Consider the following 57,671-nt stretch of genomic DNA (forward strand, 5'->3'; position numbering starts at 1 on the left):
CAATTGACTTAAAAAATGGACTAGTATATTCTTCCAAAGAAAGTTGTTTGTATAGCGTTTCAAGAAAAAGTAATCCTTTTATCTCACTTGTTGCAAGCAACCAAGGGAATTTAGAAACTGTTTTTGATTATCAGCATCAGGAAATAACGTCCCGCTTTAAATCGATACAGATTTCTGGCAAACCATTGTGGTTCCAAAATATACATGATACTAATATATCAAACAGGGCTTATGGCAAACTAAAATTATTTGGCTATGAATCTTTACAGAGGGAATTTGGTGTTAATGTAGAGCTAGGAAAGGTGAGAGTTGGGCGTCTAATAACTATGAAAACAAAAGAGGTGTTTAGACGACTTAGCAAAATGATTTTCAAAAAGTGTTCTTGGTTTCAGTGATCATTCCTGTATATAATGCTGCGCAATTTGTCAAAATTGCGGTAGCATCTACTGTCGATCTTACCGAAGTTGGCGAAGTGATATTGATTGAAGATGGTTCGCCTGATGGAGCTTTGGAAATCTGCTTGCAATTGGCTGAACATTATGATAAAGTAAGTTTGTACCAGCATCCGAATGGAGCAAACAAGGGAGCCGCAGCAAGCAGAAACCTTGGAATTGAAAAGGCAACATGCGATTTTGTTGCGTTTTTAGATGCTGATGATTGGTATTTGCCTCACCGATTTAAGAAGGACAAGGAAGTCTTTACTTTTCATCCGAGTACTGATGTAGCCTATTCCTGCACTGTGTTGGAGGAAGATTTATATCAGCCAGTTGTCAAGAGGTATGGTGTTAGGTATGATCCAAAGAAACAACTAAAGCAGGAAGTTACCCCTTTGGAATTTTATGAATGGAAATTAATGAATAAAAAGGTGCTTTTTAATACTAATAGCATCACTTTGAGAAGAGAGTTTTTATTGAAGGATAAATGCTTTGATACACGACTTCGACTCCATCAGGATTCCGAATTGTGGAATAGACTGATGAGGAGGGGGGACTTTCAAGCGGCAGAATGGCAAAATCCAGTAGCGGTAGTAAGACGCCATGAAGGCAATAGAATTACACATAGGTCTCATACATCCGCATTGAAAATGCTGGCCGTAATGATGGATAATATTGGGTTTGAAAACCTAGAGAAATTTGAAAGACAGTATCTCTTCGAACAGTTTCTCAGAAATGAAAGCAAGCAATATAAAAACCATTGGAAAAGGAGGCTTGTATATTATTTAAACAGATTTGTTAATAGACTTTGGCGTGATAAATTTTTGAAGCTAAAAATGAAGCAGTATGGTATTGATTAGTGTAATTATTCCTACATATAATCGGGCTAAGATGCTTCCTCGAGCCATAGAAAGTGTCATCCAGCAGACTCTTAAAGAATGGGAATTGATCATTATAGATGATGGAAGTACTGACAATACCAAGTCAGTAGTGGATGAGTTTCTCTCAGATAAGAGGATCAGTTATTTGTATCAAGAGAATAGAGGCGTTTCTGCAGCGAGAAACTTAGGAACGGAAAAAGCAATCGGGAATTTCTTTTGTTTTTTAGACAGTGATGACTGGGTAAAGAAGGAGTGGCTGGATGATTTTTTTCAGAAGTACTGCAGCAATAAGCAACTTGAAGTGATAATAGGCGGGTTTTGTGTGTCTAAGGATAATAGAATCGTTAAAAATAGAAGAGCAGAAGCGGAGAAGTATAACAATACTTTGCCTGGGACTTATTTTATAAAATCAGCTCTGTTCAAGGAAATTGGTGGTTTTGATACACATTTATCCTATGGTGAAAATACAGAGCTTTTTTTTCGGGTTTATCAGCAAAGCCCAAAAGTAGGCTATCTGAAAAAGGAAAACTTGATTTATAATAAGTCGAACAGTGGAGGAAGTATGGATTTAGGAAATCAGGTTAAATCCCTCAAGCATATTTTGAAAAAGCACGAAGATCTTCTAGATGCAAATGTGAAATTTCTGTATTTGCAGATTATTGGTGTAAGTTTAATGAAAACAGGAGACCTTCAAGATTCAAAGTACTATCTGGGAAAGGCATATTTGTTAAAGCCATGGAAAATTAAAACACTGCTTCGTTTCCTGATTTCCCTTTCTCCATTTTTGATCAGAAGAATTTACCAGAAATAATTTCCAAGATGATGGAGGAGCGTTTTGCTGGATTTATCATTACCTATAATCGGCCTGTTAAACTGACCGAGACCATAGAGAAAGTTTTATCTCAGACCTACTCCCCAGAGAAATTATGGATAATAGACAATAGCGACAATGAGGACACTGAAAGGAAGATAAATACCCTTACGTATGAAAATGTAATTTACCATAAAGTAGGTTATAATGCTGGACCAGCCGGTGCTGCAAAAATTGGCTTGTGTTTGGCAGCGGAAGAGGGGGTTGATTGGATATATTGGGGAGATGATGATGACCCACCCGTATTTCCTAATGTGTTTGAACGTCTATTTAATATCATACGCTTAGAAAGTGCTTCATATAAAATTGGACAGATAGGAATAGTAGGTCAATACTTTGATGAAAAGAGGGGATTATTGGTAAGGATCAGTGATAAGCAGCTCAAAAATAGTAAAACATTGCCGGTAGATAATATTGCAGGGAATCAATGCAAATTGATAAATGCAAGGGTGGTGACTATGGGCATTTATCCAGATGAGGAGTTGTTTTTTGGTTTTGAGGAATTGAGTTTTGATGTCAAACTCAAAATTGCAGGATTTCAAAGTGTAATTGATGGGTCTTTTCAGTATACATTAAGAGAGAAATATGGCAAGTTGGGGTTTAAAAAGGGTGTTGTGAGAAAAAGGAATGTCAATTCTCTCTGGAGAAACTATTATTCCACAAGAAATTTACTTTATATTTTGAAGGACAATGGCTATTACACGGCAGTAGTTTATCAAATAATAAGGAGGTTATTAAAAATAGGAGTGGCCTATAGATATGGCCGGAAGTATGGCCATTATAATATGCAAACTACATTGGTAGGTATTTCCCATTTTTTGGTAGGGAGAAAAGGGGAAAATAAGCACATTGGTTATGGAAGGAAATAGTCCTTTTTTTTCCATTGTATTACCCGTGTTCAATAGGGCCTTTATTGTCCAAAATGCCATTGAGTCTGTAATAAATCAAATTTTCACTGATTGGGAATTAATTATAGTGAATGATGCTTCAGAAGACGGAAGCGATCAGATTATCCATGATTACTTAGAGGACAAAAGAATCCGATACTTTGAAAATGAGGTAAATAAAGGAGCTGCAGCATCGAGAAATATTGGTATAAAGCAATCCAAAGGAGCCTATATTTCATTTTTGGATAGTGATAATAGGTTTCATCCTGATTTTTTAGTCGTGTTTAATAGGACGATTGTTGCAAATATAGATTCGGAAATATTTTGGGGAGGAGTAGAAAGAGAAATTATAAAAAATGGAAGCATCAGTCACATTGAAAAACATCATTGGAAACCTAATGTGACTAAGAAAAATTTCTGCCTAAAACAAATTAGAACGAGTACGGGGAGAGGACTAGTTGTCAGTCGAAAAGCTTGCATAGAAGCTGGCTTATTTGATGAGATGATGCCAGCGGCTGAAGACACTGAGTTTTTGCTTCGTCTTTTCCAAAAATACAAAGGGAAGTGGATAGAGGGGTATTGGTATAGGGCTGTGATTCATGAAAATGATCGGCTTTCAACCAATTATCAAAAACAAGCCGAGGCATATTCAATTTTAATTAGAAAGCACATGCAGTTGTTTGAGTCAAATCCAAAAAGCTCAGGACGTTTTTTTCGCAAAGGAGCTTATTATTACTATTTGTGCAGAGATAAAAAAAATGCTTACAAGACCTTGTTTAGAGGGGTAAGACTAAATCCATTCGATGGGAAATATTATTATTATTTTATCAGATTTTTATTTTGATGTAAAGATAAGATAAATGGCTAAGATTTTAGCAGCATATTTTAATAGTGCAGCGTCAAAGGATCGCTATCGTTTAAGATTAGAATCAATTGGAAGGTTTCTTACAAATGAGTTTGCAACCGACCATTCCATAAAATATATTGAAAGCTCCAATGTATTTATCGTAATTGTGGGGTTCAATGAGTCTTTGGATATTTCTGAAGATCAAGGTTTATTAGGGTTCTCAAATACGGGGAAATGGTATGATGAAGCTGTTTATCCGGATGGCAATTTTTTCATTTATAGGAAGAGCCAAGGAAGTTTAGAGTTGATCTCAGACTTGGCTGGCACACGATCTATATGGTACTATAAAGCAGATGAATTTTTCAGCTTTTCATCCATGCAGATTCCTTTAATACTCCTGAAAGGTGATTTTAATTTTAATTCAAAAGTGGTCCCATGGATGATAAGTTCAGGTAGTCTTGGTCCGGGTTATTCTTGGGATAAAGAATTAAGTCTACTTCCTCGAAATACTTCCTTGAAATTTCATCTTACTACCAGAGAAATTTGTATTACTAAAATTACAAGGCTATCGGTCTCTTCTATTTCCAACAAGAAATCTTTGCTTAAAAAATTCAATGAAATACTTAGCGAAAGTATTTCTTCTTTAAATATCAGTCCTCAGCATACTGTCCATTTGCTTTCTGGAGGGTTGGAGAGTAGGCTATTATTGATATTCCTGGCCATTCCTAAAAAACTGAAATGTGTTACTTGGGGATCAATCGAAGCAATTAATAGTAAGAAAAGTGATGTGGGAATCGCCAAAAGGTTGACGGATAGGTTTAAATTGGATCACGACATATATACTTTGGATGAGCCAGCGTTAAAGCCTCAATTTATTTTGGATGAATTCTTGAAATATGGAGAAGGAAGGGTAGACCACATGTATGGTTATTTGGACGGTTTTAAGCTTTGGAAGTCGTTTGCCAGAAAGAATATTCACACAGTGATTAGGGGAGATCATAATTTTGGCCGGTATAAATCCCCAAGCGAAAAAATGGTAAGGAAGGCAATTGGTTGTGAGTTTATTTCTGATGTTGAAGACAAAATTTTAATTGAAGCTCGAATTCTTCAAAATGTCCCTGATTGGCTATTAAAGGAAAAGTATGAGAGTAATTTAGATTACGCAGATAGGATTGGAATCGATTTTAGACATCCTTATATCAACAGCGCATTGAATGACTTAAAACATTGCTTTGTAGAGGTCAATAATCCATTAATGAACAATAGGCTTGTAGGATTTTCATTTTCTATACCAAATAATTTTAGCCAAGAAAAAAAAGTTACAAGAGATATCAATGGACGGTTTATAAGAGAAATTAGCTATGCTAAGCCCCATTCTTCGGAAAGTTTGAATAGTGTCCTTTCTGGAAGATTTAAAGGGGTGTTACTAGAGATCCTTAAGGGTGCGACAAAAGAAGATCTTGCGGATATCTGTTTGGATGAGATGTTTATCCAAGGTATTATCAAAGGAATTGAATCTAAGAGTGCAACCCATCACGATAGGGGTGTGTCAAATTTTATAAAAAAACTTATTCCGAAACGATTAAAGAAAAGAGGGACAGCCTTTAAGAGAAATAAAGTACCTGAAATTAGGCTGGCATTCAGAGTAGTTATGCTACTCAATATGGCGAGAAAGATTCGTGGAATAATGAGAAATAACACTTAAAGAATCCTTGAAAGCCTTCTTTATCCTCGATACCCTTGCTAATGCAGGAACAGAAAAAAGCTATTTGCAGCTTTTGCCGCAGTTTTCTGAGGACCTAGAAGTTTTTGTAGTGTATTTTTATGCTGATCATTCCCTATTAAGCGATTTTCAAAACAAGGGAATTAAGACCTGCTATTTAGGGATAAATGGGAAATATGGTTTTTACCATGGAACCAAACGGCTAGTTAAACTAATAAAAGAGGAAAAACCTGATGTTCTGGTCTCCTCCTTGATGCGTTCCAATTTGATCAGTAGAATGGCTGCTTTTATTTCCGGGGTGCCATTGATCGGGACATTGGTAAATGATAGCTATAATCCTATTCGCCTTAAGGAATTTAAAGGAACTGGATATTGGAAATTTAAGTTTTTTTGGCTGTTGGACAAATGGACATCTAGTATTCCGAAATACTGGATAGCAAATGCCAAATGCCTAATAACATCGCATTCAAAATCGTTGGGCATCGATAGTGCAAAGGCTGATGTAGTTTACAGGGGAAGGAAACTAACTGAGAAAAAATATAATTGTTATCAAACTATTCATCACTTTGTAGGATGTGGAAGGTTGATATCCCGAAAAGGCTGGACAGAACTCCTCGATGCCTTTCACCTTGTCCTTCAAAAAAACGCTAACTGCACCTTGACCATTTTTGGTGAAGGGCCTTTACGGAGTAGTTTGGAAGAGAAAATTACCAAGCTAGGACTGGCCGATAAGGTGTTTTTGCCCGGCAATGTGGCCGAGGTTCAGGAGAAGCTTTTTGATTATGACTGCTTTGTTTTCCCTTCTTGGTACGAAGGGTTTTCGGGAGCCTTATTGGAGGCGATGATGGTAGGGATTCCTATTATTGCATCTGACATTCCGATGAACCTAGAGGCCATCACTCCGGATAAAAATGCTTTGACTTTCCCTGTAAAGGATGCCGAGATGCTGGCAAAACAAATGACCTATGCCATAAACAACCCACAAAAAATGGCTGAAATGGGGCAAAATGCCCGTGAGGAAGCGATCGAACGATTTGATATTGAAAAGATTGCTAAAGCATACGAACGGGTTCTGAGGCGGGTTTTAAACCTCACCTAGCCTCTGATGACCTCACCTATCCTCTCCTGGGAGGAGAGGGACTGGTTGCGTTGGGTATAGTGGTTTCGATTTTTCAAAAAAGTATGGGAGAGAAGAAGGAAAGCAAGGTATTGATTCCCACTTTTAGGGGGTTAGGGGGTAAAAGTACCTCACCTATCCTCTCCTGGGAGGAGAGGGACTGGTTGCGTTGGGTATAGTGGTTTCGATTTTTCAAAAAAGTATGGGAGAGAAGAAGGAGAGCAAGGGTATTGGTTCCCGCTTTTAGGGGGTTAGGGGGTAAAAGTACCTCACCTATCCTCTCCTGGGAGGAGAGGGACTGGTTGCGTTGGGTATAGTGGTTTCGATTTTTTTAAGAAGGATGGGAGAGAAGAAGGAGAGCAAGGTATTGGTTCCCGCTTTTAGGGGGTTAGGGGGTAAAAGTACCTCACCTATCCTCTCCTGGGAGGAGAGGGACTGGTTGCGTTGGGTATAGTGGTTTCGATTTTTCAAAAAAGTATGGGAGAGAAGAAGGAGAGCAAGGGTATTGGTTCCCACTTTTAGGGGGTTAGGGGGTAAAAGTACCTCACCTACCCTCTCCTGGGAGGAGAGGGACTGGTTGCGTTGGGTATAGTGGTTCCGATTTTTTAAAAAAGTATGGGAGAGAAGAGGGAGAGCAAGGGTATTGATTCCCCCTTTAAGGGGCTAGGGGGTAAAAGTACCTCACCTACGCTCTCCTGAGAGTAGAGGGACTGGTTGCGTTTGGGTATAGTGGTTTTGATTTTTTAAAGAAGGATGGGAGAGAAGAAGGAGAGCAAGGGTATTGATTCCCCCTTTTAGGGGGGTAGGGGGGTAGGGGGTAATAAAAGATAGGGTTTTTTATGCATGAGATGTATTTTGGAGCAAGTACTGAAATTAGACGTCGAGCTAAAGAGTTGAGAAAAATGCTGACGCCTGCCGAGAAAGTTTTGTGGGAAGAACTCAAGAATAGACAATTAAACCAATTGAAGTTCAGAAGGCAGCATCCAATAAGCAGATTTATTGCAGATTTTTATTGTCATGAGTGCCAATTGATTATTGAAGTAGATGGAGCGGTACATTCGTCGGCAGAACAGGAGGAAAGGGATGGTGGACGGACTTTTGAATTGGAGGAATTGGGCTTGAAGGTAATTAGGTTTACAAATAAAGAGGTCTTTTCTGACCTTGATAATGTTTTGCAGAAGATCGTTTCTGCTTGTAGGAATGAATGAACCTCTGATGACCTCACCTAACCTCTCCTAGGAGGAGAGGGACAGATTGCGTTTGGAATAGCGGTAACGATTTTTCGAAAATGGAAGAGAGCGAAGAATGGGATCAAGGGTATTAATTCCCCCTTTAAGGGGCTAGGGGGTAAAAGTAACTCACCTACGCTCTCCTGAGAGTAGAGGGACTGGTTGCGTTTGGGTATAGTGGTTTCGATTTTTCAAAAAAGGATGGGGGCGAAGAATGGGATCAAGGGTATTGATTCCCCCTTTTAGGGGGATAGGGGGTTGTTAAGACCTCACCTATCCTCTCTTGGGAGGAGAGGGACTAGATGGGATTAGGCTAGTTGTTTTCAACTATTAAAGGGAGACGAACATGATGGGCAGAGAAGACACTGGATCCCCCTTTAGGGGGATCAAGGGGGTAAAAAGAGGGTAAGAATTACTACTGAATGAAAATATTGATCCTAGATACGTCCCCGATCCGGCGAGGGGCACAGGTTTTTGTGGCTGACTTAGGGAGGCGTTGGAAGGAGATGGGGCATGATGTCCGAAAGGTCTATTTGTACGAAGGTGACAAGAAAGGTAAAAGAGTCTCTTTGGATGAAGGGGACATGGTCATGCCGTTTTCGGCCCACAGTTTTTTTGAGAAGTTCCCTACGGTACAGCCTGGACTTTTGAAGCGATTGAGAGAAGTGGTGGAGGAGTTTCAGCCAGATGTATTGCTGTTGAATGGCTCTAGGACGTTGAAATATGGGGCTTTTTTGAAGCGGAGTGGAAAGACTGATTTGGTGATGGTCAGCAGGATAATTGATAATCCTGAATATTGGAATCCTAAGCGCATAACCAAGGCTTATTACAAAAACTGGGTGATTCCTGCATTGGATGGGGCAGTGGGAGTGAGTAGGGCTAGTCTAGCAGCGATGAAAAGGCATTATGGATTCACCAAGCCAAGTAGGGTCATCCATCGCTGTTTTGATGAAAGAAAATTTATGGATGCTCCAAGGAAGGTGAAGGCAAGAAGTCAGTTGGGGCTGGACATAAAGGATGAAGTTATTTTATTTTTGGGAAGTTTTTCTGCCCAAAAGAGACCAGATCGGTTTTTGGAAGTTGTGCAACTGCTCAGCAAGTCTCGCCCAAGGTTAAAAGCGTTGATGGTGGGAGATGGAGCACTCTATCCAAGGTATCAAAAACAGCTGGAAGAGTCCCCTTATATTCTGCATTTTGGTTACCAAAGTGATGTGTCCCCTTTTTTGTCTGCTGCGGATATTTTGGTCCTGACCAGTGATACGGAGGGATTGCCGGGGGTCGTGCTGGAGGCTGCTTATTTTGGAGTACCCGCAGTCAGCACGTTGGTCGGGGGAATTGAGGAGTGCCTTCATGATGAAGTCTCAGGCTATCTGGTGGATGAAGATCATATCAATCAATTTTGTGATAAGATCAACCATCTTTTTGATTTTCCAGAAAAACAGAAATTGATGGGGATCCGGGCAAAAAATATTGTCAGTGAAACTTTCGATTTACAAAAAGCAGCTGGTCATTTTATAGATTTTTTTACTGAAGTGATTAATGATTCCCGACAGTGAGTAGTTCCCAAATCCGTATTCTCCACCTGATAAAATCCCTAGGGAGGGGAGGTGCCGAGAAGCTGATTCCGGAAACTGCAGCATTGCATAATCAGGAGGAGTACGCTTTTTATTGTCTTTACTTCCACCAACGACCGAATAGCCTTATCGATGAATTGGAAGAGGTGGGAGTGGACGTAAGCTACTTTCCATCTTCCAATCTTGCGCTTCCGCTCCAAGTCGGTAAGGTGGTGGAGTTTGTTGAAAAAAACCATATTGACATCATCCATTGTCATCTGCCTTGGGCGGGAGTGCTGGGCAGATGGGTAGGCAAAAAAACCGGCGCCAAGGTCGTCTATACCGAGCACAATACGTGGGAAAGGTACCATCCGCTTTCCCGTAGGCTAAATAAGTTGACCTTTGGATGGCAGCAGGGAGTAATTGCGGTTTCAGGAGAAGTAAGGAAAAGTATTTTAAGATACTATAAACCGACCGTTAAAAGCCCTCAGATCAATACAATAACAAATGCGGTAAATACAGATAAATTCAAAAAAGATACGGCAGGAAGGGGGCGGATCCGTGATAGCTTTGGAATTCCCCATGATGCTCTCGTGCTTGGGCAAGTGGCCGTTTTCAGGAAGCAAAAAAGGCTTGATCGCTGGATAGCTTTAGCAAAGGAAATTACCAAATCCCATCCCAATATCCACTTTTTATTGGTCGGTGATGGACCGGAAAGGGAATTGGTAGAAAGCACTATTGGAACAGGTGGTTTTGCATCGAAAATACACTTAGCAGGAGCGCAAGAAACCGTTATTCCTTATCTTTCCGCCATGGATGTTTATATGATGACATCGGAGTTTGAGGGATTGCCAGTGGCAATGCTGGAGGCCATGTCCTGTGGGCTCCCTGTGCTGTGTACTGAGGTTGGGGGAATAGGGGAGGTGATAACCGACGGAATAGAGGGGATGCTGTGTCCAAAGGATAATACCGAAAAGCTGCTATTAGGCGCTTCCGTGCTGTTGACCGATCCACAACGATGCCAAGAAATAAGTAAAATGGCCCGTCAGCGTGTAGTGTCCCAATTTAGCATCCAGCGAATGGTTGGAGGCTTGGAGGAACTTTATCAAAATGTACTAAAACTGAGCTAGGCTTTCAGCCTGCATAGAGATAGCTCACTGTTTACAACCCAAGGTGTTGCCTTGGGTTGAGATGCTATAAGGCTTTAAGCCATTGGTGTATATCAATATAATGATGATTGTTAATGGTACAGTTCGGATTTATGGTAATCTTTGACATTCAGACGAATGTAATTTCCCCCTTAAAGAGGAACTCAATTCAGCCCAATGGATCCCAATGGGCTTTAAATGTGGAGGAATTCCTTGCGCCCTGTATGAGAAAACTAAAGCCTTGGTTCATGATAATTGGAAAATTGTAATGATAGGACATAGCCAAAAATCAACTATTACCAGTAAATGATAGGTGGGGTTATTTTGATCGGGATACTTTATGCCGTGAGCCTGTCGCTTCTCCAGAGGCTGAAGCGAAAGTATAGGACACTGAGCATCCGTACCATGACCAATCTGTATTGGTATCACATGCTTTTTGCGCTGATATATTATACCTATGCCATTTTCCGGAATTCAGATTCCCATGCTTATTATCATGACGCTTCCACGGCTGCAAGCTGGTGGAAGCTTTTTTCCCACGGAACCCATTTTATCGAATGGATAGCGGTGCCCTTTGTGCAGTACCTGCATTTCAGCTATGAGATGATGATGGTGCTGTTTGCTTGGACTGGATACATCGGATTCGTTTATTTCTATTTGTTTTTCAGGGAAAATCTACGATTAACCATCAAATTTCGTGGATACAATGCTGTTAATTTGTTGATGTTTCTGCCCAATATGCACTTCTGGACGTCCTCATTGGGAAAGGGAAGCCTGATTTTCTGTGGGATAGGGCTGTTGGTTTTTGGGCTTTCATTACCTGCGAAAAGAAAAGTGTACATTGCTTTGGGAGGGCTGTTGACCTATTTTGTGCGTCCACATATCTTTTTTGCCATTATGATTGGGATGGGGATGTCATTTATGCTGGGAAGAGAAAAGATGCCCATGTACCAGAAGGTGTTGGTCGCCATCGGTGGGATAGGCATATCAGCATTTATTTATGATGAATTATTGGTGTTCCTTCGCTTGGATGAGGACAATGTGCTGGAGAGTTTTATGAACAATACGGCTTTTATTGGCGGGCAACTGCAGCATGCAGGCTCGGCGGTGGATATGCAGCGCTATAGCCTGCCTGTAAAGCTGTTTACCTTTTGGTTTAGGCCGTTGTTTTTTGATGCGCCCAATTTCCTGGGGATCTTTGTGTCATTGGAGAACCTCCTGTACCTGGCGTTTTTTGTGAAACTCTTCCAAAAAGGATTTTTTAGATTTATCAAACAAGCTTCCGCAATGGTCAAAATGTCGGCGGTGGTATTTTTGAGCATTTCCTTTTCCATGACCTTCATCATGTCCAACTTGGGCATTATCATCCGCCAAAAAAGCATGATCATGTATTTTATGTTTTTTGTCATTGTCGCTTTTCTGGATTGGAAAAAAAACGAGGCCATTAAAAGAAGGATGAAGCGGATCGAGCGAATGAAAAAAAAGGAGCACTTAAAGGTCCAGAAAAGGAATTACTTTCCTGATCATTTAACAAACTAGCACCATGTCTTTTTTGGTAATATCACTGGATTTTGAACTGCATTGGGGGATTTTTGATAAAGTTTCCTTGGCGGAGAAAAAGGGAGATTTCATTAGGACAAAAGCCGTCATTCCGAAGGTTTTGGAGGCGTTTGAACGTCATGGCGTGGCCGCGACTTGGGCTACGGTAGGTATGCTGCTGACTGAAAGTAGCGAGGAATGGGAGCATTATAGTCCCGAATATTTACCTGCCTACCAAAACCCGCAGCTATCCCCTTACCGGTGGATTGCACAACATGCCTACGATCCAGCAGTTCATAGTGGCTTTTCGTTGGTGAAACAACTATTACAAACCCCCAATCAGGAACTGGGAAGCCATACGTTTTCACATTATTATACTTGTGAGCCAGGGCAGGAGTTGGAGCAGTTCAGGTCTGACTTGAAGGTGGCCAGAAGAATTGCCCAGGAAAAATGTGGAGTGAACCTTAAGTCCTTGGTGTTTCCCCGAAACCAATTTGGCCAGAACAGCCTCAAGGTCTGCAAGGATGAAGGTTTTACCGTGGTCAGGGTAAATCCTTCCAATTGGTTTTGGAAGGATCCGCAGAATGCGGGGATGATGGATAGGATTTTCAGAACGGGTGATACACTCTTTCCATTGGGAAAATCGACTTCTTTTCCTACCAGGGTAGTGCTAGGTAGCAAAGATTCTCCAATCCAATTGCCTGCATCACGTCTTTTAAGACCTTATTCTAAGACCATCAGACCATTAAATAAATTACGAATAAACCGGATCATCAGTGAGATGACTTATGCCGCCAAGCACAATTTGGCATATCACTTATGGTGGCATCCGCATAATTTTGGCCATGCTCCAGAAGAAAGTATGCGGGAACTCTACCAGTTGCTGGACACTTTCACTAAACTAAAGGACCAATATGGAATGCGCTCTGTTAATATGGGGCAATTGGCAGCTGAGCTGAAGAGTAAAAAGAGCTTCGGGTTAATTTAAGTTGGGAAATCAGCACGAGGTTAGTCATTTTAGCCTTAATTTGTGCACGGATCAGTGATGTTAGTGGGCAAAAATCTCCCACCATGCAGGCCTGATTGTTTACAGCCAATAAAAGATGATAAAATGAAGAGATTTTCCCTAACCATCCTTTTTATAACGCTAAGCCTTTCGGGATTTGCCCAAGAAACTTCCTATACCACCGAGGAAAATATCCCCTATTATGATGCTTCCGTTCGAGAGGCGGACGGATATACCCAAGAGCGTTGTGTGCTGGACCTTTATTTTCCTACTGACCAAAAAGATTTTCCCACTGTGGTGTGGTTTCATGGAGGTGGCTTAAGTGCAGGTCAAAAGGAAATTCCTGAGGCATTAAAGGAAAAGGGAATAGCTGTAGTAGGGGTAAATTACAGGTTGTATCCCAAGGTAGGTGCTCCAGCTTACATTGAGGATGCTGCTGCGGCGATTGCTTGGACGATGAAGCACATTGAGGAGTTTGGGGGAGATCCCTCACTGGTTTTTTTATCTGGTCATTCAGCGGGAGGATATTTGGCGGCGATGGTGGGCATGGATAAAAGGTGGCTGGCCAATCATGGGTTGGATGCCAACGACTTAGCGGGGCTGATCCCTTTTAGCGGGCACATGATCACCCACTTTACCGTGAGAAAGGAACGTGGAATTGCGGGTACCCAACCCATCATCGATGATCTGGCACCACTTTATCATGTACGGGAGGATGCTCCACCGCTATTGTTGATTACTGGTGACAGGGAAATGGAAATGCTAGGAAGGTATGAAGAAAATGCTTATATGATGCGCATGATGAAAGTGGCCGGCCATCAGTCAACTACCCTTTTTGAAATGGACGGCTATGGCCATAACATGACCCATCCTGCCTTTCCGTTGCTGCTGAATGAAGTGAAGCGGATTGTAGAATTAGAAGATTAGATCAGTCCTCCATTTTGTTGCTCTACTCAATTAATTTACTGTTTTTACCCAATGGTCACCTGCCCCATCAGGAATATCGCTTTTAACCAAGGTTTTGTTTACTTTAAACTATATAGTGTCAGGCCGAGTCCTTCGCTTCGACAAGCTGAGGACAAACTAAAGTCGAGGGTCAATTTCTAGCTTTCGACTCCGACCAGGCTGACATCATTTTTAAAAGCGATTTCATTGCTTGACCCACCTGGCTTTGTAAACTTTCATATCCGGAAAGGCAAATTGCCGCGCTGGTTCGTGAAAACTTACATGGTGGGTCCACCAGCTTTTTTCAGGAACGGTAAAGATGAATTGACCTGAGCTGATTTTTCCAATACTTTTGATATTTTCGGCTTGGGGAAAGTCGTGGAGTTTTTCAAATTTTTCCTCCTCGATGTCAAAGCTCCATGCACCGTTATGCTCGGTCATAAGGAAGTGTTTGCCATCAGGAGCCAACTGCAAATCATGTCCGCCTTCACCTGGAATTTTCCATTCTTTTTCCAATACCAATTCATTTGGCGAAGGCATTTTGTATGCCCTGAGCACATTAAAACCTAAAGCATAAAGCCGTTCCTTTTTTTTGTGCCAAACGACGCCATGAGCGGAATAGAGGCTGTCTTCAAACACTAACTTTTCGGGCTGATGGATGTCAAATAGCATGATTTTATTTCCAGTACTACTGGTAGATGCAGCGGCTACCAGACGATCGCCCGGCAGTAATTCCACAGAGTGGGCATTTGGTACAGTGGCATAAAACTGGACTTTTCTATCTTTTCCGTCCAAAAGGGCCACCCCGCCAGAAGATGAAGCGACCAGCCACTGCTTGCCACCATCAATAGCCTTGCAGTCGTCCATGGTGTTAAACCTTTTGGTGCGGTACACTTCAGGAAGGTCTTCCGACTGCTGGGCATCCCAGGTCCATATCACATGGGGAGCAGAGGATTCTACGGATTTATGATAGTCCACCATCAGGACTTTACTATCTCCGCATACCAAAAACATTTTTGCGAAATCCTTGGTCTGGCAATTGGATAATACCAAAGCCAACATGACCATTATCAAGCTGTTTGAAAGGGGGGATAGCTTAAGTGTCATCCTTGTTTTACGTTTCATTATTCAGAAAAAACTTTTGTAGTGTTTCGGGTAGTTAATGAAAGGTAAAATTTTGAAATTTTATCTGCAAGAATTTGTAATTAATTATAGGCTAATAAATCCTCATGGTTAATAAATTGGCTCATTCATGGATCAACTCATTCATCCAAATACCCAAGCTTGAAGGTGGGGTTAGTGGTATGCTCAGCCCTTAGGATGGAATCCAGCTTTTGGACTATTTTAGGATGTTGGTCGGCCACATCGGTAGTTTCTCCCAAGTCTTTGGATAAGTCGTAAAGCTCAATGGTCTCGTTCCCTTTTCGAATATCCTTTCTTACCCCTTTCCATTTGCCCATGCGGACAGCTTGCTTGCCCGTTTCTCCATGGTATTCCCAGTACAGATGAGGATGTTTTAGCTGTTGTTCCTCCTTTCCGAGCATGGTTGGGAGCATCGAGATGCCATCGCCATTTTCGGGAGCCTCGATACCTGCGAGAGCCGTAAAGGTGGCCTTAAAATCCCAAAAGGCAGATGGATGGTCATTGGTGCTGTTTGCCTGGATGCGTCCTGGCCAGCGCATGATCAGTGGTACCCGGATGCCTCCTTCGTACAAGTCTCTTTTGATCCCTTTTAGCGGGCCATTACTATCGAAAAATTCCGGATCTCCACCACCTTCGATGTGCGGGCCGTTGTCAGAAGTGAAGATGATCAATGTATTATTGCCTATACCTAGCGAGTCCACTGTTTTCATGATTTCACCCACTTGGTCATCCAGTACTTTTACCATCGCAGCAAAAGCTGCATGGGGTTTTTCTTGGGAACCCAATCGCCCTTTCCGAAAACCTGGACCTTCATCTGTGCCCTTATAAGGTTCTCCTTCCGCTAGCTTCCCCTCAAAAACAGCCATTTCTTCTGCTGGTGCAAGCAGCTCAGCATGGGGAAGCGGAGTGGGGAGAAAGAGGAAAAATGGCTCCTTTTGGTTCGCTTCGATAAACTTCAAGGCTTCCTGATGCATCAATTCGGGAGAATATGCGCCAAATTTTCCATTGTCGTTTTCATGGAGCATGATTTTTTCCTGATTGTCCCATAAGTGGTCGGGATAGTAATTATGGGCAAGCGACTGGCAGACATAACCGTAAAATTCATCAAACCCTTGGTTATTGGGCTCTCCTTCGGTATCAGGGCCACCAAGACCCCATTTGCCAAAGGCACCGGTAGCATATCCGGCTTTTTGTAGCATCTCAGGCATGGTCTGGATGGAGTCAGCAAGAGGAAATTGCCCTTCTCTTTCCCGAAAACCGTATGGCGAAGAATCCAAGCTCCTGTTATCGCGGATGGCTACGTGCCCAGTGTGCTGACCTGTCATCAATGTGGCCCGCGATGGAGAGCAGACTGCAGTGCCTGCATAATGGTCGGTGAATAGCATGCCCTGGGCTGCCAAGCGGTCGATATGGGGTGTTTTGAATTTCTGCTGGCCATAACAGCTTATATCCCCATAGCCCAAGTCATCCGCGAGGATAAAGATGATATTTGGTGGTGGTTCAGATGGTGGTGTTTGTCTTTCTTGGGAAGTGCTTTTGCTTTGGCATGCCAGAAGGCCTGCGAAAATCAACGATGTAAACAGGAGGCTATTTATAAATTTCATAATGGTTCATTTCACAGTAACAATTTACCGTTTAGGGTTTACTTCATTGTCCTGCACTGTGATGAAGATAATGAAGTATGGGTGAATTTTCAGGTTCAGCATAGTTGGGTCATCGACCTGGTTTTTTAGCGTGTTGTAATGAAGACCCAGCACAACGAGACGTTTCTAATCGATTTTGACTTGACCGGATGACTTTTAATGACGGGTAAGGGTTGTCATATCGGGAAATTGAGGTTAAACCTCAATACTAATTGTACCGAGGCACAGCCCTCGGTACAACTGAAATTATTGAAATGCATTTTACCTAACCCCCACGTACCACATACTAATTACCCAGTACTACAAACCAAAAACCTACGACTCTGTATTCCCTTCTCCTTTGCTCTATTCATCCAGCAACGGCATGAGCATGATATCACTGTCGGTCAGAAGGCTGGAATTGAACAGCAGCCACTTGCCATCTGGGCTGACAGAGTGATGAGAGTGAGCCTCTTTGGAAAAAGGACTTTTGCTGGTAAGGCGGTGTCCTGTGGTCAGCAGTGTTGTGTTTTCTGGGTTGCCGTATTTGATTAGGTAAAGGTCGCCATTAAAGGTGTCGCCTACGATCCATTTTAAGTTCCTCGTTCCGGCGGTATGCCAATATCCTCCCCAATCCTGTTGTCCGTGAAAGGTGAGGTCATTGTTGCGGATGTTTAAGGAATAAATGCCATTGTCACCCTCCTGAAGCCTGTCCAGATGACCCATGACATTAAAGCCGATGTGATCCTGATCAAGGAAAACTTCATGGGTTACCCAGGTTTCGTCGGACTCATCATAGAGAGGGCGATTAGTGACCTGTCCATTGTTGTCAATACTGACAAACCAAATGCGTTGGGGGGCGTCCCCACCGGTTTCCCAGCAAAACATCATCTCACCAGCTTTGTAAGGATTGGCTTGCAAATGACCAATTCTGAATGGTACGGTGAGTACTGCCGTCATCTTTCCAGTGGCCAGATCTACTTCATATATGGAGGATTGACCGTCTATTACTCGTGTCGAAAAATAGAGGCTTTCTTCATCATGATCCAGCGCCATGCCGTTTGGGTGTAGCTCCTGGTCCAATATTCCAATTACTTTTTCGTAGGAAGATTTATTGGCCACTTGGCCAGCATTGCTGTCCTCTAAAAGGGCTTCCAAGTTAAGCCTAATCAGTGAATCATTGCGGAAGTGATAGGCATGATTTTCCTTCCAGCCAAGGTGGAAGCTACTTCCGTCTTCTCCGGAAGCAATCTGGATGATTTCATGGTTTTCCATGGATATGGCATAAGCCAGTCCTTTGCCAGAGCGATCTGAACGAAACACTATGTGTTTTCCGTCAGGTGTCCATTGGGGATGGGTTTGGTAGATCTTAGAATTATGATGCCTGGAAGTGGTCAGGGCAATTACCTTTTTTCCGGTTATTTCATCCTCATAGGTGAAGCTTTCGGCAGGAAATCGCTGCCCAAAGGCGTTGACACCTATCATATCAAAGGTCTTGTCCACATGACTTCTGGAGGAATAATCTTTACCTGCTACCGTTTGGGATTGAACAAAATGGGCTCCGGAGAGGCCCATGATGATACTGCCCGTCACCATGATTTTTTTCATGGTGCAGGCAGTAAGGTTGGTGGTCAAGAAGTTAAATTTCATTGGTATCCTGGGTTTTGTTGTAGGTTCGGATTGGCATCAATGGCTGTGCTGGGAATCGGATAAAGCGTCCTGAAAGGTTCAGAGGCTTCCTTGAACTCCCAAGCATCATTAAACTGGCCAAATCGAATCAAATCCCTTCGTCTTGCCAGCTCAAAGGCCAGTTCCCTTCCTCTTTCGTCGAGAATATCTTCTAAGGTTACGGTACTTAGCGACGAGGCGTTGCTTCGTTCTCTGACGTCATTGACCAAGGTGGTCGCTTCAGAGAAGTTGCCCTGTCGTGCCAGTGCCTCTGCTTTGATCAACAGGACATCAGCATAACGGAAAAAAGCAATGTCATTGCTGGCATTTCCGCCATTGGTATTGGGGTCAAGCCCCCATTTGATCCATTTGATGCCTGCATTCATGGGTTGGTTTCTGATGCCAGTGGCAGGGATGATCTCATAAGGTACAGGACCTTCAGTGGAGGTCCCTTCACGGTAAAGGTTGCTGTTGTTGTCTGGCACTATTCTTTCCACCATGACGATTTCCCCGTTACGAGGATCTTTCATGGGACCATAAGCAAGAAACATGTTTTTTCTGTCGTCTTGGTTTTCATAAAGTTCATAAACCGAAGGCCTTGTGCCAAAACCATTCTGAGGAGTGTAGGGAAGACCGAATAATCCGCCACTAATGCCAGGAAGGACTTTTTGCACCAAGGGATGGCCGATACCTCCAGGAATGTTAGGAGTGTAGATTCCACCAAAAATAAACTCCGCATTTTCTTCATTGTCATGGACAAAATTGTCAAAGTAATCCGGTAGCAATTGGTAGGCACCTGAGTTGATGACCATGTCGGCGTACTCAATGGCTTTCTCCCACTGGGAAGTGCCGGTATATACTTCGGCATTCAGGTAAAGGGTGGCCAAGAGCGTATAGCCCGCTTCCCTTGTAAAGCGACCATAGTATTCACTACCTACCTCGGTTTGGGAGGGCAGGTTTGGAAGGGCAGCTTCCAGTTCAGCAATGATAAAATCCACCACTTCGGCCCGTGTGTTTTGGGTAGGAAGATTTAACGGATCCACCTTCGGAGCAGTGAAAATGGGCACATTGCCGTACAGGTCCACCAAGTAGAAATAGGCAAACGCCCTTAGTGCCTGTAATTCTGCCCTTGGGCCTTCGATGCCCTCCAGTCCGGAAGCATCCAGCGCGTCGATCAGCGCGTTTGCTTGGCCAACGGTGCCAAATAAGGTGTTCCATGTGCCTGCAATATAAGCGTGCGTGGCGTCCCATTCATGTTCCATCAGTTGTTCAAAATCATTATTGGCCCACCAGCCTTGGATTTTGCCATGGACGACCACTTGATCAGCAGACAGCTCCAAAGTCCGGTATTCCGCCCCCATTCCAGTTATTTGGGCAAAATTCCGGTAAACTCCGGACAGGGAGGATAACACTTCTTTTTCATTGGAATAAAAGGTTTCTGGTGTGTAGATGGAATACACCTCCTCATCTAGCGAACAGCTTCCCAAAGTGCCCAGTACCAATGCTGAAGCAAGTGTAAGCGTTTTTTTATAATTATTGATAATATTTTTCATGGTGAGTAAATTTTAACGGTTTTCAAGATCACTTTCCTTGGCTTTCATCCTTTAGAAGGAGAAACTTCCTCCCAGCATAAATACTCGAGGACGTGGATACGCCAAGTAATCGATACCAATGGCAGCATTGCCACCACCGTTTGTGTTGGTCCTTACTTCTGGGTCAAAGCCGCTGTACCCGGTAAGGACAAATAGGTTCTGGCCGGTGACGTATAGTCTGGCTCTTTTTAGAAAACCAAGCGCGGCGACGTCAAAATTGTAACCGATGTTAATATTGTCCAGCCTTAAATAGCTGCCATCTTCCAGCCACCTGGAGGAGAATTGCGCTGTTTGATCCCGGCTCACACCAGAACTAAGCGATGACTCAAGGATGTTTATGCCCGGGGTGGAATTGGTATAGGAAAATTCCGCCGCCGTATTGTTCAGCACATCATTGCCTACAACGCCACGGAGGGTCAGTGAAGCATCAAAGTTGTTCCAAGCAAAGCGATGGGTCATCCCGTAGATAAAGTCAGGATTGGCATTGCCAATGACCACTAAGTCAGCGCCATCTTCGCCATCCTGATCCAAGTACGTTTCCATGCCGTTTTCGTCTAATCCAGTGAACTGGCGGCCATAGAAGGTGCCCAGAGGCAATCCGGGTTTAATGATTTGTGAAAAATCCTTTGGAGTGATCACACCTGAGAGGGGGGAAGTCCTGATTTCATCCCGCGAAAACTGCTCATTGGAGAGGGATGTTACTTCGTTGCGGTTGCGAGAGAAATTGACGTTCATGTTCCAAGTAAAAGGTCTGTCCACAATCAAATCAGCATTTAAAGAAAGTTCAATGCCTTTATTTTCTACTTCGCCCACATTTGCCCATTGGGTATTGACTACCGAAGGAGCTGCTGTGGAGAATTGGAGTAAAAGGTTGTTGGTATATTTCTCATAATAATCGACGGTACCGGTCAGACGATTTTCCCAAAAGCCAAAGTCAATGCCCACATTTAGTTGGTTGGTCTGTTCCCATTGCAGGTTAGGATTGGCATAATTGGTGGGAAGGACGCTGGGGATAGCTTCCCCGCCTAGGACATACACCGCGGATCCTGCGATACCCAGTTGCTGGCGATAGAGGTCATTGGGGATTTCTTGATTACCGGTCACCCCGTACCCTAAGCGTAGTTTGAGCTGGTCAAAGGCACTTGATTTCATGAAGTTTTCTTCGGCCATGTTCCAAGCAAATGCCCCGGAAGGAAACAGTCCCCAACGGTTGTTTTCACCAAACCTACTGGAACCATCATTTCTCAGGGTAAACGTAAACAAGTAACGGTCCTTTAACCGGAGATTGGCTCGGCCAAAGACAGAGGCCAGCCTATTTGCGGACTTGTAGGAGGTATTGGAAAGTATATTTCCAGACTGGATCAAATTCCATTTCACAGAAGACGAAACGAAGTTGTTGGCTTCCGTAAAGGTGTATTCGGTCACAAACCGCTGAAAGGAATATCCACCAAGTAGGTTGAGGTTGGTGTTATTGCCCAGGTCCTTATTATAGGTCAATGTGGCCTCCATCACGGAACTGTAATTTTTAAGCTTGTTAATGGAAGCGCGTCCTCCATCAGTTTCACCTGAAGGGTGGGTAGCAGGCATGTTGGTGAACCGCTCAATGTATTGGTCGTTATGCCCCATATTTAGCCTAAAAGTAAGCTCGTCCATGAGGTCAAAGGCTACATCTACATTTCCCAAGAACAGGTTGGTGTTCCTTTCATCGTCCACCTCTACCCATGATACTGGGTTGATGCGAAGCTCTCCGATTTGGTAGTAGGAGCCATCTGGATTGGTTACCGGTAGGGTAGGAGCCCATCGGATGGCATCTTTTAGGATATTACCGCCTTCGTTGTTAATATTGGATGAAATGGGCGTGTTGTCTTCGGCAGTTTTGCCATAGGTCATGTTGATGCCAAGTCTTAGCCTTCCTTCGAGGGCTTTATGGGTTCCGTTAAAACGAGCCGTGTATTTTTTCAGCCCCGAGGAAAGTAGGATTCCCTGCTGGTCGGTGTAGCCGAGTGAAGCCCTAAATGTACTGGCTGCAGAACCACCTCCAAAGGCCACATTATGGTTTTGGCTGACTGCAGAGCGAAAGATCTCATCTTGCCAAAAGGTATTGGCTCCCTCGTCTGGGTAAACCAAGTCATTCTCTTCGGCATAATTTCGATATTGATCTGCTGACAACACGGGTAAGGTTTTTCGGATATTGGAAACGCCCACGTAAGTATCATAAGTAAGGGTTTCCCCACCGCTTTTATTTTTGGTGGTGATGATGATGACGCCGTTAGCTCCTCTAGAGCCATAAATGGCCGTCGCAGAGGCATCTTTCAGAATATCAATCGACTCTATATCGGAAGGGTTGATCGAGTTTAGCGGATTGGTGCCCTCGGAGGAAAAGGGAGAGCTGCCCTGCATGGATGAGACAAAGTTATTGGCAGAATTGAACTGCATGGGCACCCCATCGATGACGTATAAAGGGTCGTTGCCTGCAGAAATGGAATTTACTCCCCGAATCCTGACCGTAGAAGCTGCTCCAGGCTGACCACTGTTCTGGACAATATTGACCCCGGCCACTTTGCCTTGCATAAGCTGCTCTGGCGCCACGGACATGCCCGTATTGAAGTCCTTTTCACCCACTGAGGCTACGGCTCCGGTGATATCTTTTTTGCGCTGGGTACCATACCCGATCACCACTACTTCTCCAAGCTGCTGAAGGTCGGCTTCCATCGTGACGTTTAGGGTGGTTTGATTGCCCACTTCCACTTCTTGTTTGACGAATCCAATGGAGCTAAAGATCAAAACCGCACCTTCTTCAGGAACCTCCAAGGTGAATTTGCCGTCTATATCAGTGACGGTACCGGTACCGGAGCCTTTTAGCAAAATGCTCACGCCAGGAAGTGGACCGTTGTCTTCACTGGATACTACTGTCCCGGTTATTACTTTTTCTACTTCATTGATCCCCGAAATGGTCATCAATGGATCTTCAATGGGCTTGCTCCCATAGGCAAAGCCCAGACTACAGGCCGTGGATAGTAAAGCAAGCATACTTTGCCTCCATGGCAATCTTAGGGTAATTACTTTTTTCATTGGTTAATTGGGTTTAATGATAATTGATTAACCTTACTTTTTACATCACCTAATGTATCCAATGATTTTAAGGAATCTGTTCTGGACTGTGATGGATAAAAATTGAGTATAAGTGGTTGAAAATGAATTTTTTTGGCGTTATATAAGTGATGAAGGGTGTTGGGTGTTGATATTTATGGTTGTCCGCAATGATACCAGTAATTACAGGAAAATTAAAAAGGTGCTCAGAGAAAATATGGAAATCTCAGAAAAGCCTTATTCCATTCTGGGTGTTCTGTGCATTCCGTGAGAAATAAAACCTACTGGCAATAAAGCGTATAATAAGATTATTAGGCTCTATATGGATTATAGTGGGTAAAGATATTATTCCGGTTAAATTAATGTTGATTCATGTTCCTTTTCAGTGGGCAATTTTCTATTCTGCCTTGAGGTATTTGACGTTAAGAAATCAAAGAAGTGGGCTGGAAAAAGCGCAGGCTTGTTTGACGTGAATCAGTACAAAAAATTGGTATGCTGCACAAATAGAGGAGTTTGCCTGCGTGAGTGCTGGCTTTGATTTTAGTCATATAGCTCACCGCAGCGGGTTTTTTTGGTTACGTTTTTCACCTGAAGGAAAAAAGTAACAAGGCAACAAGATGAAAGGCAAGCTAGAATTTGACATGCAAAGTAATAGTTACCCATAGTAAATCATATAGAACCGATTATTATTTATCATTCCTAGCCCCAGATCTCCAAACTAGTTGATTGTCCTGTCCTGAAAACTGAGGTAAAACCCCAACGCTAATCGTACCAGGGCACAGCAGGGCAAATGCATTTAAATCTGCCGTTTCTACGGAACTTACCCTTTTGTGTGTAATCATTTTTGGTGCAGGTGGTCACCAGCACCTTCTATATGACCCTCCGCCAAAGGCGGATGAGGCAGGATGCTCAGTTGCTATCACCTATTCGGGGTTCAATGCCGTTTAGTTAAGGCCATTTCCCTGTTTTCACCTGCTAGGAGTTTCTTTTCTATTTGACTTTAACTGTATGGCTTTGGCCATTTTGATGGATTTTATCCTTTTCCTTTTTTCCATTGATGAAAAAAGAAAGAAAAAAATCTAGGCCGGTGGTCTGCCCTTTAAAATGGAACATGGATTTACCTTGCGACGGGGATCCGTCACCCATTTTAATTTCCACCCGATGGCTACGGCCTAAAAGCGAGTGGGTCTCGCTGTTCCACGACGCGAGCCAACTCCCTTTCTTAACGGCCTCCACCATCGGCTGGAAAACAGGCATACCAAGGGCCGTAATAAGGAAGCGATACCTTTTTTGGCTCAGGGGGGCTTATAGTTCCGGCTCAACTTGGTTACTTAAGAAAATATACCACTACATGGAATAATGATGATAATTTATCCATAAGAAACTTATTAATCGGATCCGCCTTGCAGGTATTGGGCGTTAAGAAATTAAATAGCGGGTGGGCAAAAAGGCAGGCTTGTTTGACGAAATACTAGCTAAAAAGAATGTTGGCTGCTAGAAAAGGAGGAGTCTGCCTGCATGAGGGGAGGTTTTAATTTTAGGCCAATAGCTGCACAGCGGCGGTTTTTTTTGGTTACTTTGTGTGTCCTGAAGTTCGGGAAACCGGACATGCTATCCAACTGATGTCGAATAGGGCGTTACAACCCTTGGCACGACGGCTGGGACTGGATCAGGCAGACCAGTCAAATTCCCCTGATGGTGCTGCGCTTTCAAGGCTGTGGTACTGAGCGATCAGAAGGAATGCGTTTCGAAAAGCTGAACGAAAGTGAACCGTTCGATGAAGTGTCGTGAAAAATACTTCCTGTCAAAACCGGGGGCTAGAGTAACTTCCGGGACAAAATAGGCAGCGCAGACTGAGAGTTGGCCTATTGGCAGGCGGCATTAAGGCGGCAGGAGTTCGAAACAGGCGGTTGGATGGAACAGGAGAACCATCCCCTTTGATAGGGATGGGGCGGATCAGTCCGTAGTAGTGTTGAAAGCTCTGGAAACGGAGAAAGAGCGAAGGGACTGAGGCAATCGGTTTTGAATGGTTCCACAACCTAAAAATTAGGGAAGATGGAGTTGTTTGAAACAAAATCTGGAACATCAGATTTGATAGCCAAGAGCCGTATGACGGGAGACTGTCACGTACGGTTCTGAGAGAGGCTTGGGCATAGGGCCCAGGCCTACTCGACTTTGACCTGAAGCAAAAAAGTGACAAAGGTAAAGAGATGAAAACCATCTTGGAATTTAGCAGAAAAACAATAGAACCAATATTTCCAGGTACATACTAACTAAACGGCATTGATTCGGGGTTTAACCTTAACCAAGCCAACCACTATACATGAGCAGATAGCTGCGATGGCTTGTTCGACCCAAATCAACTTATCATTCTTTCAGCCTATCCCGCCATTCGGCAAGATAGGCTACTACGGTTTCCAACGTACAAATCGCGGCAAAGTGCCAGCGGCACGATAAATTTTGTAACCTGCGGATTTATCCGCAGGAGCTTAAGCTCTCCTCAGCCTCCCGAAGGAGTGCCAGCGGCACGGATGATAGCTATGCCTACACGAAAATTGTTTTCTTTCGATACACTAAACGCATTTGCCCCGCAGGGTACAGCCCTCGGTACAACTGATTTACATTCCGTTTTTAACTTTATTCTTTGCTCTTGGTTCGTTCTTCTTCCTTTACCATCCAAGCCCCGGCCAGAAGGGGAAAGAGCATAAATAGACTTTTCATGCGCATCATGATGCCGAGATTGCTGAGGATGTTCATATAGACCAATGAAGATGTCAAGAAGATGATCAAGCCAAATTTCAAAAATAGCGGTAAGTTTTTCCACCGGCTTTTTCTGCTTTTTATGGACAAACCAATAAATACTACCAGTAAAATAGCGTTTTCAATAGATGCCAAGAAAGATGTGGTGTTGTGTGCGTCCACGAGCAGCGGGCGAAACCAATATGTGAAAAGCCGCATTGGCAAGGAATAATCTGCCATGGGTACTGATGATCCTACTCCTTTTCCTGAAAGCATGGCAAACTGCTGGCGGATAATTTGTTGGATGGCATCAAAACTGAAATGCTCCATGCCCACGTACCAAAGTAGTGCAGGAAAGGCCGCAATAGCCATTAAAATACAGGGAATGCCCCACCGAAGTCTTGCCTTTTTGGTGTTGGCAAATAGGATGGTGCTTATCCCAAAGCTTATTAAAACCAACCAGGCCAAATAGGTTCTGGTCATAAAGATCAGAAATATGCCTAAAAGTCCACCTGCCCATTTTTTCTGGTCAATGCCCCGAATGATCAACATCAAGGCAAAAAAGCACACGGCCTCTTTTCCGATCCCTGCGGTCCAAAAGTGGAGGTTTGGCAAGTACAGAAAATAGACAGGCCAAGGGATGCCCCAAAATACTTTTTCGCCCTCAAATTCCCGGATTAGCCGGATAAAAAGCCACCTAAAGCCCAGAAAGCTAAGCATGGCGTACAGGAAAAAACCCGAAAGCATGTCCCATCCAAAAAACCGGGATGGAACATAATTCAGCCAATACATAAAGGGATATCCTACCCCGAAATAATCCCACCAGCCGGTGGCATTTGGGTTGGCCAATGGGCCGTTAAGGTGCCAGTAAACAATAGCATCCCCACCATAGGCAATTACATACCGGTAAAAGAAATAGCTAAATCCTAAGTGGTAAAGCAGCAATCCATGTAAATGGTGGATTTGGATTGCCTCAAGACCTTTTTTGCTCCCCATGAACTGATTGGAGAAAAAAAGTGCCGAGGCAAAGATGCATATTAGGATTACTTCTATCATGTTCAGAAAAAACAGCTTGTGCAAAAATCAGTTTTTGAGTCGAAAAAAAATAGTAAGCCTTAAAAAATCCCGTGATTCGCCCTAATTTAGGCACATGCAAGTTAGAGAAGCCCAGTCCACAGATCATCATGCCATCGTCGATTTGTTAAAACGAGCGCTCGGAGAGAGTCTTTTGCCAAAGAGTGTGGCCCTATGGCGGTGGAAGCATGAGGAAAATCCATTCGGAACCTCACCGGTAATCGTGGCAGAAGATCATGGGGAGTTGGTTGGCGTCAGGGCAATGATGCCGTGGACGTTTGATTACGATGGTCAGCCAGTAAAGGCACTGAGAGCAGTGGACACGGCCGTAGTTCCCGGCTATCAGGGCAGGGGCATTTTTAAGCGTCTTACCCGTGAATTGATTGAGGAATGTTCAGGGAAATATCAGTTTGTTTTTAATACACCCAATCCCAAAAGCATGTCTGGCTATATCAAGATGGGGTGGCAAAAGCGAGGGAGATTGCCCTTAAAAATGGCATTGACAAGGCCATTTGGACTGTTTTCGGGAAGTAATGCCAAGGAGCCTATGGAGGTTGATCAGCAGGATTGGCCGGAGGACTTACTGGCCGAGGTGTACACTGGCTTCAAGACGACGGGAATGCAGACGCAGATTTCTCCCGAATATGTCCACTGGCGATACGTGGAGAATCCGTTATTTCGATATGGGTGGTTTTCTGATGGACATAGTTATTTGTGTGTTTTCAGGATCAAGTCACATAAACGATTTCAGGAATTTCGGATATGTGAACTGCTTCCTTTGGGTGTTGAAAATCAAGTTGATGTAAAAGATTTCAGTGCGCAGCTTAAGCACCAGGTTAGTCGTTATCGTGTGTCCATTGTTTCATTTTCAGGGGAGTCACCAGTGCCGTTTCCTTCCTGTGGGGCTTACCGATTTTTTCCCATATCTAGGGGACCGATGGTCACACTTCGGAACTTGGGCATGGAAGAACAGCAGTTTGAGGAATTGTTTACGCCAAATGGCTTAGCGTTCAGTTTGGGAGACCTTGAGCTTTTTTGATTGGAGCAATCAGTGATGCCAATTGTATCCATTATGGAGTCAAAGAATTTACCTTCAGGAATGTCAGGGCAGAGCCCCGGCAAAATCATAACCACAGGCACCTACACGTAACTTCATCCGGTCGCCATCATGCAGGGTCAATAGCAGTCCATGCGGAGTTGCTTTTTATTTTGATAGTAGCTTAGCGGTTTGAGGTGATGGGCATGGACAATCTGTTCCAATTGGGAAATAACAGCCTTTTGCATGGCTACGGAGCCGCAGATCATGATGACACCTTTTTCCCGCAGGGTTTTTGCCATTAGTTGGGACTCTCTTTCGATCAGGTGCTGAACATATACTTTTGATACGTCTTGTCTGGAATATGCCGGGATGAACCGTGTCAATGTCCCTTCACTCATGGCGCTATTGATCAACTTGGCATGTAGGTCAAAGGATTGTGCGGTGCGAGCTCCCCAAAAGAGGTGTGTTTCCACTTTATTTTGGTTTTGCTCTAGCATACCCAGAAATGGGGCGATGCCCGTTCCAGTGCTGATCAGGATGACCCGTTTTCCCTTTTTGGGAAAATAGAAATCTGGGTTTTTGACAATATTTCCCGGAACACAGTCCCCCGGGACAAGACTGTTCAGGTAATTGGAGCATATGCCCATTTCATGCCTTTTTATGCTGAGTAAGATATGTTTTTCGCGGGTGACCGCTACTGAATAGAGCCGTTCATGGTCCTCTTTGCTGGGGTATATCGCCAACAGGTCACCCGATATGTATTTTTTTCGTTTGGTGCTTTGGAGTTTGATCAAGAAGGTGTCGTCAGGGTTTTCATGTGCCAAGGTTTTGTCGACTACTTTGAAGGTCAGTTTTTTCTTAACTGGTTTGACAGCGGGCTTTTTGAGCGGAAGCGGCAATGCTGCCTGAATACTATCGTTCCAAGTGGTGACCCATTGGACGAAGGACTCCCAAGAGCGGTTGTTTATGGTGAATAACGGTACTTGCTGCTGGGCTTGGGGACAGTCCGCCAATGCCGCGTTCACGTCCTTGGCAAACTGACAAAAATCAGGATAAGCCAATGAGCCAAAACCTACGACAGAGAAGTGAAAAGGCTGCTGGGGTGGGTATTGTCGAAATAAGCTCAGGAATTTTCGGGCATTTGCCGGAGGCTCTCCCTGACCATAAGTGGCAGTGAAGACGATCAGGTGCTTCATCTTTGCAAAAGCGCTAAAGCTGTTCATCTCCGCGAGATATACAGATTTTCCCGTTTCGATGAGCTTTTGCTGTAGCTGCCCGGCAAATTGGATGGTGCTGCCCGTTTCAGAGCCCACCAAAATGATGTATTCACTATTGTTTTTGGAGAACGTGTTTTTTAATCGGGATTTTCTCCGCTTAAAGGTCATCTTAAAACCCGAAAAGATAAAGAACAAGATCCCAAGGCAGGATAGGCCAAGCACCGTGGACCACCAAATGCTACCTTGTCCGGTATGGAGTGATAAGCTGAGGTTAGAAAAGATCGTAACCAATGGATAAGGGCTGGAAGCAACCACTTCCCCTGTCAATTGGTTTACGTTGATTTCCTTAGTTTTTAAGCTGATAGTATAGAGATCTTCCACAAATGGGGAAAAAGGAAATTCCACTGACCGTACTTCTTCGAGTTTAATGGATTGGAAGATGGGAAAATCCCGGTAAGCGATTTCAGGTGTTTCGGCGAGTTGGTCGATGTCCACTTCGGGAGCAGCCATTACGGCTTCGGGCAACAGTGAAAACCGTTCCAAGGACAGGTACGTGCCGGTCAGGGTGATGACCAGGATGGGCACCAGTGTGAGCCTGCCCAAATAGACATGGTAATATTGGTAAAAATCCTCCTTAATAATGGACGCAAAGAAATTTCGAATGCCTTGCTGCCGCTTGATGATCAGGATGATTCCAGTAACGGTAATAAGGAGGAGGAAAAATGCACATAAACCTACTAATAATCGCCCAGTACTTTTGAGAAAGAGGGAGCGGTGGAGGCTAGTGGCAAACTCAAACAAGGCGGGCTTCTCGATAAGGTCACCTATTTTTTCACCCGTAAATGGATTGATGTAAAAGTCTCCCATATTGCCTTCTTCATCGATTACAGAAACCGAGATAAAGCCATTGCCGTCCACTTCCAGGCTCAGGATTTCAGCATACTTTTCCTTGAGGGGATGCAGTGTCGTGGCCAAGGAGAGGTTGTCAGCCCCATCGATATGGTAACCCTTCAGCTGGTTGTCAATGGGCTCAAATGCCAAGATAAGGCCGGTGACCGTGGCAAGGGTAATGAAAATGAAAGAAGATACAGCCAACATGAGGTGGCTGTATCTCCATATTGAAAGCGTCATAATCTTAATTAGGAACCATTCTGATATAGCGAATATAGCCTTTCCCTTCAAACTTCCCTGATACATTGGCAGAGGTAAGTGGGAACTCCACATCGTCAACCACATATTGTTGGTCTTCCACGGCCGTTTCGAAACGCAGTTTATATCCGGCATCCAGCTTTGATTTGTCAAAGGTGATGACGCAGATCGTACGCTCTCCTCCGGCAATCGTGGCACCGCTGATACCATCGATGTCAAAAGGGGACTCGTTATAGTAAGCCCACCACTGTTCCATGTCGGGGTACCACTCTTTGTCCTTGCCCATCACATAGAGCGTTTCATCATACTTTCCATCTGGATCAATGAGGGAAACGATCATATAGGCGCCTTCTCCTTTGTAATTGGTCAGTTGGACTAGGCATTTATAGGACGAGGGAGCGGGCTGATCACTGGGAATCCAGCTTATCAGAAAGCTGCATATGGTCAGTATCAGCAGTGCTTTTGTAGCGCTGGTCATAATCTGTTACTTTAAGAAATTAATATTGACATTGTTTTTGCTCAGCACTTCATTTTCGCTGGCAAGGTCATAAACGGTCTCATCAAAATCAGTGACCACTTTGCTGTCAGCACCTTCGGCCAAAAGGTACTTCAGAATACTCTCGTCCTTAGCTTTCATGGCAGCGGTCTGGAGTGGAGTAGTGCCCAGGTCATTGGCTTGGTTGACATCGAATCCCCAACCGTGGACCATTTTGATCAGCTCAAGGTCGTTCTCTTCTACGGCCAGGTGAAATAATGTATTTCCACCCGCCTGAGGTGCCTTCAGGTCTACTCCCTCCGCTACCAAAAGATCTTTTTTCTTTTGGAAGCCTTCCTTGAACCGTGGACTGTACGACTGGAACAGGTAATAGGCCAAGGTGTTTCCGGCATTGTCCTCTACGCCAGCTTCAGCACCTTTCTGGAGCAGGTATTCCACCACTTCCGGAGTGTTTCCAGCCACTGCATTGGTAAGGGCGGATCTTCCTTGTTGGTTTTGGGCATTGATATCATCGGTTTTTTCGACCAAAAGCTGAATAACCGCCAGGTCATTTCGGCCAGAGGCATTCATCAACGGAGTGTTCCCTTCACCGTCTGCTTGGTTTACATCCACTCCTTTGTCCATAAAGTAGTTTAACAGACCAATGTCCTTGGACCTTCCTGCCAAAGCGTGCAATGGGGTAGTGCCATCCGCTGTAGTGACATTTGGCTCAATGCCTTTATCTTCCAAATACTTGAATACGCTAAGGTCGTTTGAGCCACGACGGGTACCCTGACTGGCAGCGATCATGGCGTTTCCTCCGATCTTATTGGGTGCTTTATAGGATACGCCCTTTTCGATCAATAAGTCCATCATTTTGATATTACCGGTTTTGGCGGCATAATAAAAGAGGCCATTGCCATCTTCGTCAGTGGTGCTCATGTCCACTCCCTTCGAGGTGAAGTAATCGATCATGGTAAAATCCTCCTGGCTGCCTACAATCAGCAAGAGCGCATTGGCTCCGTGGTGGTTGGTTTCTTCTAGGCTAGAGCCATGGGAAAGCAGGTAATCATAGAGCTCAGGATTGCTTTGACCGGCATTGGCGGCAAAATTCATCACGGAATAACCGTGGTCATCCACAATGTCAGTTTTGGCACCTTGGTCGATGAGGTATTTGATCAGCTCTAGGTCACCTTTCATGGCTGCCCAGTGAATGTAGGTCCTGCCGTCATGGGTAAGGAGGTTTACCCCATTGCCATCAAGAGAAACCAAGTACTTGATGTTTTCCAGCGGCTGGTCATTAAGAATAGCATAAACCGTCCCGTTAAAGCTGGACGAATTGAGCTCAATAGGATCATTGCCCTCCGCAACCTCCGCTTTTAATTCCTGAAGAGAAGGCTTCCCGCTCCAGAAATCACGGCTCAAGAAAGAATTGTCCACGGGACCTGGGGCTTCGTGGTGCTGACCAAAGGCTAATACTGGTGACAGCATTAGCGCAAAGAGGAAATTTTTTGCTGTTTTTTTCATATTGGTTAAGTGATAATGCATAAGAATGAGACTGTTGCATAATGGAACAAACCGTTATCGCGAGCGGAGCGATCTCCATGTACTTTCATTGCACGTTTGGTGAGATCGCTTCTTCCGATACTCGTCGGAATCGCTATGACGAGGACTCACGGGACAGCCCCAATTTCGTTATGGCGGTTAAATTATTGATCGTTTCTCAGTACTCCAATGGAGTTTACGGCATTGGCATCGATGGATATTCCTTTGGTGCCTTCAGCAGTGGTAGGGTCGATGATGTACAGTGCAGGAAGCTCTCCGTCCACGGTTACCGGGAAGTAAAGTTTGCCATCATAGGCCATTGGCAATCCAGTATCCACAATGGATTCCTTGGCAGGGAATTCGCCACCTACCCAGTTGAAGGTTTGGTCTTCCATTTTTACGATACCGTATTGTGTGGCACCAGTGCTGGAAGAACCTTCCAATTCGTTATAGAATTCCAGAAGGAAATAATCTTCTGTGATATGCCATACATTGCGGAATTTGAATCCATCAGATTTTTCCTCGATGTTAAAGAAGTAGTTGGCATCGAAGTCTTCAGCACCACTGTTGATACGAAGGGCACCTGCAGGCTTGGTGGTGTTTTCATCATAGGCACCGGAGAATACGTAGGCATTTCCTTGGTCGTCCTTGCTGATTTGGGAATAGTATTGAGAACGGAAACGGCCAGAGGAATAGCTCAGTTTATTGGAACGGTAAACCCGCGTGATGTTCATATCGGCATCCAAAGCAGCTACCCAGCAACTGTCTGGATAGATGATCTCGCCTGTACTGGAACCCCCACCTTGTTCAGGGTCTTTGGGGTTTGAAGCTACTACACCGGTAAGGAATTCTCCATTGCCGAAATCCACTATACCAGAAAAAGTGGCCTGCTGGCCAGAGACGATCACATCCTTGGTAAGGATGGTTTTGGTGTCCAGTGCCAAGCCGCTGGTGTAGTCCACAATGTTGAAGGTAACGGCATCAGAGCGCTCCAATCCGTTTTCATCTATGAGCGCATTGCCATTTTCATCCACAGGCGTTTGGCCACCTACGCTGGTAATGGCATAGTTGTCAAAAAAGCCATAGGAAGTAAAGCGGCTAGTGATCTGGAACTGTCCTACACGATTTAGTGCCCCATCACTATCCAGTTGGTAGCCTAGCCCGATACCGGGGTCACCTTGTGCATAGATCAGACCAACTGCCACAGACGGATCTTCGTTGAAAATCCATCGATAGCCGCTTTGCTCCAGTTCTGTACCTGCACCTGCCAACGTGAGGTCTTGGTCCAGCGTTGGCGTGGTAATGATATATTCGGCCGATTCCCCATCCACGGAAATGAAAAACATTTCTTCAGATTCTGTTGGATCTGGCGTGGGAGTAGGGTCATCCTCACTGCTACATGCCACAAACCCCAGGGCTGCACCTGCGATGCCCAAGGTGAAGAGGTTTTTTCTGATTTTACTATTGATAATCATGGTTACAAAATTTATATATGGTTAAATGCTTTAGTTCAATTGAATTTGGTAAAGAAGTACCGGAGCTTCACCGAAAAGCTTCGCCCTGGCTTTTGTAAGCTATAATTGTCGTATAGCATGGCGTCGGTAATGTTTTGCGCTTCCAGGGATACATTGTACTTGCCGTTTTGAAGGACGTATGTCAGGCTCACATCATGGGAAAGCTGCTTGGGGATGGTGATTTTATCAGAGGTGGATCCTTCACTTTTCCATTCCCGATAGAATTTGTCCACATAATTCAGGAAATAGCTTACCGTAAGGATGTTGCCCTGTCCACCAAGGTCCAAAAACCGATAGCTGGCATCTATATTGCCAAAAAGTATTGGCTGATTTGGCATGGGATCTTTATAGATGATGCTTGGCGTACCACGGGAAGACAGCGGTTCCATGTTGACGATGCGCTGATATGAACCACTAATGCCCAACGAGAATTTGTCCAGGTATTGATACCTGGTTTCCAGGTCCACACCAAGTGTCCTGACCTCGCCGTGGTTGGTGTAGAAGGCACCACCATATCGCTGTTCTACTTGACGTCGAATATAGTCTTTGGTATAGCGATAAATCATTCCCAGGTTACTGTAAATACTGTGCTGTTTTCTGGGGCCAAATTCTGGACTGTAAATGACGTTTACATTGATGTTGTCACTGTTTTCTGCTTTTAGGTCAATCGTACCGGCTTCCAGTATTTCATCCCCGAAGAGCTCTGTGGCGGAAGGGAGGCGGAAGGTCTTTTCCAGTGACAGCTTAAACAAAAGTCCTGGGTTTAGGCGATAATTTCCCGCTATACCGTAACCGCTGGTATTAAAGGTACTGGACTTAAGGGCAAATTTCTGGGTGGTCGTGCTGGAAGTATCCCGTGACCCAGAAGTTTTTACAAAGTAGTTCTTCCCAAATGCAGATAGGCTCCATTTTTCGTCCAATTTATAGCTATAGGAGAGCCCGGTTACGTTTTTGATGTTGGTACGCTTGATGCTGTCCGCGGCCGAAAGGGTCTGCTCGGTGGCCTTTTCATCGGTGTTTTTGCGGGAGTAGGAGCTCAATACATTGTTTAGGCTGATAAAATGCCGTTCACCAGGGGTATAGCGAATGTTTGCATTGAGCAGTCCGGTGTTGTTGTTGAACTTGCCCAGTGAATAGTCTCCCTCGCCTTTTTTGCCCATATTTCTTCGGTCTCCCGCCCAATTGTATCGAAAAGCAGACGTGTCAATATTGGTGTTGCGTACGACGCTATAATTTCCTGAAAGGGTAAGGTCAAGGTCTTTGGCGATGAAATCATGCTTGATATATTCCATGGAGGCCATGGACGTCTTGGCCTTTCGGGCTTTTTCGCCAAAGGCGATTTGCATGATATTGGCATTTTGGATGTCAGTTTCCATATTAGCCAGTGTTCCGCCAAAGACCAGCCTGTCCGCCCAGGATTTGTTCACCACGCCGAGTTTGGCTACGATGGTCTCGTTATGGTAGGTATCATGAAAGCGCTCAAACCACTGTTCCTCTTGGGAATAAATATTGGTCTCCAGGTCCAGAAGCTTGGTTTTTACCTTGTAGTTATTGTCAGAATAGTTTTGGAAGGCATTGATGCTGAAGGTCAATCCCGATCTGGTGGTAGTGCCGAAGTTTACGCTGGTCTTGTGCGTATTGAAGGATCCGTAGGAATAAGAGGCGTCGAGGTAAGTATTGGAGGTTTTTCTGGTGACGATGTTGATGGCGCCGCCAAGGGCATCGGAGCCCAGTTCTATGGGGACGACACCTTTGTACACTTCTATCCGCTCGGCCATGTTGATGGGGATGTTGTTGATATTGAAGGCCGGGCCAAAACCGCTCATGGGGATGCCGTCCATAAAGATTTTGACATGGTTTCCGGTAAAGCCATTTAAGGTCACGCTGGTATTGGATCCCATGCCGCCTGATCTTCTGATCCGTACGCCGGAGGATTTTTCGATGGCCTGGCTAAGGTCCATGGTGGTGTTTTGCAGCAATTTGGCATCGATGGCGATGGCGTTATAGGCAGATTCATTGATTTCTCGGGTGATGGACTTTCCGCTTACTTCCACCGCTTGCATCTGGGTTTTGCTGTCGGGGTTCAGGGTAAAGTTTACCGTCAGCTTTTTGCCTTTTATGAGGGATATGGTTTTTTCTATGCGTTCGTACCCTAGTCCATAACAGGCCAGTACATAATCACCGGGAGCCGCCGACAATTGGTATTTTCCGTCCATATCGGTTTCGGTATGGTACGGACTGTCCTTTAGGTATATATAAATATGGGGTACAGGTTCTCCCTGTTCATTGCTGACCTTTCCAGTTAAGAGGGGGGCTTGCGCAAAGGCATTGCTGAACTGCATCAAAAAGAGCAGAAGAAAGAAGGGGGCAAAGTAGTGTTTCTGCATTGGTTCAAGTGTAAAATTTATTCGATAGGATGGGTTTTGATGAGTAAAATGTATGCCTTGTCCATTAAAGGGTAATTGATACCGATCATAATTTTATTTAGACTATTTTTAAATTAGTGTTACAAAAGTATCCGTAAATGCTGTAGATTTGTATCACTATTGGTACTAAAAATAGCACAAAAGGGATTTATGTATATTGATTCTAAATTAAGAGAGCTTGACCTAGAGGTTTTCCACTTGAGCGTTCCGCAAAAAACGGCACTGGAAATTCAGCGGGAGGAAGTGGCCATAAATAGATCAGAGGTAGGCGTACGTTCCAGTATTTTTTTCGATTCCAGATTTTTTCTGGTAGAAAGTTTTATTCGAATGGATCAGGATTTAACGGATATTTATTCCTTAATGGGAGATTTTGTCCATTTGTCTTTTACCCATCAGGGCAAGCCCTCCTTAAAGGAAAGCCATGGCCAAAAATCGGAAGTCAACCAAGGCATGGTACAATTGTCGTATCAAAAGGATTTTTCGGGACAATTTTATATGAAGAAGGACTCGGAGGTTCATTATTACAGTATAATACTGGAGCGGCAGTTTTTTTTGGAGCTATTGCAAAAGGAAGATTGGGCCGTAAAACGTCCATTTTTCCAGGCAGTAAAAAAGAGGGAAGAAAAGGGGTTTGGTTTGGGGGGATATTTTCCGGTAAACAGCAGGGTTTTAAGCATCATCAAGGAGCTACGGGCAATATGTGAAAGTAGTTTTTCCAATGAAAACAAGCAATCTTATTTAGTATTGAAATTCAGGGAGTTGTTTTTTAATGTGTACATATCCCAGACAGACCAAGCCATGAATGGTGGTGTCAGCGTGCCCGATGAGATCAATAAGGCCAAAGCTATTTTGGCTTCTTCCTATATAAATCCCCCCACGATAAGAGAGCTTTCCAAGCTGGTACTGCTCAATGAACTTAAGCTCAAGCAGGAGTTTAAAAGGGCTTTTGGCATTACCATCAGAGGGTTCGTAATCAAAAACCGGATGGATTTATCCTTAGGTTTTCTCAAAGAAGGCAAGCAGGTAGGGGAGGTTGCGGAACTATTGGGGTACAATAATGTGTCCTATTTTATCAACACCTTCAGGAAGTATTATGGCCAAACCCCAAAGCAGGCCTTAAAATCAAATTCAGATTCCTTTTTTTAAGATTGTTATTTGGTTGTTTTTGTAAAATTCAAATACGGTAGGGAAAGGCTTTGGGGCTAAGGCTCACGGCCTTTTTCTCCATCATGCTTCTTGGTTACTTGTGCGATTTCTACTTCAAACTGATCTGGGGTCAATGAAATTCCATATTGCTCAAGCAGGTAGCTTTTGGCTCCATCAAAGGTTTTGAAGGGGAATTTTAACTCAAAATATCCATTTAAATTGGTCCTGTCAGTGACAAAAATTTGGAACCTGTTTTCCAATTCATCCACTAAATCTTGCAAGGGGACACCATTTCCTTGCCAATAGGTACCCTTGGTGGAGGTTCCACTTGCGGAATAGGCTTTCGTCGTATCCACAGCGTGTCGAATGAAGAGGCTGTCATTTGCTATATGCAAGGCATAGCCTGACACCTCCTTTTGCTCCAGGGCAAGTTCATAATCCAGTTCATATAATAAGGATCGCACCTTTGTGGGATTTTTTTCATTTGGTGGCAAATTCTTAGGGAATTTAAAGCGAACATCGTAGCGGTTTTGGTCGGCAACTGAAATCCTGCTTTTGCTTTTTTTGAGGAGGAAGGTTAATATTTTGTCAAGCGGTTGGTTGGCGATGCTCAATTCCCGAGTATTGTATTGTATCCCAGATGCTACCTGCATGTAATTATTTTTAGTGACCGTAATGGGGTAGAGATGGTTGGTGTTTAATTCTTTGTTTGGGGCTGGATGCTGTTGATCCGCCATCACCTGCGGGTAATACTTCTTGTGGAGCAAAGCATCTATCATATCGCTGGTAAGAAGTGAAGGATGCCCTCTCCACTTCAAAATCCCATTTTCATCAATTAAAAATGTCGTTGGATAAGCATTTACTTCATAGTTGTTTATAGTTTGATAGGCTGTATCAGTTCCTACAGACGCCAAAATTTTCTTTCTGGATAGGAATTTAGATACATCTTCCTCCTTTTCATACGTTATGGCTATAAATGAAATATTGTCATTTTTGTATGCCTCAGTAAGGTCATTCAGATGGGGAATCGTATAGATACAGGGAGCGCAGCTCGTAAACCAAAAGTCCAAAACCATCACTTGGCCAGCTGTTTTCGGGCCATCACCATCATCATGATTTACCCAAGTATCCACCACAATGGCTGGAGCTTTTTCCCCAATCGCTACTTGAGCAATAGCCTTGAATAAAAGCAGGATCAATGGGATGGTTAAACCCGGAATATGCATTAGCCTATCTGTTGCGACCTGAAACTGCTTCAAAATCAGTCGTTTCACTTTAGTTTTCGGCATAACCGTAGCGGTGCTACGCTAATGCCTCCAAACTAACTGATTTTCTTGCACTTTCAGCTCTCACTACGATTCCCAACGCATAATTCCGGGTTAAAAGTACTTTTTTCATAAAAATTGTTTTTTTGAGTTTAATGGTAAATTGTATGGTAGCGGAATTTTCACCTGTGGTCATCTACTTCGATCGTTTACAAGCGGTGTTGTTTTTTTGTTCCTCTCCTGAAAAATATCCTGCATAAAAGTAACCTCATTGCCCATACATTCCTTATACATTCTATTTGGAGGCGGTTGTGATAGAATATTTCCATTTACAACCAAATATCGTCGAAAAATACTGAATTTTGCATGGTTAAAAAATACCTAAAATTGGGTATTTCCTCTGGGTCTTTTTTTCTGCAGATTAGAATCGCATTAGAAATGAACCAATTTTTGCTATTTCCCGTCAGTAATACTTAATATTGATTGGAAGTAAACACCCTTTAAAACAGATCTGTGAGAAAAATATTGCTTGTAGAGGATGACAGCCGTGTCAGTGCATTTATTATAAAAGGCCTGCAGGAAGAGGGCTATGAAGTGGCACTGGCCATGGATGGCAAGACAGGACTCCAAATGGCTCTTCAGGGCAGCTATGATTTGGTTATTTTGGATATTATGATCCCTGAAATGAACGGGATAGAAGTCTGTAAGGCCCTCCGCAAGCAACATACACAAGTTCCAGTGTTGTTTTTGACGGCTTTGGGAAGTACCGAAAATGTGGTGATGGGCCTTGACAGCGGGGCGGATGATTATCTCTCGAAGCCTTTTAAATTTATCGAACTGCTGGCCAGGGTGAGGACACTGATGAGAAGGTCCACCTACACCAGTGGAGAAGAAAGCAAAGCTGAAAATGCTTACCGGTTTGGAGACCTGATGCTGGACGATGAGACCAAAACGGTGGCGAGAGACGGGATGGCCATCAGCCTGACTTCTACCGAATATCGGTTGCTACTGATGTTTATGAAGAACCAGCGCCGAGTGCTTTCGCGCATAGATATTTTGGAGGAAGTCTGGGGAATTGATTTTGACATGGGTACCAACGTAGTGGATGTATATGTAAATTACCTGCGGAAGAAGCTGGAGAAATATAACGGGCCACGGCTGATCCAAACGGTCATTGGGATGGGGTATGTGCTAAAAGAAGCCGAATGAAAACACAAAATAAAATCGTTTATGTCTTACTGACCATTTTTTTCAGCTACACCTTGCTGTTTAGTGGGTTTATCTATTATTCCATTTCCAACTATGCCTTTACGGACTTTTATAAGCGACTTGAGATCAGGGCAATTACCACTGCCAAGTCCCAGCTGGAAAATGAAGGGGAAGGCAATATCATCCGGGAGCTGAGGCAGGAATACCTGGAAGTGCTTCCTGACGAGGAGATCAAAATGTATAAATTGCCCGATAATGGTGATTGGCAAGGAATAAGGGAGCTTGGTAGGTTTAGGGACGGTTTTATAGAGGAGATCCTAGAGGACGGCACTAGTATGTACAATGACCGCAGGACCTTCTTTTACGGGACCACCTACACGACGGTGGGCAAGGCCACTTACTTGGTGACCATTTCGGCCGAAAATTACTTTATCACCCACCACGTACACTATTTGCGAAACCTGCTATTCACCTCTTTGGGGATTGCCTTTGTGATCATTTTTGTAGTAGCCTTTTTGTTTACCCGAAAATACATCCAGCCGATCAATGACATCATAGAAAAGGTAAAGGAGATCAGTTCGGAAAACCTACACCTTCGGCTTAATCAGCAGTCCAAAAATGATGACACCATCAGCCAGCTCTCACAGACATTTAATGACATGCTGAACAGGCTGGAGACTTCATTTGAGACGCAGAAAAATTTTATCAGCAATGCTAGTCATGAGCTGAATACACCGCTGACCAGCATCATCGGTGAGGCAGATGTGACGCTTAGCAAGGTCAGGCGGCCAGAAGAATACATCATGTCCCTTCAGACCATTTTGGAAGAGGCCGAAAAACTGGACAAGAAGACCAAAGCCTTGCTTATGCTTGCCCAAACAGGATTTGATGGCAAACGGCAAAAATTCCAAATGCTGCGTGCCGATCAATTGATCATGGATGTCAAGGATACCGTAGAGAAGATCTACCCGGGTAGTAAAATCAGCATTGATTTCAGCCTTTTGCCAGAGAATCCCTATCGGCTAAAGATCAATGCCAATGAGGCACTCCTTCACTTGGCCCTTTCCAATATTATCCTGAATGGCTGCAAGTATTCGAATTTTAGTCCGGTACATGTGGCCTTGGGCGTGTCCGACGGAAAGGTAATCATCATCGTAAAAGATGAGGGCATAGGCATCCCGGATTCGGAGATGAAATACATCTATGACCCCTATTTTAGGGCTTCCAATACGGAGAATCACGAAGGCTACGGCATCGGACTTCCACTGGCCAGAAATATCGTCAGGATGCACCGCGGTGAACTGGTCGTGAATTCTACCGAAAATAAAGGGACGACCGTCCAGATTACCCTTCCCTGTTTCTTTACCAATCAAGAGATCAATGATGGTAAGGCGGAGCAAATCGTAAAAGCCTATCGTGAAGGGCGTGCCAGCCAAGTATCCGGTAATATTTAATTCTCCACATCTAGCCGGTATTTGCAATGCGGGCTCTAGAGCAGGGCATTTGCAATGTCCTTCGTCGTTTCCCAAGGACAATCCATTGATAAAAAACACTAAAAATCTGGAATTGATGAATCCACCCCTCAATTCTAATCTCATCCTAATCTGATTCTTAGCCCCCTCTAATAGATGGTTTATAGTTTTGCTCACGATCATTAAAAATGTGGGATAGATGAGAAAAACAGTACTAATACCAACTGATTTTACAGTGAAGTCATTAAACCTCGTAAAATCAGCTTTGAATGCAAATGAGAATTGTCAACTGGAAATCATTATTTTACATGGACTGTATCTTCCTGATTCCATTACCGAGATGCTTTTTTTTAGGAAAAAAGAAGCCATCCGGAAATTGGAGAATCCTGCATTTGAAAAATCTTGTCAGTTACTGTTGAGCAAGTACGGATCGCGCATCGAAAGTTTGGGTGTGGACTTGTTTTCGGGCTATAATCGAGGAGCATTTGAGAATTACCTCGAGGGAAACCGGGTAGATGAGATTTATGCTTTTTCGGACCATGATTTTAAGCCATGCCATAAAAGGAGCTTTGACCTGATGCCGCTGATCGAAAAAACGAGCGTTCACCTGACCAAAGTGAAATGGGTCGATCACGGCAGGAGACATGATTTGGACAGGAACCAGTTGGCGGCGCTCTTCTTTGGGCATTTCAGTCCATCATAAAACCAAGACGATCGATCATGAAGATAAAAATAATGTATATCGGGGTATTTGTACTGCTTTTCGGAGGGGTGATTACCTTGATGGCCAATGATGAGAGTCCGGACCGAAAGCTGATCGGTAAGTGGGAAGAGGTGATGTGGAAGTATGAGAAATTGGACAGTTCGGAAGAAGGTCCATTTGATTCTTTTCATATAAACGATCAGCTTAAGCAGGAAATCAGCCTGGAGCTGGTCATCCATAAAGCTGAAACTTGGGAGATTAGGCCAGATGGTGCGCTATTGCTTCACAAAAAAGACGGAAGTAGCGAGGAGTTGCATTGGCGATTGAAGGGGCGTGGACACGTGCTGAAGCTATTTGGACATGGAGACAGCCTAGAGCATTATCAAATCCAGAAGCTTACGGAAGATACCATGGAAATTCATTTTAACTCAGATCTTCAGGCGAGAGGAATTATCAAAATGATTTTTAAGAAATCCAAAAACCAAACGCATGCTTCGAAAATTCAGCAATAGTAGGACATTAAGTGACAACATAAAGTTGGGAAGCTTGACGGCTTTCTCGGCGGGGATGGTCAATGTGGTCTCGGTCATGTTGTTTTTCGCCTTTACTTCTAATGTCACTGGTCACTATGCTGTGCTGGCAGAAGAAATAGCGAAGGGCAATTGGTACCAAGCCGGAGTGGTGGCAGCCTGGATCATGCTGTTCTTTTTTGGTGGCTTTACCTCCAATTGTATCATAGTTCATTTCAATAAAAACTATACCTACTTATCCCATGCTGTTCCGGTGATTTTGGAGATCCTTTGTCTTTTGGTCGTGGGGACATATGTGCAGTTTTATTATGCGGAGACTTTATTGGAGACCGAATGGCTGGTAGGGTTGATGCTGTATGCAATGGGACTCCAAAATGGCCTTACCGCCAGTATTTCCAATTCTGCAGTAAAAACAACCCACTTGACTGGCCTGACCACGGACTTGGGCATGCTCTTCTCCATGTTCACTAAGAAGGAATATCGCGAAAATGCCCAGCTACGGGGCAAACTCAAGATACAGCTCTCGATCATGGTGAGCTACCTTTCTGGGGGCATCACGGCGGGATATATCTACATGACCATAGCTTATAATGTGTTTTATATCGTCTGCCTTTTTCTGCTGATTGTCATTGGTTACGATTATTACAAATTAAAATATTATGAGTTGGTCAATCGACGGGAGCGAAAAAGTAAAAGAAATTATTACCGATATGTAGCAGTCAAGAATAAAAAGAAAATCCTCGAAAAAGCCTGAGAATATGATGGTGGTAGTCAAAAGACAGGCTTAGTTCAGACACCTACAGGTTAAGTTACTTGTGGGTGTTTTTTTGTTTATATACCAATGTATGATGGCGGAAAAGTTGGGGCATTTTACTCCATGATGAAAGACGGGAGAAGTAGACCACGTGTAGATTTTTATTTGGGAGTTGGTATTTGGTATGTTGCACCTATATTGCTTGAATCCAAATTTGGCTCTTGTGATGAAGGAAAGTCAGTTCTTTTAAGATTAGAGAGTAGGGGTTATGCTATCATTAGCACCTCTTTGATCACCTTGTCCTGATCTGGATTATCGGCCATGATCATAAGGGTGTCGTTTTCTTGGAGTTCCGTTTCGCCATTTGGAGTGATAAATTTCCCCTCTCGGCTGATCAGCACTACCAGGCAGGTGTTAGGGAATCCTATTTCCAGAATTTTTTTGCCGGAAACGGCAGCATTTTTTGGAATTTCCACTTCTATGAGGGCATTTTTGACATCGTCGGAGAGTTCCAGGTCCAGGAGGGACTTTTTCTTCAAGCCTGCAGGTAGGGCAAGGTCAAGTAGTTTGGCAGCTAAAGGTAAGGTGGTGGCTTGTAGGACTACCGATGTGAGGACAATAAAGAAAACGACATGGAAAATTACACCGGACATTTCCACGCCATGGATCATGGGAAAGGTAGCAAAGACTATGGGGACCGCTCCCCGAAGCCCTACCCATGAAAGGAAAAGTTTTTCCTTAAAAGTATATTTAAACGGCAAAAGGGTGAGGTAAACCCCCAGTGGCCGGGCCACGAGGATCAGGAACAATGCTGACGAAAGGGCAAGACCGATCACCGGCAGCATTTGGGAAGGAAACACCAATAACCCCAAGGTAATGAACATGACCACCTGCATAAGCCACGCCACGCCATCAAAAAACTTCATCATACTTTTTTTATGGAGCATTTTGCCATTGCCCACTGTAAGGGCACAGATGTAAACAGCCAAGAAGCCATTTCCGCGAAGGAGATCTGTGAGGGTATAGGTGAGCAGTACAAGTGAAATCATCAGCACTGGATAGAGGCCTTCTACTTCCAAGTTTATTTTGTTGACAGTGAGCACTGTAATGCGACCAATCAGCCAGCCCATTACCGCTCCGACTATCATTTGGATAAAAAACAGCGGGATGATTTCAACGATCGAAAAATCCTGAACTTTAATGAGACTGGTCAGGGCGATGGTAAGAAAATAAGCCATGGGATCATTACTGCCGCTTTCCAGTTCTAACAGGGGCCGGAGGTTGCCCTTGAGTCCTATGCTCTTGCTTCTCAAAATCGAAAATACCGCCGCCGCATCGGTAGAGGATACGATCGATCCCAGCAACAGACTTTCCAGCAAGGTCAGGTCTGACACCCAATACACAAACCCTCCCAGGGAAAAGCTGGTCAGCAAAACCCCAATGGTGGAAAGTCCGATGCCTTGTACTAAAATGGGCTTCACTGAGGGCCATTTGGTGTCGAGTCCCCCCGAAAAGAGGATAAATGTCAGGGCTATAATCCCCAGAAACTGGGTCAGTGAAGGATCATCAAAGACAATTCCCCCGATGCCATCCGAGCCTGCCAACATGCCAACGCCCAAAAATATCAGTAGCGCGGGAATACCTGTTTTGCCGGAAGTTTTACTGGCGATGACACCAGCGAAAAGTAAAAGGGAGCTGATCAATAGGATGTTTTCAGCAGTCAGAATCATGGAAACATGGTTAAGTTTGGGGTGAATTTAATAAATTGCTGGGTAAAATACCTTTAGTGGGATTGTTTTCACCGGGAAATCGCTTTAAACTATCAGCAAAGAGGTGTAAACCTTAGCAGACCTTTTTATTCGCCAGATAGAACCGAAGGCTAGACGTTGGACCTTCACTCGGCCTGGTCTGACTCTTCTTGCCTGGATTGAATTTCAGGGCCATAAGCGATTTTCCTCATTTTTTTCAGGAATGGCACTGTACGATTACACTTTGGATCAAATCCACCCTAAGAAAGAATAGGAGGTAACCCCGTGAAAAGTACTTGCTACTTTTATGGGGCTAGATGTTTTTTGACCAAGGAATCAATATTTCGATTAGTGATGGTGATTTTAATTTTTGCAACTATATTGCATTAATTTGGTTAGTTAAAGTGGAAAATGCCGGTCTTGGATAGGGCCGGTTTTTTTTAATCATTTGTTAATGGCATTTTGGTAAGCTAGAGAAGATAGACAGGTATCTTTGGATCTTTATTTTGCTGAATCATATTGATTGCATTTGCTTATAATATTATTTTAGTGGATGGTTTTGGTAAACCATCTTGCTTTATTACCAGGGATTGCAAGAGGTTGGCAGTAATTTGATACCCAATACATAATTATAATGAATAAAAGAGCTATCATCTGTTTACTTATTTTTCTCTTTCCTCTGTTGGTTAAGGCACAAGTGGAATATAAATTCCACTCCCATAATGATTATTTACAGCCCGTTCCTTTCTGGACGGCCTATGCCAACGACGCTGCGTCCATAGAGGTCGATGTGATTCTTCAGGAGGGGAAATTGATGGTGGCGCATGAGAAAGCAACGATAGAAGCAGCGAAAACCCTTGAGTCACTTTACTTGGTGCCGATCCGGCAAGCAAAGGAACTGGGAATTGGTGAGCCTGCTTTCCAATTACTTATTGATATAAAGACGGAAGCTTACGCTACCATGGATGTTTTGGAAGATAAGTTGGAGGAATATACGGATGTTTTGGCGGTGCCGGGAAAGCAAGGAGGGGTTCAGGTGGTCATTTCCGGAAACCGACCTCGTCTAGAAGATTACGATGATTATGCGCCATACATCCTTTTTGATTATCAATCCTTGGATTTTCCAAGCAATTTACCCTGGCACCGGATTGCTTTGGTGAGTCTTCCCTTTCAGCGGTTTTCCGTTTGGAACGGGAAAGGGAGGTTGGTTCAAGCCGAAAAACAAAAACTGGAAGAACTGATCGAAAAGGCCCATGCAGTGGATCGGTCGATACGTTTTTGGGGAGCACCGGACAGCAAGACTGCCTGGAAGGCTTTTGCTGATATGGGTATAGATTTTATCAATACAGATAGGCCCTTCGAGGCCAGTCAATACCTGAACAGCCTAAATAGCAATGTGGTGAGTAGTCAACATCGGCACGAAATATACCATCCTAAATTTAAGGTGGATGGTGTAGCAGTACCTGTCACACAAATCATTCTGATGATAGGCGATGGCAATGGTTTGGCGCATATTTCAGCGGGAATGTATGCTCACGGTAATCAACTCAACCTGACACAATTGAAGCATATTGGCTTAGTGAAAACCCAGTCTGCAGATGACTTTACGACTGATTCTGCAGCAGGTGCCACTGCCTTGGCTACTGGCAAAAAGGCCAATAACAGGGCTATTGGTTTTTCTACAGAGGGTACAGCGCTTTCCAATCTGCCCGAATTACTAAAAAATTATTCCTTCACGACGGGCATTGTGACTACAGATCATGTGACAGGTGCTACCCCGGCCTCATTTTATGCTCATAGGGAAGATCGCGGAATGGTAGAGGGGATTGCTGAGGATCTTTCAAAAAGCCCCCTAAATTTATTTATTGGGGGCGGAAAAAATGATTTTCTGGTCAAAGGTCGGGATTTGATTGCACCTCTTGATGCTGCGGGATTTACGATTGTCAAGAGCTTGGATGAACTTGATGGAAATAACATTAAGAAAGCAGGGTATTTTGCCAGCAATCAAGGATTGCCTACGGTGATGAAAGGTAGGGAAGGTTTCCTGAAAAGCGCAACCACCCGATCCTTAGCATTTTTGAGCAAAAAAGCGCAGCCATTTTTCTTAATGATCGAGAGCGCGATGATCGATAGTGGAGGTCATTGGAATGATGCTAAGACGGTTGTGGAAGAGGAAATAGACTTTGATGAAGCGGTAGGGGAGGTGATTGCCTATGCAGATGACCATGCCGGGACCTTGGTGCTGATCACAGCAGATCATGAGACTGGCGGGGTCACCCTGCCACAGGGAAACGTGGGGAAAGAAGAAATTGAACTGGATTTTGATACCAAAGACCATACTGGTATAATGGTGCCCTTGTTTGCTTATGGGGCACATGCAGATGAATTTATCGGAGTGTATGAGAATACTGAAATCTTCGAAAAGATAATGCGTCTAGTGGAGCAGTATCATAAGCGCTAGGTTAAAGTAATCAGCGTCTTACGTCAAGGAGATGTCAGTCTGTAGGACCCAATTTTACTGCCAGTCTCCACCCAAGATAGGAAAAAGGCACATATGCCAAGCCAATGTCCACAATCCCAAACCAAGCAGGAAAGGGCTGGGAGAGGATGATGATCATACTGCCTATTAGAAAACTAAAGCCAACCACAAGGGCGAAGCTTATTTTGTAACGAACCGCAATAAGTGCCGCGACGAGCCCACCCGAAAATGTGCCCAAGGCGTGGATTATAAACAGCATCAGAAAATATGGGATCCCAAATAATGGCAATGCTTCTTTGAAGCCTTCTATGGTCGGAAGAGCTATTTTGGGAGGAAGCGGCATGCATATTCCGATGGTTTTGAAAAGCCCTATGTTGACCAAAATACCAATAGTTAAACCAGCCAATATACTGATGATATTTCTAAGGGCTTGATTATTCATCGGGAGTGAACAGGTCTTCTGGAGTGGTAGTCATTGGAAGAGTTTTTCGGTGTACGTCAATAAGTTTTTGTCGCCCCATTCGCCATGCCCTGGGATGACTACCTTGAGATTTGGATAGGCGGTTTTGATTTTATTCACAGTGGTGGGCCATGCCGTTGTATTGGCATCTTCAAGGTTGCCTTTTTCGGCACCATCAGCTTTGACCAGGCATCCGCCAAAAAGCACCTGATCATCCGGGAAATAGCCGATTACGTTATCTTCGGTATGTCCTTCACCAAAATAGTGAACAAATACCGACCTGCTGCCGACTTTTAGTGCCAATTGATCCGGAAATCCCACTGATGGTTGAGGAAAACCATGCTGTGATGCGAGGGAAAGGGTACTTTTGAAAGCGTAGGAGGGGATTTCTTTTGCATGAAATGCATCCAGACCACCAACACAATCCAAGTGAAAATGGGTGGCTACGATAGCTTTGATGTGTAGTTTTTCCCCTTCCATAAAAGCGATGAGCTCTTCGGAATCTTTTGGGGTGCTGGGCGTGTCAAAGATGATCGCCTCCCCATCACTGACCACAATCATCCCATTGCAACCCACCTTCCCGAAGCGCTCGGTTTCGAGATATGAAATGTGAACATAGGTATGTGGACTAATTTGTCTGACAATCAATTGGTCCGAAGCATATACTTCTTTTTCGGTGAAATGGGATTGAGATTGCACCGTTAAATTTTTCTGTGATTTCCCACTTTTTTCACCACAAGCGGATAAGGACAAAAGAAAGACAGCGATAAGAAGTTTATAAACCATTGGTCTGGTAGTTTAGTGGTCACTTAGTTCTCCTAAAAATAATACCTGAATCTAGTAGTTAATAATCTGTCAGAAAAAAAGCATAAAAAAACCATCCGCCACGGCGGATGGTTTTTTGAATATAATCTTAAGCTTGGACCGTTAATCACGAATCTGGCCATTGCCAAATACATAGTATTTATTGGTAACGAGTTGCTCCAATCCAAGTGGTCCTCTATGGTGCAGCTTGTCCGTACTGATGGCGAGCTCTGCGCCTACCCCCATCTGTCCCCCATCGGTAAATCGGGTAGAAGCATTGTGGTAAACTGCAGCACTGTCCACCTGCTCCATGAAGGTGGCTGCTTTTTCTTTATCTTTTGTCAAAATAGTAGCAGAGTGTCCACCACTGTATTTGTTAATCTTTGCGATGGCCTCATCCAGTCCGTTTACCTTCCCGATAAGGGCTTTAAGGGCCAAGAATTCTTCATACCAAGTGTCTTCAGAAGGGACCTCTTTGGCACCTTCAATCGCACCTACCAATTCCTTTTCGGCAACCAATTCCACCTTGTATTCTGCCAGACTTTTGGCCAAATCGGCCAATTTGGAGTCAAAGTCTGGAAGGTTTTCGTCCACCAGGATTTTGTCCAATGCGTTACAGCCGGAGATTTTGTTGGTCTTGGCATTGATGATGACTTTTTTGGCCAGTTCCCAGTCTGCATCATCGGCCACATAGGCGAAGTTGTTTCCTCGACCACTTACCAGTACAGCACATTGGGCATGTTCTTTTACAAAAGCAATCAGTCTTTCTCCGCCCCTAGGTACGATAAGGTCAAGTTTTTCGGATGGGTTTTTAAGGAATTCCTGTGTTTGTTCCCTGTTCAGCGTGAACAATTCGATCCAATCCTTGCTTAGCCCATTTTCTTCTAACGCTTCGTGCCAGCACTCTACCAATACTTTATTAGAGTGTACCGCTTCTTTACCACCTTTGAGCAGGATTTTACTGTTTGCCTTAAAGGCCAATACAGCAGCTTCAATGGTAACATCAGGCCGGGATTCGTAGATAATCATAATTGTACCAAACGGTGCAGTGCGATTGGTGATTTCCAAGCCATTGGCCAAAGTCCTTTTGGATATTTCCTTTCCTACCGGATCTTCTTGGTCTTTCACCTCTTGGACAGCTTGGATCATGCCGTCTACTTTGGCGTCATTCACCACTAGCCGGTCATAAAGGGCCTGGTCATCCCTTTGGAATGCCTCCAAGTCAGCTTTATTGGCGGTCAGAATTTTTTCACGGTTTTTATCAATGATCTTGATCATTGATGCCAACACGTCGTTTTTTTTCTGTGTGCTTAATATTTTCATGTCAAATGATTTCTTTTATGGTGTTGAAATTTCCAGATGAATAGGAATTAAGGCAAATCAATGCCTTTTTGGTCTTTAATCATCAGAAACTTTGGTGCCCACTTCTTTACCATCGACAATATCAAGGATCATGTTATCGATATTGCCATTGGCGATGTAGGTTGGGATATTTTTTCTGGCGGCTTCTTTCGCTACATTTAGCTTAGACTTCATGCCTCCTCTACCTTCTGCTTCTCCCTTGGTGGATTCCTGGATGAAATGCTCTACTTTTTCATCGGTACCCACATGGGCGATCCTTTCGGTGTTTTCGTCATCAGGGTGACCATTATACAGCCCATCTGTATCTGTAAGTAGGATCAGCATGTCCGCTTTGGTCAGTTCAGCGACTAGACTGGCCAATTCGTCATTGTCCGTAAAGGTGGACATGCTAAGGGAAACGGCATCATCCTCATTTGCAATAGGGATAATTCCTTCAGAAAGCAGCCCTTCGTAGCAGTTGATCATGTTTTCCCTATGCTTACCCGGGTCAAAATCCCTTTTGGTAGCCAAGACCTGGGCGCATCGCATCCCATAATCTTGGAAGATATTGTAATAATGCCTCATCATCCGTGGTTGTCCTACAGCAGAGAAAACCTGTCTTCTGATGATTTTGTCCTTGATGCCCACTTTATTTCCCAAGACTTCTTTACCAGCAATGACGGATCCTGAAGATACCAGGACAGACATTATGCCTCGTTCGTAAAGAATGGCGATTTGATCGACCATTTTTCTCAAGACCGTATTGACGATTCGGTTGTCCCTATTGGTCATCACATTGGTACCTACCTTTATGACGATCCGTTTTGGTTCTTCGTTGTTATCCATTTTGAAATTCTTTTCCAAGTTCTACAGCTCTCTTAAATGCAGCGTAAGCAGCTTCTTTAATCATTTCTTTGACATTGTTGTCATCCATTGAATCCAGTGCTGCCCTTGTGGTGCCGCCTTTGGAGGCTACTCGGTCCATCCATGCTTCAGGGTCAAGGTCAGAGGAACTGAACAGTTCCACTGCACCGGCAAAGGTTTGCTCCACCAATACCCTGGAATCGTGCTTGGAAAATCCCATCTTGAGGGCTGCTTCCAGCATGGATTGCATAAAGTAGAAGATATATGCAGGACCACTACCGGAAATTCCCGTGGATGCATCAATATCATTTTCTGTGTCTAACCTTACAGAGCGCCCAGTGGTATCCAGAAGGTTTTCTACCGTAGAAAGTTCAAGTCTGGAAACCTCATCAGATGCTGTAAAAGAAGTCAATCCTTTACCTACTTGAGCGGGCAGGTTTGGCATTGCCCTGACCACCTTTTTCCTATTAAGTCCTTCCTGAATAGCTGCTATGGTCACTCCCGCCATTAAGGAAATGAATATTTGGCCCTCTGAGGTCAACTCTTTCATATCCTCCATTAATTTGTTGGAGTGGTACGGTTTTACAGCAATAAAAATCACGTCTGCTGCTGGAACGCACTCTTCAAGCTTTTCAAACACAGCAAAGTGACTTCTTTTTCTCAGCTCATCAGTTTTTTCTTTAGAATTGTCAAGGATCATCAGATCCTTATCTTTTAAAAATTTTGATTTAGCGATAGCTTCAGCATAAGTTAGCCCCATGTTGCCACCACCGATTACAAGAACTTTCATATTTTTTAGAAAGGTTTTTTTATTTAAGAACAGGGACTATCCCTGTCAGTCTTCTATGCCCTATATGCCACAATCATCGTGCAGGGATCATAATTTACAAAAAAAGTTAATTATTACGGCTAATTAATTGTTAAATCAGCACAGCGGGCATAGTTTTATTGAGAATAAACGACAATTAAAATTTGATTTTGTAATTATATCAAAAGGATTTTGTACTGATCGATGAAGTGAGGATGATACTGTAAATAAGTCAGTTCTACAGGTTGGTTGGTGAAAAAGTAGGTAGTTGAGCAGGACATTTTGTCACTTTGGGGTGTTTTTCGGAGATTTTTTCTTAAAAGTCCATGGTTTAGCCACTTTAATAGCAGGCAGTTTTGGGTCTCAACAAACAGTATTCATGTTTATTTTGGATAAAAAACAGTCATATGAAAAAGCTTTCAGTTTCAAATATGGCCACTTTTGGTTAGCTTTAGGGAAGTTGACTTTTGACCAATATGCTTCCTAGATCAATGTATTTTTCTTGGGTTTTTGCGTTGTTGTTTCCATTGATGACAATGGCGCAGAACGATGGCGACAAGGAGCGGCCTAAAATAGGGCTGGTACTCAGTGGAGGCGGTGCCAAGGGGATGGCGCATGTGGGCGTGATAAAGGCCATGGAAAAGGCCGGTATCCGTCCCGATTATATCGTAGGGACGAGTATGGGAGCAGTGATAGGAGGACTGTATGCCATTGGCTATAATGCCGATGAACTACAGTCGATCATCATGCAGGCAGATTGGGATCTGATCGTTTCCAATAGGGTGAATTTTAACACCATCGCTTTTGAGGAGAAGGAGTATTATAATCGTTACTTGTTTGAATTGCCCATAATAAAAGGCAGATTAGTGGTGCCTACTGGACTGATAGAGGGACAGAAATTATCAGAAACCTTACATTATTATACGTGGCCTTCGATACAGTACCAGGATTTTGATGAGTTTCCTATTCCATTTCGCTGTGTGACCACTGACTTAAAGACCGGGAAGGGCATTGTGGTAGGGTCGGGATATTTACCTGATGCCTTACGGTCGAGTATTGCCATTCCATCAGCATTTACTCCGTTTGATTTGGACAGTACCTTGGTGGTCGATGGTGGGGTGGTCAATAATTTCCCGGTGAATGTGGCGCAGGATATGGGGGCGGACATCATCATCGGGGTCAATGTTGGTGAGGAGGATTTTGTCGATCCCAAGGAATTGGGTTCGTTTTCTGATATCCTTATGCAGGTAGCCATGGCCAGTTCATATAAAAAACTCGCTACGAATATTTCCGGCTGTGATATCTATATCAAACCTGATCTGGAAGGATATAGTAATGCAAGTTTTAGTAGTTACAGGGAGATACTCAACCTGGGACATAAAGCAGGCGAAGAGAACTTTGCGAAGTTCGAAAAGCTGTCGGATAGTTTGGCATTGGAAAAAAGCAAGCCCCCCGGGATTGGGCTGATCGTTTATCCGGTGCGCATTAGTAAAATCACCATTCAGGGAAATCGGCTTTTTTCTGATGAGCTTATTAGGTCAAAATTAGGTATAAGTCCAATGGATACCGTCACCCGGTCTGATTTGCAGGCGGGGATCGATAGGGTTTTTGGTGTCAATGGCTTTAGGAAGGTGGACTATAACCTTAAGCCTACCGTCACTGGGGATTATGAGCTGCTGCTTAAAGCAAAAGAAAAACACACTACTATCTTGCACGGTGCCTTCCATTATGACAACCTGTTCTCTGCTGGGGTACTGCTCAATCTTACCGTGCGTGATCTTTTTGGTAAACCTTCGAGAACAGTGGGGATATTGGATGTCTCCCAAAACCCTAAGTTCAGGATAGACCATTATAAATACTTAGGGGACAATAAGAAGTTTGCGCTAAACCTGCGGTATAATTATTTGTTTCAGCAAATTCCTGAGTATGTGAACGGGGTCAGACAAGACCTGTTTTTGAACAGGGAAACGCATATTGGTGCCAATATCCTTACCACGCATTCGCTGAAACAGAGCTTTTGGCTGGGCGGGTTCTATGAGCGGTCACGGGCTCAGTCCAGCTTTAATATATCTATTCCTTCTGAAGTCCGAGGGGCTTATTTCACTTATATGGGGTTAAGGTTTTTGCATACCAGAAACTCACTGAATGATCGCAATTATCCCACGGCAGGAGCTGAAACGATATTGGAAGGGATGTTTAGAGCATATAGCAATTACCGCATAAAGCTTCGCAATGATGTGGATACGCTGACACTTGGGCAAGGCGATGAAACGGTAAAAATCCCCAAGGAGTCCTTGGATGAGACCCTTGATCAGATTACGCCGAATGGATTCATTTCTCTTTATTTTAATTATGTCAAGTATTTCCCACTAAACGACCACTTTCAAGTGATTCCCACCGTGGCGCTGGGGCTTACCCTGTCCGGACAAGGGGATGACTTTAGCTTTAGCGAGTTTACATTGGGAGGATATCAACGGGTGGATTTTAACGATACTCCTGTGTGGGGACTGAATTATGCTGAGCTTACCACGGAGAATTTCGGGAAAGTTGGGGTGAATTTTCAGTGGCTTCCAACAAAGAACCTTTACCTGAGGATGGGGACCAATTTACTAGGTCATGGCTATCATTCTCTTTTAAACAATGGAGAGGGTTTTCAATTCAATGAATTCTTTGAGGACAGGCTTATTTGGGGCTACGGGGTTGACCTGACCTTGGATTCTTTCCTGGGCCCTATCACCGGCGGGCTTTCTTCCAACACAAAAGACGGCGTGGTCCGGCCGTACCTGTCCATTGGTTTTTCATTTAATTATTCTGATAGGTAGCCTTGCAGTAATTTCCAGTTCCTGGAGTTTACTCAATTGTCTGGATGGATTAGTGATTGGGTAAATCTGCCGGGTATAATTTTACGGAAGTGTATTGTTGATAGTGTTTGATAAGGTTTCTGACCAGCGGGTTTGAGCAACTGGATAGGTCAAAACCGGTGGAAAAATGAATGTTGATCTTCCTCAATTGCTCCAGACTTCTGATGGTGATGATGTCCTTTAGGTTTTGCGGTGCAAAATCCATAAGCGTAAGTTCCTCCAAAGTATCCAAGTGGAATATAACCTGATAATCTTCCAACCGCTCGGCATGTCTGATGGTAAGATGACTGAGTGCGGGGAATTTTTTGACAAACAGTTCCTCTTTTGGCCAGGTACATTTAGGTCCCTTTTCGATTTTTAGCGTTTGTAGATGAGGCAGTGCTGCAAGTTCGTTGAATTCAGTTTCGGAAGATATTTCCCCTGCTATTTCCAAGGAGGAAAGTCCATTCAGTCCCGCTATTCCAAGCAATCTGTTTGTGTAAAGCTTGTTCACCGTATCGAATTTCAAGGATAGTTTCCTGACGTTTTGTAGCTGTAACGGAGAATACCCTTCCAGTTGAAGTCCCTGTTTGATAGAAGGGGAAAGGTTGAGCCATTTTGGGTCATATTTGTTGAACCCTGACTTTTCTAGTATTAAAATGGAATTTTCGAGGTGGTCCAATTGATTGTCTGTTTCCACCACCTTATTATGAAACTCCCCTAAGAAATCCTTTGCTGGAAGGAGACGGGCAGAAGGGCCATTTGGAGGCTTGATATAGAAACTTTTCCTGCCTGATTGTGCACTGAGGTAGCTTCCCAGTTCTCGGTATAGCATGGCTAATTTAAGCGCATAGGGTTCATGATGAAGTCTTTGTGGTATGCGCTGTAATAATCTATTGGCCTTTCTATGGAGGCTCCAGGCTTTTGATGCCGTTTCCAAACCTCCCGGTAAATCTAGGAGCAATTTAGGGGCTTTTGAAGGCGAAAATACTTCAGTGTCAAGGGTTAGTTTTGCAGCTAACCAATCTTTAACGTTTGAATTAAAAAAAACAGGTGGCTTCATGACCATTTAATAGTTAAGTTAACAAGATAGAGATTCATAAAAAAATGATGCTGCTTACCGTTATCCTTGCTGCTTGGTGTGTAATGGTTTGGGTACAACAAACTGCATAAATAAGCCTATAAACAATATAAAGTTAAGGATAAAATAAATATCGAGGAGGGCGTGTTAGGTAAAGGTTATGAATGAGTGAATTTTTGTTTTGCAATGTCGCTAAAAAGTAATCGTGATTTCTTAGGAGATCATAAATGGTTTGGGAGTAAAGCAGATGATGAAAATAATGATGGCCATCCAGGCCAGTACTTTTCTGCCGGCATTCAGCCGCGTCCCATCTTGTACAGGAGGATGCTTCAGTCCCAAAACCCTCCCCAATAGGAAGGCATATAATAACCATCCTTCGTATCCTTTTATATCAGGGAAGAAGTTCAACAATGCAAATTGAACCGTGACAATGGAAATGGCAATGGCCAGTTTGGTTTGTGGCTTGAATACGGATTTTTGAAAACAGATGTAAATGAATCCTACATAAAGCGGCAAGGCAATCAACAGATAGGTGAAATCCATCATTGGATTGACAAGACCTAAACCGGCAAAGAAAATGAATGCAATATAAAATGCGTGCGAGATCTGTTTGTGATGTTTCGGAAATAGCCCGAAAATAATATGTCCTCCATCCAATTGGCCGATGGGGAGAAGGTTAAGGGCTGTGAAAAACAAGGCCAAGTATCCAGCAAATAGATAGGGGTAATGAATCACCTCTTTCATATTGGGCATTTTGTCAGGATTGGCAAGCATTTTTTCCATGCCATAAAAAAGCAGGTTTTGGCCAAGTTGGATATCCAATACACTTTCTTGGTCAGGAGCGTAATCAGGGTCGAGGTATTCTGGGTGTATTTCATAAATAAAATCCGCATCAGGGAGATGGGTGAAGCCATAAGTCAATACCGCAAAGGCGATCACAAATCCCGCCAATGGGCCGGCTACGCCAATGTCAAAGAACTTACGCCTGCTATTGACCAAGGATTTCATTTTAATAACTGCCCCGAGGGTTCCGATGGAGGGTGCAATAAACCCAAACCAAAAAGGGATAAAGTATGGGAGGGAGGCTTTTACGTTATGTTTTATGGAAGTAAAAAGGTGACCCAATTCATGGACAAGTAAAATGCCGATAAAGGGAATGGAAAAGGCCATTGAACGGAAAAAGTATTCCCAGGTGAGCGGCATATCATTGGAAAGAATGCTACGCCCAAAAAGCCACTCCCCGCCAGCCAATGTCGTGCAAAGGAAGGTGATGATAAATAGGGAGAAGTGGCGTAAGTACTCTTTTTTAGTGTACATCCGTGAAGTAATCCATTAGCGCATTAGGGTGATTGATATGGACTGTACGTAGCCCTATCTTTTCAGCACCTATCAGATTAGGTGCTGTATCATCGAAAAATACGCCTTTTTCTGCTGGGATGCCTATTTTTTCCAGTACTTTTTCATAAATAATAACATCTGGTTTTCGGTACCCCATTTCGTGACTCAAAAACAAGTGATCAAAAAGGTCCGAAAAACGCTTTTCACCGGTATCGGCCAAGAGAATTTCCTCTACTTTTTTGAAGTGGATGCTGTTGGTATTGGAAAGCATAAAGACAGGGTGTGTTTTCCGAAGCTCCTTAAGAAGGTTTATTTTCTGTAGGGGAATACTTTTAAGCATGCCGTTCCAGATGTTG

The 57,671-nt window shown here is 43.8% G+C and carries 44 protein-coding genes (2 of these 44 only partly in view); 22 read left to right on the forward strand and 22 right to left on the reverse strand.

What is annotated here, in order from left to right; all coding sequences use genetic code 11:
- The 13 genes from FDP09_RS12065 to FDP09_RS12125 all read left to right on the forward strand — a co-directional run.
- Positions 1-395: the final stretch of a glycosyltransferase gene (locus FDP09_RS12065; protein WP_137402902.1), read on the forward strand. The gene continues 478 nt to the left of window position 1, outside the view; only the last 395 of its 873 coding nucleotides appear in the window; its start codon lies beyond the left edge, outside the window; it ends in the stop codon at positions 393-395.
- Positions 392-1,294: a glycosyltransferase family 2 protein gene (locus FDP09_RS12070; RefSeq protein ID WP_187328850.1), complete on the forward strand. Its 903-nt coding sequence runs from the start codon at positions 392-394 to the stop codon at positions 1,292-1,294. The genes FDP09_RS12065 and FDP09_RS12070 overlap by 4 nt, the downstream gene beginning before the upstream one ends.
- Positions 1,281-2,126, forward strand: a complete 846-nt coding sequence (locus FDP09_RS12075) for a glycosyltransferase family A protein (RefSeq protein WP_137402904.1) — start codon at positions 1,281-1,283, stop codon at positions 2,124-2,126. The genes FDP09_RS12070 and FDP09_RS12075 overlap by 14 nt, the downstream gene beginning before the upstream one ends.
- Before the next feature lie 8 nt (positions 2,127-2,134).
- Positions 2,135-3,055 carry a glycosyltransferase gene (locus FDP09_RS12080; RefSeq protein WP_137402905.1) on the forward strand — a complete coding sequence of 307 codons (921 nt, stop codon included), beginning with the start codon at positions 2,135-2,137 and terminating at the stop codon, positions 3,053-3,055.
- On the forward strand, positions 3,042-3,917 hold the full coding sequence (locus tag FDP09_RS12085; RefSeq protein ID WP_137402906.1) for a glycosyltransferase family 2 protein: 876 nt from the start codon (positions 3,042-3,044) through the stop codon (positions 3,915-3,917). Before FDP09_RS12080 ends, FDP09_RS12085 begins: the two co-directional genes overlap by 14 nt.
- Positions 3,918-3,933: 16 nt before the next feature.
- Positions 3,934-5,625, forward strand: coding sequence for a hypothetical protein (locus tag FDP09_RS12090; RefSeq protein ID WP_137402907.1), 1,692 nt, complete (start codon positions 3,934-3,936; stop codon positions 5,623-5,625).
- 7 nt (positions 5,626-5,632) lie between these two features.
- Positions 5,633-6,742, forward strand: a complete 1,110-nt coding sequence (locus tag FDP09_RS12095) for a glycosyltransferase (protein ID WP_137402908.1) — start codon at positions 5,633-5,635, stop codon at positions 6,740-6,742.
- Positions 6,743-7,599: 857 nt separating this feature from the next.
- Complete coding sequence (locus FDP09_RS12100; protein ID WP_137402909.1) at positions 7,600-7,968, forward strand: endonuclease domain-containing protein; 369 nt, start codon at positions 7,600-7,602, stop codon at positions 7,966-7,968.
- Positions 7,969-8,411: 443 nt separating this feature from the next.
- Positions 8,412-9,545, forward strand: coding sequence for a glycosyltransferase family 4 protein (locus FDP09_RS12105; RefSeq protein WP_137402910.1), 1,134 nt, complete (start codon positions 8,412-8,414; stop codon positions 9,543-9,545).
- On the forward strand, positions 9,542-10,672 hold the full coding sequence (locus tag FDP09_RS12110; RefSeq protein ID WP_137402911.1) for a glycosyltransferase: 1,131 nt from the start codon (positions 9,542-9,544) through the stop codon (positions 10,670-10,672). Before FDP09_RS12105 ends, FDP09_RS12110 begins: the two co-directional genes overlap by 4 nt.
- Positions 10,673-10,996: 324 nt before the next feature.
- Positions 10,997-12,229, forward strand: a complete 1,233-nt coding sequence (locus FDP09_RS12115; protein ID WP_137402912.1) for a hypothetical protein — start codon at positions 10,997-10,999, stop codon at positions 12,227-12,229.
- 4 nt (positions 12,230-12,233) lie between these two features.
- Complete coding sequence (locus FDP09_RS12120) at positions 12,234-13,217, forward strand: polysaccharide deacetylase family protein (protein ID WP_137402913.1); 984 nt, start codon at positions 12,234-12,236, stop codon at positions 13,215-13,217.
- 123 nt (positions 13,218-13,340) lie between these two features.
- Positions 13,341-14,162 carry an alpha/beta hydrolase gene (locus FDP09_RS12125; RefSeq protein ID WP_137402914.1) on the forward strand — a complete coding sequence of 274 codons (822 nt, stop codon included), beginning with the start codon at positions 13,341-13,343 and terminating at the stop codon, positions 14,160-14,162.
- 222 nt (positions 14,163-14,384) lie between these two features.
- Here FDP09_RS12125 and FDP09_RS12130 read toward each other — a convergent pair whose 3' ends face one another.
- The 7 genes from FDP09_RS12130 to FDP09_RS12165 form a co-directional block, all read right to left on the reverse strand.
- Entirely contained in the window at positions 14,385-15,305 is a 921-nt protein-coding gene (locus FDP09_RS12130; RefSeq protein WP_137402915.1) for a DUF6528 family protein, read from the reverse strand.
- Positions 15,306-15,442: 137 nt separating this feature from the next.
- Complete coding sequence (locus FDP09_RS12135; protein ID WP_137402916.1) at positions 15,443-16,927, reverse strand: arylsulfatase; 1,485 nt, start codon at positions 16,925-16,927, stop codon at positions 15,443-15,445.
- Between the two features lie 384 nt (positions 16,928-17,311).
- On the reverse strand, positions 17,312-18,595 hold the full coding sequence (locus FDP09_RS12140; RefSeq protein ID WP_137402917.1) for a TolB family protein: 1,284 nt from the start codon (positions 18,593-18,595) through the stop codon (positions 17,312-17,314).
- On the reverse strand, positions 18,592-20,166 hold the full coding sequence (locus tag FDP09_RS12145; RefSeq protein ID WP_137402918.1) for a RagB/SusD family nutrient uptake outer membrane protein: 1,575 nt from the start codon (positions 20,164-20,166) through the stop codon (positions 18,592-18,594). Before FDP09_RS12145 ends, FDP09_RS12140 begins: the two co-directional genes overlap by 4 nt.
- Positions 20,167-20,217: 51 nt before the next feature.
- Positions 20,218-23,277, reverse strand: a complete 3,060-nt coding sequence (locus FDP09_RS12150; protein ID WP_137402919.1) for a SusC/RagA family TonB-linked outer membrane protein — start codon at positions 23,275-23,277, stop codon at positions 20,218-20,220.
- A 1,008-nt stretch (positions 23,278-24,285) separates the two neighbouring features.
- Positions 24,286-24,552, reverse strand: coding sequence for a hypothetical protein (locus tag FDP09_RS12160; RefSeq protein ID WP_137402920.1), 267 nt, complete (start codon positions 24,550-24,552; stop codon positions 24,286-24,288).
- A gap of 1,380 nt (positions 24,553-25,932) precedes the next feature.
- Positions 25,933-27,090, reverse strand: a complete 1,158-nt coding sequence (locus FDP09_RS12165) for a hypothetical protein (RefSeq protein ID WP_137402921.1) — start codon at positions 27,088-27,090, stop codon at positions 25,933-25,935.
- A 94-nt stretch (positions 27,091-27,184) separates the two neighbouring features.
- On the opposite strand from FDP09_RS12165, the gene FDP09_RS12170 reads away from it, so the two are divergent.
- Complete coding sequence (locus FDP09_RS12170; RefSeq protein WP_137402922.1) at positions 27,185-28,147, forward strand: GNAT family N-acetyltransferase; 963 nt, start codon at positions 27,185-27,187, stop codon at positions 28,145-28,147.
- 137 nt (positions 28,148-28,284) lie between these two features.
- On the opposite strand, the gene FDP09_RS12175 is transcribed toward FDP09_RS12170, so the two are convergent.
- The 5 genes from FDP09_RS12175 to FDP09_RS12195 form a co-directional block, all read right to left on the reverse strand.
- Positions 28,285-30,495 carry a PepSY domain-containing protein gene (locus FDP09_RS12175; RefSeq protein ID WP_137402923.1) on the reverse strand — a complete coding sequence of 737 codons (2,211 nt, stop codon included), beginning with the start codon at positions 30,493-30,495 and terminating at the stop codon, positions 28,285-28,287.
- A gap of 4 nt (positions 30,496-30,499) precedes the next feature.
- Positions 30,500-30,991, reverse strand: coding sequence for a DUF2271 domain-containing protein (locus FDP09_RS12180; RefSeq protein ID WP_137402924.1), 492 nt, complete (start codon positions 30,989-30,991; stop codon positions 30,500-30,502).
- 6 nt (positions 30,992-30,997) lie between these two features.
- Positions 30,998-32,515: an ankyrin repeat domain-containing protein gene (locus FDP09_RS12185; RefSeq protein WP_137402925.1), complete on the reverse strand. Its 1,518-nt coding sequence runs from the start codon at positions 32,513-32,515 to the stop codon at positions 30,998-31,000.
- Between the two features lie 182 nt (positions 32,516-32,697).
- A complete protein-coding gene (locus tag FDP09_RS12190) occupies positions 32,698-34,008 on the reverse strand; it encodes a DUF4374 domain-containing protein (protein WP_137402926.1) in 1,311 nt (436 codons plus the stop codon).
- A 35-nt stretch (positions 34,009-34,043) separates the two neighbouring features.
- Entirely contained in the window at positions 34,044-36,434 is a 2,391-nt protein-coding gene (locus FDP09_RS12195) for a TonB-dependent receptor (protein ID WP_137402927.1), read from the reverse strand.
- Positions 36,435-36,623: 189 nt separating this feature from the next.
- Between FDP09_RS12195 and FDP09_RS12200 the strand changes: the two genes are divergently transcribed.
- Entirely contained in the window at positions 36,624-37,619 is a 996-nt protein-coding gene (locus FDP09_RS12200; RefSeq protein ID WP_137402928.1) for a helix-turn-helix transcriptional regulator, read from the forward strand.
- A gap of 56 nt (positions 37,620-37,675) precedes the next feature.
- Here the strand turns inward: FDP09_RS12200 and FDP09_RS12205 are convergent, their stop codons facing one another.
- On the reverse strand, positions 37,676-38,893 hold the full coding sequence (locus FDP09_RS12205; RefSeq protein WP_187328851.1) for a TIGR03435 family protein: 1,218 nt from the start codon (positions 38,891-38,893) through the stop codon (positions 37,676-37,678).
- 504 nt (positions 38,894-39,397) lie between these two features.
- Between FDP09_RS12205 and FDP09_RS12210 the strand changes: the two genes are divergently transcribed.
- The 5 genes from FDP09_RS12210 to FDP09_RS12230 all read left to right on the forward strand — a co-directional run bounded on the left by FDP09_RS12210 (position 39,398) and on the right by FDP09_RS12230 (position 43,552).
- Positions 39,398-40,093 carry a response regulator transcription factor gene (locus FDP09_RS12210; RefSeq protein ID WP_137402930.1) on the forward strand — a complete coding sequence of 232 codons (696 nt, stop codon included), beginning with the start codon at positions 39,398-39,400 and terminating at the stop codon, positions 40,091-40,093.
- Positions 40,090-41,547 (forward strand): sensor histidine kinase, encoded by a 1,458-nt coding sequence (locus tag FDP09_RS12215; RefSeq protein WP_137402931.1) that lies wholly within the window; start codon positions 40,090-40,092, stop codon positions 41,545-41,547. The genes FDP09_RS12210 and FDP09_RS12215 overlap by 4 nt, the downstream gene beginning before the upstream one ends.
- A 217-nt stretch (positions 41,548-41,764) precedes the next feature.
- Positions 41,765-42,268, forward strand: coding sequence for a hypothetical protein (locus FDP09_RS12220; protein WP_137402932.1), 504 nt, complete (start codon positions 41,765-41,767; stop codon positions 42,266-42,268).
- A 17-nt stretch (positions 42,269-42,285) separates the two neighbouring features.
- Complete coding sequence (locus FDP09_RS12225) at positions 42,286-42,780, forward strand: hypothetical protein (RefSeq protein ID WP_137402933.1); 495 nt, start codon at positions 42,286-42,288, stop codon at positions 42,778-42,780.
- Entirely contained in the window at positions 42,758-43,552 is a 795-nt protein-coding gene (locus tag FDP09_RS12230) for a YoaK family protein (protein WP_137402934.1), read from the forward strand. Before FDP09_RS12225 ends, FDP09_RS12230 begins: the two co-directional genes overlap by 23 nt.
- Before the next feature lie 266 nt (positions 43,553-43,818).
- Here FDP09_RS12230 and FDP09_RS12235 read toward each other — a convergent pair whose 3' ends face one another.
- Positions 43,819-45,282: a potassium/proton antiporter gene (locus FDP09_RS12235; RefSeq protein ID WP_137402935.1), complete on the reverse strand. Its 1,464-nt coding sequence runs from the start codon at positions 45,280-45,282 to the stop codon at positions 43,819-43,821.
- 652 nt (positions 45,283-45,934) lie between these two features.
- Between FDP09_RS12235 and FDP09_RS12240 the strand changes: the two genes are divergently transcribed.
- On the forward strand, positions 45,935-47,761 hold the full coding sequence (locus FDP09_RS12240; RefSeq protein ID WP_137402936.1) for an alkaline phosphatase: 1,827 nt from the start codon (positions 45,935-45,937) through the stop codon (positions 47,759-47,761).
- A gap of 34 nt (positions 47,762-47,795) precedes the next feature.
- Here FDP09_RS12240 and FDP09_RS12245 read toward each other — a convergent pair whose 3' ends face one another.
- The 5 genes from FDP09_RS12245 to proC form a co-directional block, all read right to left on the reverse strand.
- Positions 47,796-48,221 (reverse strand): hypothetical protein, encoded by a 426-nt coding sequence (locus FDP09_RS12245; protein WP_137402937.1) that lies wholly within the window; start codon positions 48,219-48,221, stop codon positions 47,796-47,798.
- A 30-nt stretch (positions 48,222-48,251) separates the two neighbouring features.
- The gene (bla, locus tag FDP09_RS12250; protein ID WP_137402938.1) at positions 48,252-49,025 is read right to left on the reverse strand and encodes a subclass B1 metallo-beta-lactamase; all 774 of its coding nucleotides are present in this window, start codon (positions 49,023-49,025) and stop codon (positions 48,252-48,254) included.
- A 141-nt stretch (positions 49,026-49,166) separates the two neighbouring features.
- Positions 49,167-50,366, reverse strand: a complete 1,200-nt coding sequence (locus FDP09_RS12255) for a glutamate-5-semialdehyde dehydrogenase (RefSeq protein WP_137402939.1) — start codon at positions 50,364-50,366, stop codon at positions 49,167-49,169.
- Positions 50,367-50,441: 75 nt separating this feature from the next.
- Positions 50,442-51,230, reverse strand: coding sequence for a glutamate 5-kinase (gene proB / locus FDP09_RS12260; protein WP_137402940.1), 789 nt, complete (start codon positions 51,228-51,230; stop codon positions 50,442-50,444).
- A complete protein-coding gene (gene proC, locus FDP09_RS12265) occupies positions 51,223-52,071 on the reverse strand; it encodes a pyrroline-5-carboxylate reductase (RefSeq protein ID WP_262710666.1) in 849 nt (282 codons plus the stop codon). The genes proB and proC overlap by 8 nt, the downstream gene beginning before the upstream one ends.
- Before the next feature lie 461 nt (positions 52,072-52,532).
- Between proC and FDP09_RS12270 the strand changes: the two genes are divergently transcribed.
- Positions 52,533-54,878, forward strand: coding sequence for a patatin-like phospholipase family protein (locus FDP09_RS12270; RefSeq protein ID WP_137402942.1), 2,346 nt, complete (start codon positions 52,533-52,535; stop codon positions 54,876-54,878).
- Positions 54,879-54,927: 49 nt separating this feature from the next.
- On the opposite strand, the gene FDP09_RS12275 is transcribed toward FDP09_RS12270, so the two are convergent.
- The 3 genes from FDP09_RS12275 to FDP09_RS12285 all read right to left on the reverse strand — a co-directional run.
- Complete coding sequence (locus tag FDP09_RS12275) at positions 54,928-55,860, reverse strand: hypothetical protein (RefSeq protein ID WP_137402943.1); 933 nt, start codon at positions 55,858-55,860, stop codon at positions 54,928-54,930.
- 330 nt (positions 55,861-56,190) lie between these two features.
- Positions 56,191-57,294: a site-2 protease family protein gene (locus tag FDP09_RS12280; protein ID WP_137402944.1), complete on the reverse strand. Its 1,104-nt coding sequence runs from the start codon at positions 57,292-57,294 to the stop codon at positions 56,191-56,193.
- Positions 57,284-57,671: the 3' portion of an HAD family hydrolase gene (locus tag FDP09_RS12285; RefSeq protein ID WP_137402945.1), read on the reverse strand. Its footprint extends 245 nt past the window's final position; 388 of the gene's 633 nt are visible here — the last part of the coding sequence; its start codon lies beyond the right edge, outside the window; the stop codon is at positions 57,284-57,286. Before FDP09_RS12285 ends, FDP09_RS12280 begins: the two co-directional genes overlap by 11 nt.

The organism is Echinicola rosea (assembly GCF_005281475.1).
GTDB lineage: Bacteria > Bacteroidota > Bacteroidia > Cytophagales > Cyclobacteriaceae > Echinicola > Echinicola rosea.

What these genes read in the sequence shown, in the direction of transcription:
- FDP09_RS12145 (WP_137402918.1), bottom strand. Translation starts at nt 20,166, where the DNA reads ATGAAAAATATTATCAATAATTATAAAAAAACGCTTACACTTGCTTCA.
- FDP09_RS12165 (WP_137402921.1), bottom strand. Translation starts at nt 27,090, where the DNA reads ATGATAGAAGTAATCCTAATATGCATCTTTGCCTCGGCACTTTTTTTC.
- FDP09_RS12160 (WP_137402920.1), bottom strand. Translation starts at nt 24,552, where the DNA reads ATGCCTGTTTTCCAGCCGATGGTGGAGGCCGTTAAGAAAGGGAGTTGG.
- FDP09_RS12245 (WP_137402937.1), bottom strand. Translation starts at nt 48,221, where the DNA reads ATGAATAATCAAGCCCTTAGAAATATCATCAGTATATTGGCTGGTTTA.
- FDP09_RS12085 (WP_137402906.1), top strand. Translation starts at nt 3,042, where the DNA reads ATGGAAGGAAATAGTCCTTTTTTTTCCATTGTATTACCCGTGTTCAAT.
- FDP09_RS12185 (WP_137402925.1), bottom strand. Translation starts at nt 32,515, where the DNA reads ATGAAAAAAACAGCAAAAAATTTCCTCTTTGCGCTAATGCTGTCACCA.
- FDP09_RS12220 (WP_137402932.1), top strand. Translation starts at nt 41,765, where the DNA reads ATGAGAAAAACAGTACTAATACCAACTGATTTTACAGTGAAGTCATTA.
- proB (WP_137402940.1), bottom strand. Translation starts at nt 51,230, where the DNA reads ATGGATAACAACGAAGAACCAAAACGGATCGTCATAAAGGTAGGTACC.
- FDP09_RS12240 (WP_137402936.1), top strand. Translation starts at nt 45,935, where the DNA reads ATGAATAAAAGAGCTATCATCTGTTTACTTATTTTTCTCTTTCCTCTG.
- FDP09_RS12105 (WP_137402910.1), top strand. Translation starts at nt 8,412, where the DNA reads ATGAAAATATTGATCCTAGATACGTCCCCGATCCGGCGAGGGGCACAG.
- FDP09_RS12225 (WP_137402933.1), top strand. Translation starts at nt 42,286, where the DNA reads ATGAAGATAAAAATAATGTATATCGGGGTATTTGTACTGCTTTTCGGA.
- bla (WP_137402938.1), bottom strand. Translation starts at nt 49,025, where the DNA reads ATGGTTTATAAACTTCTTATCGCTGTCTTTCTTTTGTCCTTATCCGCT.
- FDP09_RS12100 (WP_137402909.1), top strand. Translation starts at nt 7,600, where the DNA reads ATGCATGAGATGTATTTTGGAGCAAGTACTGAAATTAGACGTCGAGCT.
- FDP09_RS12170 (WP_137402922.1), top strand. Translation starts at nt 27,185, where the DNA reads ATGCAAGTTAGAGAAGCCCAGTCCACAGATCATCATGCCATCGTCGAT.
- FDP09_RS12075 (WP_137402904.1), top strand. Translation starts at nt 1,281, where the DNA reads ATGGTATTGATTAGTGTAATTATTCCTACATATAATCGGGCTAAGATG.
- FDP09_RS12135 (WP_137402916.1), bottom strand. Translation starts at nt 16,927, where the DNA reads ATGAAATTTATAAATAGCCTCCTGTTTACATCGTTGATTTTCGCAGGC.
- FDP09_RS12280 (WP_137402944.1), bottom strand. Translation starts at nt 57,294, where the DNA reads ATGTACACTAAAAAAGAGTACTTACGCCACTTCTCCCTATTTATCATC.
- FDP09_RS12090 (WP_137402907.1), top strand. Translation starts at nt 3,934, where the DNA reads ATGGCTAAGATTTTAGCAGCATATTTTAATAGTGCAGCGTCAAAGGAT.
- FDP09_RS12270 (WP_137402942.1), top strand. Translation starts at nt 52,533, where the DNA reads ATGCTTCCTAGATCAATGTATTTTTCTTGGGTTTTTGCGTTGTTGTTT.
- FDP09_RS12120 (WP_137402913.1), top strand. Translation starts at nt 12,234, where the DNA reads ATGTCTTTTTTGGTAATATCACTGGATTTTGAACTGCATTGGGGGATT.
- FDP09_RS12200 (WP_137402928.1), top strand. Translation starts at nt 36,624, where the DNA reads ATGTATATTGATTCTAAATTAAGAGAGCTTGACCTAGAGGTTTTCCAC.
- FDP09_RS12175 (WP_137402923.1), bottom strand. Translation starts at nt 30,495, where the DNA reads ATGACGCTTTCAATATGGAGATACAGCCACCTCATGTTGGCTGTATCT.
- FDP09_RS12195 (WP_137402927.1), bottom strand. Translation starts at nt 36,434, where the DNA reads ATGCAGAAACACTACTTTGCCCCCTTCTTTCTTCTGCTCTTTTTGATG.
- FDP09_RS12080 (WP_137402905.1), top strand. Translation starts at nt 2,135, where the DNA reads ATGATGGAGGAGCGTTTTGCTGGATTTATCATTACCTATAATCGGCCT.
- FDP09_RS12230 (WP_137402934.1), top strand. Translation starts at nt 42,758, where the DNA reads ATGCTTCGAAAATTCAGCAATAGTAGGACATTAAGTGACAACATAAAG.
- FDP09_RS12235 (WP_137402935.1), bottom strand. Translation starts at nt 45,282, where the DNA reads ATGATTCTGACTGCTGAAAACATCCTATTGATCAGCTCCCTTTTACTT.
- FDP09_RS12190 (WP_137402926.1), bottom strand. Translation starts at nt 34,008, where the DNA reads ATGATTATCAATAGTAAAATCAGAAAAAACCTCTTCACCTTGGGCATC.
- FDP09_RS12130 (WP_137402915.1), bottom strand. Translation starts at nt 15,305, where the DNA reads ATGAAACGTAAAACAAGGATGACACTTAAGCTATCCCCCCTTTCAAAC.
- FDP09_RS12255 (WP_137402939.1), bottom strand. Translation starts at nt 50,366, where the DNA reads ATGAAAATATTAAGCACACAGAAAAAAAACGACGTGTTGGCATCAATG.
- FDP09_RS12180 (WP_137402924.1), bottom strand. Translation starts at nt 30,991, where the DNA reads ATGACCAGCGCTACAAAAGCACTGCTGATACTGACCATATGCAGCTTT.
- FDP09_RS12140 (WP_137402917.1), bottom strand. Translation starts at nt 18,595, where the DNA reads ATGAAATTTAACTTCTTGACCACCAACCTTACTGCCTGCACCATGAAA.
- FDP09_RS12150 (WP_137402919.1), bottom strand. Translation starts at nt 23,277, where the DNA reads ATGAAAAAAGTAATTACCCTAAGATTGCCATGGAGGCAAAGTATGCTT.
- FDP09_RS12125 (WP_137402914.1), top strand. Translation starts at nt 13,341, where the DNA reads ATGAAGAGATTTTCCCTAACCATCCTTTTTATAACGCTAAGCCTTTCG.
- FDP09_RS12215 (WP_137402931.1), top strand. Translation starts at nt 40,090, where the DNA reads ATGAAAACACAAAATAAAATCGTTTATGTCTTACTGACCATTTTTTTC.
- FDP09_RS12115 (WP_137402912.1), top strand. Translation starts at nt 10,997, where the DNA reads ATGATAGGTGGGGTTATTTTGATCGGGATACTTTATGCCGTGAGCCTG.